General features: G+C 73.0%; 47 protein-coding genes and 2 pseudogenes. 18 read left to right on the top strand and 31 right to left on the bottom strand.

What is annotated here, in order from left to right; genetic code table 11:
• Positions 1–450 precede the first annotated feature (450 nt).
• Positions 451–753 carry a DUF1905 domain-containing protein gene (locus AB0I21_RS47520; protein WP_360571075.1) on the bottom strand — a complete coding sequence of 101 codons (303 nt, stop codon included), beginning with the start codon at positions 751–753 and terminating at the stop codon, positions 451–453.
• Between the two features lie 106 nt (positions 754–859).
• Between AB0I21_RS47520 and AB0I21_RS47515 the strand changes: the two genes are divergently transcribed.
• Together AB0I21_RS47515 and AB0I21_RS47510 are read left to right on the top strand one after the other, a co-directional pair.
• Complete coding sequence (locus AB0I21_RS47515) at positions 860–1,684, top strand: metalloregulator ArsR/SmtB family transcription factor (RefSeq protein ID WP_360571073.1); 825 nt, start codon at positions 860–862, stop codon at positions 1,682–1,684.
• Complete coding sequence (locus tag AB0I21_RS47510) at positions 1,681–2,268, top strand: dihydrofolate reductase family protein (protein WP_360571071.1); 588 nt, start codon at positions 1,681–1,683, stop codon at positions 2,266–2,268. Before AB0I21_RS47515 ends, AB0I21_RS47510 begins: the two co-directional genes overlap by 4 nt.
• Before the next feature lie 355 nt (positions 2,269–2,623).
• Here AB0I21_RS47510 and AB0I21_RS47505 read toward each other — a convergent pair whose 3' ends face one another.
• Both AB0I21_RS47505 and AB0I21_RS47500 read right to left on the bottom strand, forming a co-directional pair.
• Positions 2,624–3,301, bottom strand: a complete 678-nt coding sequence (locus AB0I21_RS47505) for a hypothetical protein (RefSeq protein WP_360571069.1) — start codon at positions 3,299–3,301, stop codon at positions 2,624–2,626.
• A 183-nt stretch (positions 3,302–3,484) separates the two neighbouring features.
• Positions 3,485–5,575, bottom strand: coding sequence for an MMPL family transporter (locus AB0I21_RS47500; RefSeq protein ID WP_360571067.1), 2,091 nt, complete (start codon positions 5,573–5,575; stop codon positions 3,485–3,487).
• A 135-nt stretch (positions 5,576–5,710) separates the two neighbouring features.
• Here AB0I21_RS47500 and AB0I21_RS47495 point away from each other — a divergent pair, with 135 nt between their 5' ends.
• Positions 5,711–7,966 (top strand): glycoside hydrolase family 3 N-terminal domain-containing protein, encoded by a 2,256-nt coding sequence (locus tag AB0I21_RS47495; protein ID WP_360571065.1) that lies wholly within the window; start codon positions 5,711–5,713, stop codon positions 7,964–7,966.
• Positions 7,967–8,046: 80 nt separating this feature from the next.
• Here the strand turns inward: AB0I21_RS47495 and AB0I21_RS47490 are convergent, their stop codons facing one another.
• Positions 8,047–8,706: a DUF6518 family protein gene (locus tag AB0I21_RS47490; RefSeq protein WP_360571063.1), complete on the bottom strand. Its 660-nt coding sequence runs from the start codon at positions 8,704–8,706 to the stop codon at positions 8,047–8,049.
• A 7-nt stretch (positions 8,707–8,713) separates the two neighbouring features.
• On the bottom strand, positions 8,714–9,334 hold the full coding sequence (locus AB0I21_RS47485; protein WP_360571061.1) for a helix-turn-helix domain-containing protein: 621 nt from the start codon (positions 9,332–9,334) through the stop codon (positions 8,714–8,716).
• 50 nt (positions 9,335–9,384) lie between these two features.
• Between AB0I21_RS47485 and AB0I21_RS47480 the strand changes: the two genes are divergently transcribed.
• Positions 9,385–10,332, top strand: a complete 948-nt coding sequence (locus AB0I21_RS47480) for an NADP-dependent oxidoreductase (protein WP_360571059.1) — start codon at positions 9,385–9,387, stop codon at positions 10,330–10,332.
• Positions 10,333–10,498: 166 nt separating this feature from the next.
• On the top strand, positions 10,499–11,029 hold the full coding sequence (locus tag AB0I21_RS47475) for a GNAT family N-acetyltransferase (protein WP_360571057.1): 531 nt from the start codon (positions 10,499–10,501) through the stop codon (positions 11,027–11,029).
• Between the two features lie 28 nt (positions 11,030–11,057).
• Here the strand turns inward: AB0I21_RS47475 and AB0I21_RS47470 are convergent, their stop codons facing one another.
• Together AB0I21_RS47470 and AB0I21_RS47465 are read right to left on the bottom strand one after the other, a co-directional pair.
• Positions 11,058–12,770 (bottom strand): MOSC and FAD-binding oxidoreductase domain-containing protein, encoded by a 1,713-nt coding sequence (locus AB0I21_RS47470; protein WP_360571055.1) that lies wholly within the window; start codon positions 12,768–12,770, stop codon positions 11,058–11,060.
• A 68-nt stretch (positions 12,771–12,838) separates the two neighbouring features.
• On the bottom strand, positions 12,839–13,654 hold the full coding sequence (locus AB0I21_RS47465; RefSeq protein ID WP_360571053.1) for a DUF4142 domain-containing protein: 816 nt from the start codon (positions 13,652–13,654) through the stop codon (positions 12,839–12,841).
• A 260-nt stretch (positions 13,655–13,914) separates the two neighbouring features.
• Between AB0I21_RS47465 and AB0I21_RS47460 the strand changes: the two genes are divergently transcribed.
• Together AB0I21_RS47460 and AB0I21_RS47455 are read left to right on the top strand one after the other, a co-directional pair.
• Positions 13,915–16,698 carry a ricin-type beta-trefoil lectin domain protein gene (locus AB0I21_RS47460; RefSeq protein ID WP_360571051.1) on the top strand — a complete coding sequence of 928 codons (2,784 nt, stop codon included), beginning with the start codon at positions 13,915–13,917 and terminating at the stop codon, positions 16,696–16,698.
• A gap of 127 nt (positions 16,699–16,825) precedes the next feature.
• Complete coding sequence (locus AB0I21_RS47455) at positions 16,826–17,260, top strand: PLDc N-terminal domain-containing protein (RefSeq protein WP_360571049.1); 435 nt, start codon at positions 16,826–16,828, stop codon at positions 17,258–17,260.
• Between the two features lie 2 nt (positions 17,261–17,262).
• Here AB0I21_RS47455 and AB0I21_RS47450 read toward each other — a convergent pair whose 3' ends face one another.
• Positions 17,263–18,150 carry a polyphosphate kinase 2 family protein gene (locus AB0I21_RS47450; RefSeq protein WP_360571047.1) on the bottom strand — a complete coding sequence of 296 codons (888 nt, stop codon included), beginning with the start codon at positions 18,148–18,150 and terminating at the stop codon, positions 17,263–17,265.
• A 112-nt stretch (positions 18,151–18,262) separates the two neighbouring features.
• Here AB0I21_RS47450 and AB0I21_RS47445 point away from each other — a divergent pair, with 112 nt between their 5' ends.
• The 4 genes from AB0I21_RS47445 to AB0I21_RS47430 all read left to right on the top strand — a co-directional run bounded on the left by AB0I21_RS47445 (position 18,263) and on the right by AB0I21_RS47430 (position 22,310).
• The gene (locus tag AB0I21_RS47445; protein WP_360571045.1) at positions 18,263–18,874 is read left to right on the top strand and encodes a hypothetical protein; all 612 of its coding nucleotides are present in this window, start codon (positions 18,263–18,265) and stop codon (positions 18,872–18,874) included.
• A gap of 69 nt (positions 18,875–18,943) precedes the next feature.
• Complete coding sequence (locus AB0I21_RS47440) at positions 18,944–19,753, top strand: OmpA family protein (RefSeq protein ID WP_360571043.1); 810 nt, start codon at positions 18,944–18,946, stop codon at positions 19,751–19,753.
• Positions 19,754–19,956: 203 nt separating this feature from the next.
• A complete protein-coding gene (locus AB0I21_RS47435) occupies positions 19,957–20,871 on the top strand; it encodes a GH25 family lysozyme (RefSeq protein ID WP_360571041.1) in 915 nt (304 codons plus the stop codon).
• A 68-nt stretch (positions 20,872–20,939) separates the two neighbouring features.
• Positions 20,940–22,310: a squalene monooxygenase gene (locus tag AB0I21_RS47430; RefSeq protein ID WP_360571039.1), complete on the top strand. Its 1,371-nt coding sequence runs from the start codon at positions 20,940–20,942 to the stop codon at positions 22,308–22,310.
• A gap of 238 nt (positions 22,311–22,548) precedes the next feature.
• On the opposite strand, the gene AB0I21_RS47425 is transcribed toward AB0I21_RS47430, so the two are convergent.
• The gene (locus AB0I21_RS47425; protein ID WP_360571037.1) at positions 22,549–23,304 is read right to left on the bottom strand and encodes a DinB family protein; all 756 of its coding nucleotides are present in this window, start codon (positions 23,302–23,304) and stop codon (positions 22,549–22,551) included.
• A gap of 130 nt (positions 23,305–23,434) precedes the next feature.
• On the opposite strand from AB0I21_RS47425, the pseudogene AB0I21_RS47420 reads away from it, so the two are divergent.
• A pseudogene (locus tag AB0I21_RS47420) lies at positions 23,435–24,112 on the top strand (transposase); the annotation flags it as partial.
• A 421-nt stretch (positions 24,113–24,533) separates the two neighbouring features.
• On the opposite strand, the gene AB0I21_RS47415 reads toward AB0I21_RS47420, so the two are convergent.
• The 3 genes from AB0I21_RS47415 to AB0I21_RS47405 form a co-directional block, all read right to left on the bottom strand.
• Positions 24,534–25,088, bottom strand: coding sequence for a DUF3592 domain-containing protein (locus tag AB0I21_RS47415; protein ID WP_360571035.1), 555 nt, complete (start codon positions 25,086–25,088; stop codon positions 24,534–24,536).
• A gap of 85 nt (positions 25,089–25,173) precedes the next feature.
• Positions 25,174–26,466, bottom strand: coding sequence for a condensation domain-containing protein (locus AB0I21_RS47410; RefSeq protein WP_360571033.1), 1,293 nt, complete (start codon positions 26,464–26,466; stop codon positions 25,174–25,176).
• A gap of 367 nt (positions 26,467–26,833) precedes the next feature.
• The gene (locus AB0I21_RS47405) at positions 26,834–27,565 is read right to left on the bottom strand and encodes an SAM-dependent methyltransferase (RefSeq protein ID WP_360571031.1); all 732 of its coding nucleotides are present in this window, start codon (positions 27,563–27,565) and stop codon (positions 26,834–26,836) included.
• Positions 27,566–27,731: 166 nt separating this feature from the next.
• Here AB0I21_RS47405 and AB0I21_RS47400 point away from each other — a divergent pair, with 166 nt between their 5' ends.
• Positions 27,732–29,618, top strand: coding sequence for an Hsp70 family protein (locus AB0I21_RS47400; protein WP_360571029.1), 1,887 nt, complete (start codon positions 27,732–27,734; stop codon positions 29,616–29,618).
• Here AB0I21_RS47400 and AB0I21_RS47395 read toward each other — a convergent pair.
• Positions 29,615–30,055: an HIT family protein gene (locus AB0I21_RS47395; protein WP_360571027.1), complete on the bottom strand. Its 441-nt coding sequence runs from the start codon at positions 30,053–30,055 to the stop codon at positions 29,615–29,617. The genes AB0I21_RS47400 and AB0I21_RS47395 overlap by 4 nt on opposite strands.
• A 28-nt stretch (positions 30,056–30,083) precedes the next feature.
• On the opposite strand from AB0I21_RS47395, the gene AB0I21_RS47390 reads away from it, so the two are divergent.
• Both AB0I21_RS47390 and AB0I21_RS47385 read left to right on the top strand, forming a co-directional pair.
• Entirely contained in the window at positions 30,084–30,602 is a 519-nt protein-coding gene (locus AB0I21_RS47390; protein ID WP_360571025.1) for an O-acetyl-ADP-ribose deacetylase, read from the top strand.
• A 69-nt stretch (positions 30,603–30,671) separates the two neighbouring features.
• Positions 30,672–34,955, top strand: coding sequence for a fibronectin type III domain-containing protein (locus AB0I21_RS47385; RefSeq protein WP_360571023.1), 4,284 nt, complete (start codon positions 30,672–30,674; stop codon positions 34,953–34,955).
• On the opposite strand, the gene AB0I21_RS47380 is transcribed toward AB0I21_RS47385, so the two are convergent.
• On the bottom strand, positions 34,948–36,006 hold the full coding sequence (locus AB0I21_RS47380; RefSeq protein ID WP_360571021.1) for an NAD-dependent epimerase/dehydratase family protein: 1,059 nt from the start codon (positions 36,004–36,006) through the stop codon (positions 34,948–34,950). The genes AB0I21_RS47385 and AB0I21_RS47380 overlap by 8 nt on opposite strands.
• Positions 36,007–36,098: 92 nt before the next feature.
• On the opposite strand from AB0I21_RS47380, the gene AB0I21_RS47375 reads away from it, so the two are divergent.
• Positions 36,099–36,722: a TetR/AcrR family transcriptional regulator gene (locus tag AB0I21_RS47375; RefSeq protein ID WP_360571079.1), complete on the top strand. Its 624-nt coding sequence runs from the start codon at positions 36,099–36,101 to the stop codon at positions 36,720–36,722.
• Positions 36,723–36,734: 12 nt separating this feature from the next.
• Here the strand turns inward: AB0I21_RS47375 and AB0I21_RS47370 are convergent, their stop codons facing one another.
• From AB0I21_RS47370 to AB0I21_RS47320, 11 genes and pseudogenes are all read right to left on the bottom strand, one after another.
• Positions 36,735–37,025 carry a gas vesicle protein K gene (locus AB0I21_RS47370; RefSeq protein ID WP_360571019.1) on the bottom strand — a complete coding sequence of 97 codons (291 nt, stop codon included), beginning with the start codon at positions 37,023–37,025 and terminating at the stop codon, positions 36,735–36,737.
• Complete coding sequence (locus tag AB0I21_RS47365) at positions 37,022–37,342, bottom strand: gas vesicle protein (RefSeq protein WP_360571017.1); 321 nt, start codon at positions 37,340–37,342, stop codon at positions 37,022–37,024. Before AB0I21_RS47365 ends, AB0I21_RS47370 begins: the two co-directional genes overlap by 4 nt.
• Positions 37,339–38,151 (bottom strand): GvpL/GvpF family gas vesicle protein, encoded by an 813-nt coding sequence (locus AB0I21_RS47360; RefSeq protein WP_360571015.1) that lies wholly within the window; start codon positions 38,149–38,151, stop codon positions 37,339–37,341. The genes AB0I21_RS47365 and AB0I21_RS47360 overlap by 4 nt, the downstream gene beginning before the upstream one ends.
• Positions 38,148–38,618 (bottom strand): gas vesicle protein, encoded by a 471-nt coding sequence (locus tag AB0I21_RS47355; RefSeq protein ID WP_360571013.1) that lies wholly within the window; start codon positions 38,616–38,618, stop codon positions 38,148–38,150. Before AB0I21_RS47355 ends, AB0I21_RS47360 begins: the two co-directional genes overlap by 4 nt.
• 1 nt (position 38,619) lies before the next feature.
• Entirely contained in the window at positions 38,620–38,940 is a 321-nt protein-coding gene (gene gvpO, locus AB0I21_RS47350) for a gas vesicle protein GvpO (protein ID WP_360571011.1), read from the bottom strand.
• 19 nt (positions 38,941–38,959) lie between these two features.
• The gene (locus AB0I21_RS47345; protein WP_344509641.1) at positions 38,960–39,193 is read right to left on the bottom strand and encodes a gas vesicle protein GvpG; all 234 of its coding nucleotides are present in this window, start codon (positions 39,191–39,193) and stop codon (positions 38,960–38,962) included.
• 3 nt (positions 39,194–39,196) lie between these two features.
• The gene (locus tag AB0I21_RS47340) at positions 39,197–39,973 is read right to left on the bottom strand and encodes a GvpL/GvpF family gas vesicle protein (protein WP_360571009.1); all 777 of its coding nucleotides are present in this window, start codon (positions 39,971–39,973) and stop codon (positions 39,197–39,199) included.
• Between the two features lie 211 nt (positions 39,974–40,184).
• Positions 40,185–40,376, bottom strand: a pseudogene (gene gvpJ, locus AB0I21_RS47335) (gas vesicle protein GvpJ); the annotation flags it as partial.
• 6 nt (positions 40,377–40,382) lie between these two features.
• On the bottom strand, positions 40,383–41,570 hold the full coding sequence (locus AB0I21_RS47330; protein ID WP_360571007.1) for an SRPBCC family protein: 1,188 nt from the start codon (positions 41,568–41,570) through the stop codon (positions 40,383–40,385).
• Positions 41,567–42,118 (bottom strand): hypothetical protein, encoded by a 552-nt coding sequence (locus AB0I21_RS47325; protein WP_360571005.1) that lies wholly within the window; start codon positions 42,116–42,118, stop codon positions 41,567–41,569. Before AB0I21_RS47325 ends, AB0I21_RS47330 begins: the two co-directional genes overlap by 4 nt.
• 224 nt (positions 42,119–42,342) lie before the next feature.
• Entirely contained in the window at positions 42,343–43,092 is a 750-nt protein-coding gene (locus AB0I21_RS47320) for an RICIN domain-containing protein (RefSeq protein WP_360571003.1), read from the bottom strand.
• A 181-nt stretch (positions 43,093–43,273) separates the two neighbouring features.
• Between AB0I21_RS47320 and AB0I21_RS47315 the strand changes: the two genes are divergently transcribed.
• Positions 43,274–44,875: a hypothetical protein gene (locus AB0I21_RS47315; protein WP_360571001.1), complete on the top strand. Its 1,602-nt coding sequence runs from the start codon at positions 43,274–43,276 to the stop codon at positions 44,873–44,875.
• Positions 44,876–44,937: 62 nt separating this feature from the next.
• Positions 44,938–45,393 (top strand): hypothetical protein, encoded by a 456-nt coding sequence (locus AB0I21_RS47310; protein WP_360570999.1) that lies wholly within the window; start codon positions 44,938–44,940, stop codon positions 45,391–45,393.
• Between the two features lie 50 nt (positions 45,394–45,443).
• Here AB0I21_RS47310 and AB0I21_RS47305 read toward each other — a convergent pair whose 3' ends face one another.
• The 6 genes from AB0I21_RS47305 to AB0I21_RS47280 form a co-directional block, all read right to left on the bottom strand.
• Positions 45,444–46,706 carry a carbohydrate-binding protein gene (locus AB0I21_RS47305; protein ID WP_360570997.1) on the bottom strand — a complete coding sequence of 421 codons (1,263 nt, stop codon included), beginning with the start codon at positions 46,704–46,706 and terminating at the stop codon, positions 45,444–45,446.
• 16 nt (positions 46,707–46,722) lie between these two features.
• A complete protein-coding gene (locus AB0I21_RS47300; RefSeq protein ID WP_360570995.1) occupies positions 46,723–47,280 on the bottom strand; it encodes an N-acetyltransferase in 558 nt (185 codons plus the stop codon).
• A complete protein-coding gene (locus tag AB0I21_RS47295) occupies positions 47,277–48,095 on the bottom strand; it encodes a Gfo/Idh/MocA family oxidoreductase (protein ID WP_360570993.1) in 819 nt (272 codons plus the stop codon). Before AB0I21_RS47295 ends, AB0I21_RS47300 begins: the two co-directional genes overlap by 4 nt.
• Before the next feature lie 15 nt (positions 48,096–48,110).
• Entirely contained in the window at positions 48,111–48,269 is a 159-nt protein-coding gene (locus AB0I21_RS47290; protein ID WP_360570991.1) for a hypothetical protein, read from the bottom strand.
• A complete protein-coding gene (locus tag AB0I21_RS47285; RefSeq protein ID WP_360570989.1) occupies positions 48,266–49,369 on the bottom strand; it encodes a GntR family transcriptional regulator in 1,104 nt (367 codons plus the stop codon). The genes AB0I21_RS47290 and AB0I21_RS47285 overlap by 4 nt, the downstream gene beginning before the upstream one ends.
• 98 nt (positions 49,370–49,467) lie before the next feature.
• Positions 49,468–50,682 carry a VWA-like domain-containing protein gene (locus AB0I21_RS47280; protein ID WP_360571077.1) on the bottom strand — a complete coding sequence of 405 codons (1,215 nt, stop codon included), beginning with the start codon at positions 50,680–50,682 and terminating at the stop codon, positions 49,468–49,470.
• Between the last annotated feature and the right edge of the window lie 141 nt (positions 50,683–50,823).

The raw sequence follows: 50,823 nt of genomic DNA, 5'->3' as shown, positions 1-50,823 counted from the left end.
GGGCCGGGCCGTGCCGGGCCGTGCCGGGCCGGGCCGGGCGGGGCCGGGCGGGGCCGGGCGGGGCCGGGCGGGGCCGGGCCGTGCCGGGCGGGGCCGGGCGGGGCCGGGCGGGGCCGGGCCATGCCGTGCCGGTGCTTTGTCGACAACGGCTCGGTCGGGTCTCCACGTACCGTGGCAGGCGCGGCTCGCCCGAGGGCCTGGAGCTCGACGGCATCATCGTCATCGCTTCGCGCGCTCGATCACCTCACCGCCGGCCGAGGGCTGCGCGCTCACCGCACCGAACGTGCCGCCTCCGTGGCGTGACCCCGCGGGTCCCCGTCGACGGCGACCGGGCTCGGGCCGGCCGAAGCTAAACGGACCGCCACCCGGAGCGCAGAGGCTCGGTCACACACCACGCGAGGACGGCGGCGCGGCGCAGAGCGAGGGGCAGCGACGCCCGGATCCAGCAGGTCAGACATCGAGGAGCTCCACGGTCACCGCGGCCGTGTCACCGACGTCGAGGGACTCGGCCTTGCGGACCGGGCCCTTGACCGGCAGGACGTAGGGGCCGCCGCCGCTGCCCGGGAAGATCGACGTCTTCCAGGTCGTGCCGCCGATGCTCACCCACACCCGCAGCGACCCGAAGCCCCGCTTCACCGAGCCGGTCAGGTCACGGATGTCCTCCGACTCGTCGACCGGCAGCGTCACGAACACCCACGTGTCCATGCGCCGGGCGTCCCATACCCACAGCTGAGCCTCGAACTCCACCTTCACGCCCTCACCCTCGCACAGGGGTACGACAAAAACTCCCACCGCTCACCCGAGGATCGACCAAGTTATTCCTTGACAAGAATATTCTCCGCGGAGCATACTTTGCGGCATGGAAGCACTCCTTGCCGCGCTCGCGGACCCGGCGCGCTGGCGGCTGATCAGCCTGCTGGCCGAGCGTCCCCGGTCCGTCGGGGTTCTCGCCCAGCTCACCGGGGCGCGGCAGCCACAGACCACGAAGCACCTGCAGACGCTCGAGCGAGCGGGCGTCGTGACCTCGCTGCGGTCCGGGCAGCGCCGTATGTATGCGTTGCTGAGCACCCCGCTGCGCGACCTGGCGGTCGTGCTGGGCGGCCTCGCCGATGCCGCGGACCTCGTCAGCGGCGTCGACTCGCTGTTCGAGCGTCACGTGCGCAGCGTGCTCGCCGAGCGGGACGCCGCGGGCGCGTCCGGATGGGCGGATGGGCGCGCGTTCCGGTTCACCCGGGCCCTGCGCGGCGGCCCCGACCTCGTCTGGAGCCACATGACCGACCCGGAGCTGCTCAGCGACTGGTGGGCGCCCGACGGTCTGCGGGTCTCCGGCCTCGTCATCGAGGCGCGGCCGGGCGGGCGGCTCGTCCTGGAATACCGCGACGCCGAGGACACCGACGGCACCGACACGGTCGTGGGCCGCGCGGAGGGCGTCGTGGAGGACGTGCGCCCGGGCGAGCGGCTCTCCTACCGGCTGTCCCCGCTGCTGCCCGACGGTGGGGTCGCGTTCACCTCGCACGTCGACATGGACTTACGACCGTCCGAGACCGGCACCGACCTCGACGTCCGCTACCGCGTCACCGGCAGCACCGTCGACTCCGCCGACTTCATCGCCGGCATCGAGCTCGGCTATGGCCAGAGCCTCGACAAACTCACCACCGCCATCGACACAAGGAGCACCGAATGACCCGCCGGATCGTCACCAACATGAGCCTGTCCCTCGACGGCCGCTACGCCGCGCCCGACAACCCCATCGACATGCGCTGGGTGATGCCGTATGCGATCACCGACGTTGCCCGTGACCACCTGACGAAGCTGTGGGAGCCGGCGACGACGGCGCTCCTCGGCCGGGTCAACGCAGAGGGCTTCCTCGGCTTCTGGCCCACGGTGATCGGCATGGAGGGCGCCGACCCGCGCGACGAGGGCTTCGCGAAGTGGCTCATTGACGCCGACAAGGTCGTGCTGTCCTCGACGCTGCGCGAGGCTCCCTGGGAGCGCACCACGGTCGTCGACAAGCCGGCCGCCGAAGTGGCCGCGGACCTGAAGACCACCGACGGCGGCGACATCCTCGTGCTGTCCAGCGCCAGCGTCATCAAGGCCCTCCTCGCCGCCGACCTGGTCGACCGCCTGGCGCTCACTATCTTCCCGGTGTTCCTCGGCGGCGGTCCGCGCCTGTTCGACGACGGCCTTCCTGCCGGTCAGTGGTCCCTGACCAGCCAGGCGGCGGGCGAACACGGCACCCTCGCCCTCGTCTATGACCGGGCCCGCTGACCGACGCCCGCCCCATCAAGGCCCGCCACGCGGCGCCTGGGCAACACACGGCGGGCAGCACCGGCCACCGCCGAGCCCGCGTGAGTGGGCAGGCCAGCGCGAGTGGGCAGGCCAGCGCGAGTGGGCAGGCCAGCGCGAGCAAGCCCAGGGCAAGCCAGCCGGGAAGGCGAGCGCGAGCAGGCCCAGCGCGAGCGAGCCTGGGCAAGCCAGGGCGAGCACGCCAGCCAGGGCAGGCCAGCACGAGTGGGCCCAGCGCGAGTGGGCCCAGCGCGAGTGGGCCGGGGCAAGCCAGGGCGAGCAAGCCGGCCAGGGCAGACAAGCCAGGACAAGCCAGGACAAGCCAGGACAAGCCAGGCTACGCGTGGCAGGAGACGCGGGCGATGAGCGTGTCGTCCGGCAGGGTGTCGAGGTAGGCGGTCATCGCGGCGACGTGGGTGTCCCAGCCGCGGTCCGCGGTGTGCTGGGTGAGCCACTGCCCGTCGAGGGTCAGGTATGCGTGGGTGGTGAAGGCCTGGGTCGAGGCGCGGGCGATGAAGGCGGCGCGGTCATCGCCGAAGTGCGTGACCGGGTCGGCCAGCAGGACCGAGAAGGTGAAGTAGCGGTGGCGCTGCGTGATCGCAGCGTGGGCGACCTCCTGGATCGCCGGTTGGAGCAGAAACTCGGACTGCTCGGTGAAGTGGGTGCGGGGCAGTGCCGGCGGGTGGGTGCGGACGACCTTCGCCCAGGCGTCCCAGGCGCCGGATGCCTCGCGGCCCGCGGCGGCGCGCATCTCGTCGAAGTCGACGAGGCGCTTGGGGGCGGCGACGACGACGCCCACGGGTGCGAGGCGGACGACGGTCGGGTCGCGTCGCCGCCAGCGGCGCAGTGGCAGGGCGTCGCTCGACGGGAGCGTCCACGAGTCCCAGCCGGCGGCCGGGTCGAACGGTTCGTGGGCGTAGTCGTTCAGGTCGAACGGGGCGAGCGCCGCCGACAGTGCGGGCGCGAAGGGGGCGCCGGCGAGGGCGGCCAGGAAGACGGTCGTGACGTACCTCACGGCAGCGGATCATACGGATCTACCCCTGACGGGTTTGGGCTCACCCGTCAGGGGTATGTCGATCTCTGCACAAAAGGAGGGAGCACGGATGCTGTCGCACGACGAACGCGATTACGACGACGACCTCTGGATGACTGAGGAAGAGCCTGTCAGCGGTCCGTACCGGGACGGGCGCCCCATCCTCTAGACGGCCACTCGCTCTTTCTCGAGTGAGGGTCTGGTGGTCCGGCCGAGGGCGCTGGGCCACCACATGCGTCCGCCGACGTCGAGGTTCAGTGCGGTGACGAGCACGGACCGCACGACGATCGTGTCGAGGAGCACTCCGAACGCCACCGCGAAGCCGATCTCGGCGAAGGCGGTCAGCGGCAGCGTGGCCAGGACGGCGAACGTGCCGGCGAGGACCAGGCCGGCCGAGGTGATGACGCCCCCGGTGGCCGAGAGCCCGATCAGCGCCGCGCGGCGGGTGCCGTGCTTGACGGCCTCCTCGCGGACGCGGGTCATCAGGAAGATGTTGTAGTCGATCCCGAGCGCGACCAGGAACACGAAGACGAACAGCGGGAGCGACGAGTCCGCGCCGCCGAAGCCGAAGACGTGCTTGAAGACCAGCGCGCTGACGCCGAGGGCGGCGCCGAACGACAGCACGACGGTCGCCATGAGGATGACCGGGGCGAGCACCGAGCGCAGCAGCAGGATCAGGATGAGCAGCACCACCGCGAGGACGATCGGGATGATCAGGTTGCGGTCGTGCGTGGCGGCGCGCTGCACGTCGAGGTTGACGGCGGTGGTGCCGCCGACCTTCGCCTCGGCGCCGGGGACGGCGTGGACCGCGGCGCGGACCCGGTCCACGGTGTCGTAGGCCGCCTGGCTGTCGGCCTGGTCGACGAGGGTGCCGGTGAGGTAGGCGTAGGAACCGCGGGTGAGCGGCTCGCTGACGGACTCGATGCCGGCCACACCGGCGAACGCGGCCCGCAGCGACGGCGCTGCGGCGGCGGCACCGATGACGACGACGGGGCTGCCCGCGGCGCCGGCGCTGTGCCGGGCCAGGACCTCCTCGCCGACGATCGAGTCCTGGGTGCCGCGGAACGACTCCTTGTTGGTGAGCCCGGTGGCGTCCAGCTGCACGACGCCGATCGTGGCGACGGCCAGTACCAGCGCGGTCACGATCCAGACGCCGCGCGGGCGGCGGGCGATGCGGTCGCCGACGCGGGCCCACAGGCCGGTAGCGGTCGGTTCGACGGAGCCGGCCTTCGGGCGCAGCGGCCAGAAGATCCACCGGCCGCAGATCGTGAGGAGCACGGGCAGCAGGGTCAGCATGACGGCGAGGCCGACCGCGATGCCGATCGCGGCGACCGGGCCGAGGCCGCTGGTCGAGTTGGTCTCGGCGAAGAACAGGCACAGCATGCCGAGCACGACCGTGGCGGCGCTGGCGATGATCGCCGGTCCGGAGCGGTGCAGCGCCTCCGCCATCGCCTCGTGGCGGTCCTCGTGGCGGCGTAGCTCTTCGCGGTACCGCGCGATCAGCAGCAACGCGTAGTCGGTGCCGGCACCGAAGACGAGGACGGTGAGGATGCCGGCACTCTGCGCGTTCACGACCAGGTCGGCGTGCTTGGCGAGCAGGTAGATGACGGCCTGGGCGGCGATGAGCGCCACGCCGGAGGAGATGACCGGCAGGAGCCACAGCAGCGGGCTGCGGTACGTGATGAGCAGGATGACCACGACGACGGCGATCGTGCCGAGCAGCAGGCTGCTGTCGATGCCCTCGAACGCGGCGCTGGAGTCGGCGGCGTTGCCGGCGGGGCCGGTGACGTGCACGGTCAGCCCGTCGGCGCCCTGCTTGGCGGTGTCGCGCAGCTGGTCGACCAGCGTGCCGGCCTTCGACCAGCCGTCGGCCCCGAGGTTGAGCGGCACGATGATCTGGGCCGCCTGCCCGTCCTTGGTCGGGATCGGTCCGGTGACGGTGCCGTCGAGCGAAGGGACGCGGCCGAACGCCGCCGCATCGGCGGCCATCTTGGCCCGGTCACCGTCGGTGAGGCCGGAGTCACGCGAGTACACCACGATCGCCGGGACCGTGTCCGGCGAGGCGAAGCTCGACTGCACGTCGATGACCTGCACGGACTCGGCTCCGCCAGGCAGCCAGGACTTGGCGTCGTTGCGCTCGACATCGGTCAGCTTGCCGGCGAGCGGGCCGGCGAAGGCCGCGACGGCCAGCCAGAAAATCACGAAGACGTACTTGATCCGGCGGCCCGCGACGGCGCCGGCGACAGACTTCCCCATGCGTCGATGCTTGCATAGGTAGCCGCGCTACGCATTGTGACCCGGGACACGCTCTGTAATGCCCCGAGCCTGGGGGTTCTCCAGAGAGCGCTCTCCCGCGTATCGTTCTGTGCGGACCAGCGTGAAAGGAACTCCGTGCCAGCCCCTCTGCCCTACCTCGACCCTTCCCTCGCCGTCGCCGAGCGCGTCGCCGACCTGCTCGCCCGCATGACGCTGCCCGAGAAGGTAGGGCAGATGCTGCAGCTCAACGCGCGTGACGGCGTCCGCCACCTCGTCGAGGACATGCACGCCGGCTCGATCCTGCACGCCTCCCCGGAGCGCGTCCTGGAGGCGACGGCGCTCGTGGAGAAGACCCGCCTGCGCATCCCGCTGCTGGTCGCCGAGGACTGCATCCACGGCCACTCGTTCTGGAGCGGCGCCACGATCTTCCCGACCCAGCTCGGCATGGCCGCGTCCTGGGACCCGGAGCTCGTGGAGCGGGTCGCCCGCGTGACCGCCGTGGAGGTCGCCGCCACCGGCATCCACTGGACCTTCTCCCCCGTCCTGTGCATCGCCCGCGACCTGCGGTGGGGCCGGGTCAGCGAGACGTTCGGCGAGGACCCGTTCCTCATCGGCGAGTTCGCCTCCGCGATGGTCCGCGGCTACCAGGGCGACGGCCTGGCCGACCCGACCGCGATCCTGGCCACCGCGAAGCACTTCGCCGGCTACTCCGAGACGCAGGGCGGCCGCGACGCCAGCGAGGCCGACCTGTCGCCGCGCAAGCTGCGCTCGTGGTTCCTGCCGCCGTTCGAGCGGGTCGCCCGGGAGGGCTGCCGCACGTTCATGCTCGGCTACCAGTCGATGGACGGCGTGCCGATCACCGTCAACAGCTGGCTGCTCGACGACGTCCTGCGCGGCGAGTGGGGCTACACCGGCACCCTCGTCACCGACTGGGACAACGTCGGCCGGATGGTGTGGGAGCAGCGGGTCCACGTCGACTACGCCTCCGCTTCGGCCGCCGCCGTCAAGGCCGGCAACGACATGGTGATGACCACGCCGGGCTTCTTCGAGGGCGCCCAGGACGCGGTCACCAAGGGCATGCTCGACGAGTCGGACATCGACCAGGCCGTACGCCGGATCCTGACGCTGAAGTTCGAGCTCGGCCTGTTCGAGCAGCCGCGCCACCCCGACCCGGACCGGCAGGCGGCGGTGATCGGGTGCGGCCCGCACGCCGCGGTCAACCTGGAGATCGCCCGCCGCAGCCTGGTGCTGCTGCGCAACGACGGCACGCTGCCGATGTCCGGTTCGGGGAAGACCGTCGCCGTGGTCGGACCCAACGCCGACGACCAGCACGCGCAGCTCGGCGACTGGGCCGGCGCGTCCGGGCAGACCGAGTGGCTGCCCGACGGCCACCCGCGCGAGCTGACCCAGACCGTGCTCGACGGCGTGCGCGCCGCCGTGCCCGAGGGCTGGACCGTCACCACCGCGCGCGGCGCCGACATCCTCACCGTCGGCCCCGACCCGGAGGGCGAGTTCTTCCCCGACGGCCAGCCCCGCCCGCACGTCGTGCACCCGTGCGCGCCCGACCCGGCCATGATCGCCGAGGCGGTCGCGCTCGCCGAGACGGCCGACTACGTGGTCGCGGTCGTCGGCGACCACATCGAGCTCGTCGGCGAGGGCAAGTCGACCGCCACCCTGGAGCTCATCGGCGGGCAGGTCGCCCTGCTCGACGCGCTCGCCGCCACCGGCACGCCGCTGATCGTGGTCCTCATGAGCTCGAAGCCGCTCGTGCTGCCGCCGTCGGCGCTCAACGCGGCCGCGATCATCTTCGCGGCCAACCCGGGCATGCGCGGCGGCCAGGCGATCGGGGAGCTGCTGCTCGGCGGCATCGAGCCGACCGGCCGCCTGCCGATCTCCTTCGCCCAGCACTCCGGGCAGCAGCCGACGTACTACAACCAGGTCCGCGGCCAGCACGGCAGCCGCTACGCCGACCTGTCGCAGCGCCCGGCGTTCGCGTTCGGTCAGGGCCTGAGCTACACCACCGTCGACTACACCGACCTGCGCATCGAGCAGACCGAGGTGACCGCCGCCGACACGCTGCGTGCCACCGTGACCGTCCACAACACCGGCACCCGCCCGGCGCTGGAGACGGTGCAGGTCTACGTCAGCGACACCGTCACGTCGGCGACCTGGGCGGACAAGGAGTTGAAGGCCTACACCCAGGTGCACGTGGCGCCGGGCGAGCGGCGTGACGTGACCGTCGAGCTGCCGGTCGCCTCCTGCACGTTCGTCAACGCGGCAGGTGTACGGGTGGTCGAGCCGGGCGCCTTCGAGCTGCTGGTCGGGACGTCGTCGAGGGACGAGGACCTGCTCCGCGCCGACTTCAACGTCAGCGCATCGGTGCGTGGCTGAGCCACGCGTCCGCCCGGCCTGATCCGGAGGACTTCTTGCCGCTCTGACGACAAGAAGTCTTCCGGCTCACAAGAAAGGGGTCAGAAGCCGGCGACCTGGACGGACTCGACGGCGTCCCAGGCGGCGGCCGCGGCAGTACAGGCGACGACGGCGACAACGGCGAACCTCGGCCATGCCCGTGGGCCCCGGCGGCGGCCGAACATCCACACCGTGACCGCGACGCCGGCGACGGCCTGCGCGAAGCCTTCGGCCAGGGCCATCCCGCCGAAGTCGCCGGTGACGAAGTGATCGGCGACGATCTGGATGCCGGCGCCCGCGAGAAGGCCGCAGGCCAGCCCGGCGGCGGTCGCGGCCACCGGGGGCCGGTCGGACCGCACCAGGTGGGCGAGCGCGCCGAGCACCGTCCCGCCCACGACGGACAGCAGCAGCCAGTACGCCATCGCCGTCAGCACCGGCAGGAGGCCCTGCGCGCGCCAGCGGTCCGAGGCGAGGTTCAGGGCGTAGTAGGCGACCGTCGCCGTGGCCAGGACGACGACCGCCGCGGCGACGGCGGTGCGCATGGACCGGGCCGGGAAGGCCGCGACGAACGCGGCATACCCCCACGCGAACCCGGTGCTGGCCGCCAGCTGCAGCACCGTCCGCAGGTCGCCGTCGAGCAGGTCCGCGGCGAACGAGGCGAACCCGAGCACGCCACCCACCGCGAGCGCCCATCCGACCGCCGCGCCCCACCGCTCCCCCATGCAGCCATTATCGGGACAGCGGCAACCTGACGGGTGGCGGCAGCGGCGCCGCGACCGGGTCCGCCTGGAACGACTGGAGCATCAGGGCCGCGAACCGGCGCGACGCCGCGACCCGCAGCTCGGGCGTGGCGGCCCGGATGCCCTCGTTCGCCATCAGGGCGAGGCTGACGTCCTCGAGGACGAAGTCCCGGCGCAGCCGGCCCGCCGCCTTCGCCCGCGCGACGAGGTCCAGCAGCAGCCGCAGGGTGCGGTCGCGGTCGGCGGCGAGGCCGGCCGACGCGGGCAGCGCCGACGTGAACGCCCGGGCGAAGCCGCGGTCGAGCGCGTGCAGCTCCATGAGCCGCTCGATCACGTGGCAGAAGCCGCGCCACGGGTCGGCCGCCGCCAGCCCTTCCGCCACGACCGCGGAGCACGTCGTCATCTGCTCCGCGAACGCCTCGGTCAGCAGCGCCTCCTTGGTCTGGAAGTGCCGGTAGACCGTGGCGGGACCGACCTCGGCGCGCCGGGCGATCTCGCGGATCGGCACGTCGAGCCCGTCGGCGGCGAACGCGAGGCGCGCGACGGCGAGGATGCGGTCCCGGTTGTCGCGGGCGTCCGACCGCAGCCGGTCTTTCACTTGTACCGTCACCGCTCTCACTTTAACGAAACGGACGGGGTGTTCCGTTACGGTCGGGCGCCATGCGAGCAGTGCAGTTCACCCAGTACGGGCCGCCCCACGTCGTCCACGTCACCGAGGTCGAGTCGCCGCACGCCGGGCCCGGCGAGGTCCGGATCGCCGTGCGGGCCTCCGGGGTCTCGCCCGGGGAGGTGACCATCCGCTCCGGGCGCTGGCGGGACGTGGTGCCGACGACGTTCCCGTGCCGGACCGGCTTCGACGCGGCGGGCGTGGTCGACGAGGTCGGGGCCGGCGTCACCGGCGTGCGGGCCGGCGACGAGGTCTTCGGCATGGTGAGCATGACGACCCGCGGCGCCAACGCCGACCACGCCGTCCTGACCGCCTGGGCGCCGAAGCCGGGCGCGTGGAGCTGGGAGGAGGCGGGCGGCGCGGCGGGCAGCGTCGAGACGGCGGTGCGGGTCCTGGACCGGCTCGCGGTCGGCGCCGGCCACACGCTCCTCGTGCAGGGCGCGGCGGGCGCGGTGGGCACCGTTGCCGTCCAGCTCGCCGCCGCCCGCGGCGCCACCGTCATCGGCACCGCGAGCGCGCACAACCACGACTTCCTGCGCGCACTCGGCGCCGAGCCGGTGACGTACGGCCCGGGCCTGCCCGACCGGGTCCGGACCCTGGCGCCCGGCGGTGTGGACGCGGTGTTCGACTGCGCCGGCGGGGCGCTGCCCGACCTCGTCGCCATCGCCGGGGACCCCGCCCGCGTGGTCACGATCGCCGACTTCACCGCGGCGGCCCACGGCGTCCACCTGTCGCACGGCGCCCCGGCGGACGCCACCCGCGACGCCGTCGGCACCGCCGATCCGCTGGCCGTGCACGCGCTGCCGATCGCGGTCCTGGCCGCCGCCGAAGGCCGCCTGCGGGTGCCGGTCGCGGCGGCGTTCCCGCTCGCCGAGGTCGCGGCCGCCCACGAGCTGAGCGAGACCCGCCACGCCCGCGGCAAGATCGTCCTGGTCCACTGAAAACTGGTCCACTGAAAACCGGCTGGCCGCCCCCTGGGGCGGCTGGTTAGGCTCCGCCGCATGTCTGCACCAGTGCGAGCCGTCGTGCTCAAGACCCTGCCTAGCCGGCACGGCGAGATCAACCGGGCGTTCCGTGCCGGGCCGGCCGAGGTGCTGCTGGCGTCCTGTGGCTGAGCCGAGCACCCGGCCCGCGGTGGTCGACGACGCGTTCGTCACGGCGGCGCACGGGATCCTCGCCGGGCTCGTCGCCGATGGGGCAGCGCTCGGGTGGGTCGAGCCGCCGGACGTGGACGAGGTCGCGGAGCTGTTCGGACGGGTGGCGGCGGCGGTGGCGGACGGGGACGGGGCGCTGCGGGCCGCGTACGACGGCGACCGGCTCGTCGGGCTCGGCTACTGGCTGCGGTACGCCCGGCCGACCCACCGACCGAACGCCGACCTGCAGAAGATCGCGGTCGCTGCCGACGTCCACGGGCGGGGCATCGGCCGGGCGCTGACCGTGGCGCTGGTCGACGACGCCCGCCGCGCCGGGATCGAGGTCCTGACGCTCGACGCCCGCGGCGACAACCACAACGCGCTGCATCTCTATCAGTCGTTGGATTTCCAGGTGTACGGGCGGCTGCCCCGGTTCGTCGCGGTGGGCGAGCGCCGCTACGACAAGGTGTTCCTGATGCTGGACCTGCGGCCGGCCGTCTCCTGAGCTCGTCGCTCTAGAGGTCCTCGTCGCTCTAGAGGTCGAGGACCACGTCGGTCAGCGGGCGGGCGCAGCAGATGAGCACGGTGCCGCCGGCGGGCGGGTCGACGGGCTCCGGATTCGAGGCGACATCGCCGGACAGCAGGCCGGTCTCGCACGTGTGGCAGACGCCGGTCCGGCAGGACCAGCGGACCGGGACGCGGCAGGTCTCGGCGAGGTCCAGGAGGGTGCCGTCGCTGCCGGTCCAGCCCGCGGTGACGCCGCTGCGCGCGAACGTGACGGATGGGCCGGGGCCCGGGCGTGACCGGGGCGGTCCGGCCACGGATGTGCGTACACCTGGCGTGACGGCAGCCAGCGCGGTGAACTGCTCGCGGTGGATGTCGGCGACGCCGGCGGCGGTCAGGGCGGTCGTGACGTCGTCCATGAACCCGGCCGGCCCGCAGACGTAGGCGACCGCCGACGGCGGCAGGTCCAGCCCGCGCAGGACGGTCGCGTCGAGGCGGCCTTCCCGCGCGCCGCCGAGCAGGTCCTGCGGGCGGGGGCGGCTGTAGCAGATCACCTCGCGCGCCGCCGGCAGCGCGCCGAGCAGCGCGTGGACCTCGTCGGCGAACGCGTGGGCGGCGCCGTCCCGGCTGCCGTGCAGCCACCAGACGGGGCGCCCGTCGCGGCGGGCGGCGAGGTCGTAGAGCATGGCGAGCAGCGGGGTGGCGCCGATCCCCGCGGAGACGAGCAGCACAGGACGGTCCGACCGGTCGAGGGTGAACGTGCCGCGGGGTGCGGCGGTGTCGACGGTGGCACCGGCCCGGGCGTGGTCGCGGAGGTAGCGGCCGCCGGCGCCGTCGGGCTCGAGTTTCACGCTGACGCGGTACGAGGGTCCGCCCGGCTCCCCGGACAGCGAGTAGCTGCGCACCAGGCCGGGCGCCAGGCGCAGGGTGAGGAACTGGCCGGCTTCCGCGGCGGGCAGCGGGCTCCCGTCGGGCGCTTCCAGCCGCAGCGACAGGACGTCGGCGGTCTCGCGCTCGACGCCGGTGAGCCGCAGCGGGCGGAACCCGGGCCAGGCCGGCGGGGGCGCGACCGCGGCGAGGCCCGCGTTGCCTTCGCCGCCGGGCTGGTCGAGCAGGGCGCGCAGGGAGTCCTTCCAGCCAGGGCTGAGCGCCTCGATCCGCAGTGCCCGGGCGGCGGTGGCCCGGTCGTGGCCGGGCAGGTAGAGCAGCGCGTCGACCGCCGCGACGGTGATGCTCTCCGGGCCGTCGGCGACCTTCACGATGTCGTCGCCGGCGCGGACCTCGCCCTCGGCGATGACCCGCAGGTAGAAGCCGGGGCGGTGATGCGCGACGAGCAGGGCCGGCAGCTGGGGCTCGCCGAGGCGCAGCCCGACCCGGTAGCAGGTGACCCGCGGCTGGGTCACCTCGACGACGGCGCTCCCGACGCGGAACCTGTCCCCCACGCACACCTCGTCGTCGGGCAGCCCGTCGACGGTGAAGTTCTCGCCGAAGATGCCGGCCGTCAGGTCGTCGCGCCGGAGGTGTTCGCTCCAGTACCGGTAGGAGGCGAGCTGGTAGACCAGGACGGCCCGCTGCTCGCCGCCGTGGCCCGCGAGGTCGCCCTGGCCGTCGCCGTCGAGGTTGAGCCGGCGCAGCATGACGGGCCCGTCGACCGGCGCCTTCCAGACGCCGGTGTGCACGGTGCGGCCCTGCCACTCGACGTCCTTGGGCAGGCCGACGTTCACGGACACCAGCGTCGCCACGGGACCGACGCTAGCGGCCCCACCGCCCGGCGACACCTCCCAAGGGGGTGACGCTCAGCCTCGACCGCTCAGCCTGCCGACGTGGGAAGCACCGGCCCTCCGGGCACTGCCGGCCCGACCGGCACCGCGGACCCGGCAGGCACCGTAGGCCCGACGGGCACGGTCGGCACCACGGGCACCGTAGGAATTACCGGCACTGTTGGATTTACGGGGACCGTCGGCACCGCGGGCACGGTCGGCACCGCGGGAACAGCCGGCACCGCCGGAACAGACGGCACAACGGGCACGGTGGGCACGGCCGGGACGGACGGCACGGCGGGAACCGTCGGCGCCGGGGTCGCGGACGTCGCGGCGCAGTCCAGGTCGGTGAGGGCGTCGGCGATCGCCTTCCGGTGGTCGCGCACGGTCGGCAGCATCGTGCTGGCCAGCGAGCGCAGCTCCGGGTTGGTGCCGGTCTGGGCCTCCCGCTCGAACACGCCGGCCGCCGCGACGTGGTCGAAGTACTCCACCATCGCGTACGTGCAATCCAGCACCGGCCCGGTCATCGACGACAACGCGGCGAGCACGGCCCGCTGCTCCGCGTCGGGGGCATCGGGCACGGTCAGGCCCAGGCCGGTCGCGAGGCCCCGCAGCGCGTTGCCGATGCCGGTGTGGTCGACGATCATCCGGCTGCCGAACGCCCGGATCGTCGCGTCCTGGGCGTTGATGCTGGCGTGCTGGCCGGCCGCGATCTCGAACGCGCCGCCGCGCCCCGCCGCCGTGGCGAACGCGCGGTCCTGCTCGGAGACGGCCGGCGGGGCCGCGAACGCGGAGGAGGTGGCGCCGGCGCCGGCGAGCGCGGTGCCGACCGCGAGGGACAGGGCGGCGCGAAGACGGAACCGCATGGCGCGACCTCCGGATCTTGAGGGGTTGTCACTGCCTACGGTTTCCAGCGCTCCAGGCCGCTAACGCGGGCTTCGGGTGCAAAACGGTCGCCTTCTGTAGCTATGCCACAAACTTTTGCTGAGAACGTCGAAAGGTATGGACATGTCGATGGGAACTGCCTAATCTTCCGGCGAGGTGGTCCAGTCGTCGGCGTCGATAGGCCCGCCTGCTTCGCGTCCCGACCGCCATCGAGACGCTTCCAACCCCCTCAGGAGGAAGCATGGTGCGCAGGTTCCTCACCGCCGCCACTGTCGCCGCTACCGTTGCCGCCATCGGAGTCTGGGCCGCGCCCGCCAGCGCGATCCCCGCGCAGGAGCCCGGGGTGACCCTGCGCGTCTACGACGTACAGACCCCGCTCAGCGCCCTCTGCACCCTCAAGACCGGCCAGACCCCCAACGTCGACAAGCTGATGCCGACGATCAACTGGACCACCCCGGCCGACTTCGGATTCGACAACCTCTTCGTCTCGCAGGTCATCGCCAACGTCAACATCGCCACCGCCGGCAGCTACACGTTCCGGCTCAGCAGCGACGACGGCTCGCGCCTGGCGATCGACGGCGCGACCGTCATCAACCACGACGGCCTGCACGGCGCGACGCCGCCGAAGGAGGGCACCGTCACCCTCACCACCGGCTACCACGCGCTGCGCATCGACCACTTCGAGCGCGACGGCGGGCAGCAGATCACCCTCGAGTGGAAGACGCCCGGCTCGTCGGCGTTCGTGCTCGTGCCCAACTCGGTGCTCAGCACCGACGCCGGCGTCGTGCGGGTGACCGCGCCCGGCCGCAAGGAGTGCGAGGGCGCCGGCGACTCCCCCGGCGACGGCCTGCCGCTGACCTCGGTGCACCCCGGGTTCACGCTGACGAACCTGCGCCCGAGCGGCTTCGAGCCGAAGGTCACCGGCATGGACTGGCTGCCCGACGGGCGCCTCGTCATCTGCACCTGGGGCGGCAACGACCAGTCCGGCACGTCGCAGGCCGGCGAGGTCTGGATCCTCGGCAACACCGGCGGCGCGACCAGCCCGGGCAACGTCACCAGGAAGAAGATCGCCGGCAACCTGAAGGAGCCGATGGGGCTCAAGATCGTCGACGGCATCGTGTACGTCAGCGAGAAGGGCAAGCTGACCGCGCTCGTCGACACCACGGGTGACGAGGTCGCCGACCAGTACAACACCGTCGCCACCTGGCCGTTCAGCGGCGCGTTCCACGAGTTCGCGTTCGGCCTGCTGTACCGCGACGGCTACTTCTACCTGAGCCTGTCAGTGCCGATCGACTACGGCGGCGCGAGCACCGTCCCGCAGCCCGTGGCCAACCGTGGCACGTCCATCAAGGTGAACAAGGCGACCGGCGCCGTGGAGTACGTCGCCGGCGGCCTGCGCACGCCGCACGGCATCGGCTGGGGCCCGGAGAACGGCCTGTTCGTCACCGACAACCAGGGCGGCTGGCTGCCCTCGTCGAAGCTGGTGCAGATCAAGCCCGGCCGCTTCTTCAACCACTACAACACCCCCGCCGGCCCGTTCGACTACAACGCCGTCACGCCGCCGGTGCTGTACATGCCGCAGAACGAGATCGCGAACTCGCCGAGCACCCCGATCGTCATGCCCACCGGCGTGTACGCGGGCCAGCTGCTCATCGGTGACGTCACGTACGGCGGCCTGCAGCGCGCGTATCTGGAGAAGGTCAACGGCGAGTACCAGGGCGCGCTCTTCCGCATGACGCAGGGCCTGGAGGCCGGCATCTCCGAGGTGAACATCGGCCCCGACGGCGCGATCTACCTCGGCGGGCTCGGCGCCGGCGGCAACTGGGGCCAGTCGGGCAAGCTCCTCTTCGGCCTGCAGAAGCTGACCCCGAACGGCACCGCCGTGTTCGACATGCTCGCGATGCGGGCCACCGCCGCCGGGTTCGAGATCGAGTACACCCAGCCGCTGTCGGCGGCGACCGCGACGGATCTCGTCTCGAAGTACAAGTTCAAGCAGTGGCGGTACGAGCCGACCGCCGCCTACGGCGGCCCGAAGGTCGACGAGGAGAACCTGACCGTCACCGCCGCGACCCTGTCCGCGGACGGCAAGAAGGTCTCGCTGACCGTGTCGGGGCGCAAGCCGGGCCGGGTCGTGCACATGCGGTCGCCGCGGCCGTTCAGCTCGAGCAGCGGGCTGTCGCTGTGGAACACCGAGGCGTGGTACACGCTGAACTCCATCCCGGGCGGCGCCACCGTCGCCAACCTGGCGCTGAACGCGGCCGCGACCGCGGACAGCTCCTGCATCGCGGCGGAGAGCCCTGCGAAGGCCGTCAACGGCACCGTCTCCGGCGGCACCGCCGACAAGTGGTGCTCCAACAGCGCGAACAAGTGGCTGCAGGTCGACCTCGGCGCCGCCAAGTCGGTCGGCCAGATCGTCGTCCGGCACGCCGGCGCGGGCCGGGAGAACGTCGCGAACACCAGCAACTTCAGTCTGCTGACCAGCACCGACGGCACCACGTGGACGACCCGCGCGACCGTCACCGGCAACACGGCGAACATCACGACGCACAACTTCGCCGCGGTCTCCGCCCGGTACGTGCGGTTCACCACCACGGACGCCTACGCCCGCGTGTACGAGCTGGAGGTGTACTCGCAGACCGGCACGACGGCCGGCCCGATCACGGGTATCGCCGGCAAGTGCCTGGACATCGACAACGCCGGCACCGCCGACGGCACGAAGATCCAGCTGTGGACGTGCAACGGGACCGGCGCGCAGCGCTGGAGCCGGGTCGGCAACACGTACCAGGCGCTCGGCAAGTGCCTCGACGTCGACAACGCCGGCACCGCCAACGGCACCAAGGTCCAGCTGTGGACCTGCAACGGCACCGGCTCCCAGGTCTGGATGCCGCAGGCGAACGGCTCGATCCTGAACCCGCAGTCCGGCAAGGTCCTCGACGCCCTCGGCGGCGCCTCCGCCGACGGCACGCAGATCCACATCTGGGAGTACGCGAACGTGGCCAGCCAGCGATGGGTGGTCCCGGCCTGATCTTGCAGGGGGCCGCGGTCCCGCCGCGGCCCCCGTTCACCCTCCGAGGGCGATGGACTCTTCCCCCTACCGGCTCACGCTGAAGGGACCGGGACTAACCCCGGGTGAGAAGCTTCGGAGGTAGGCAATGGACGTCTCGTTCGGCGAAGTCGTGCTGTCGACCCTGTGGTTCATGCTCGTGTTCGCCTGGATCTGGCTGATGGTCAGCATCATCACCGATCTCTTCCGGGATCCGACTGTGTCCGGCTGGGGCAAGGCCGCCTGGACCGTGTTCCTGATCGTGCTGCCGTGGATCGGCGCACTGACCTACCTGATCGCCCGGGGTCGGTCGATGAACGAGCGGGCCGTGCAGCGCGCGCAGCAGCACGAGGCCCAGTTCCGGCAGTACGTGCGTGAGGCCGCTGCCGAGACTCCCGCGACACCACGGGTCGCCTCCAACGCCGACGAGTTCGCGAAGCTCGCCGACCTGCGGCAGCGCGGCGTGCTGACCGAGAGCGAGTACGAGCGGGCCAAGGCGTCGCTGCTCGGCTCCAACGGCGCCGCCGCACGCCAATCGGTCTGATCTCATTCATTTTCCAACGCGCCGCGGACTTCCTGGAGTTCGCGGCGCGCCCGCGTGTCCAGGACCGGGTACTGCGGGTCGATCCCGTCCAGCGCGTTGACGATGACCGCCGCGGCGGCGATGCGGGAGAACCACTTGTGGTCGGCCGGGATCACGTGCCACGGCGCGTGCTCGGTGCTGGTGTGCGTCAGCATGTCGGCGTAGGCCTGCTGGTACTGGCGCCAGTGCCCGCGCTCGCGGAGGTCGGCGGCGGAGAACTTCCAGTTCTTCTCCGGGCGGTCGATGCGGGCGAGCAGCCGCTTGCGCTGCTCCTCCTTGGACACGTTGAGGAACAGCTTCACGATCCTGAATCCGCTGTCGGTGATGTGCCGCTCGAAGTTGTTGATGGCCTGGAACCGGCGCCGCCACACCGCGCCCGTGCGGGCCTGCTGCGGCAGCCGCTGGCGGTCGAGCAGCTCGGGGTGCACCCGCACCACGAGGACCTCCTCGTAGTGCGACCGGTTGAAGATGGCGATCTCGCCGCGGGCCGGGAGGCGGGTGGCGTACCGCCACAGGAAGTCGTGGTCGAGCTCCTCCGCCGACGGCACCTTGAAGCTGTGCACCCGCACGCCCTGCGGATTGACGCCGCTCATCACGTGCCGGATCGTGCCGTCCTTGCCGGCCGCGTCGAGCGCCTGCAGCACCACGAGCAGCCCGTTGGTGTGCTGCGCGGCGAGCCGCGACTGGAAGTCGGCGAGCATGGCCACACCGCGCTGCAACAGTTCGGTCCCGGCCGCCTTGTCGATGAGGTCGCCGGTGTACCCGGGATCGAAGTCCTTCGGCAGGCGCACCTTCGAGCCGGGACGGACCCGCAGCGGGGCGATGAGTTCGGCGATGCGGTCGTGCGGCATGGAGCTCACCTCTCGTCAGAGCGCCGTTCGTACCCATGGCCGAGCCCGCCAACCGCCCGGCGACGCCGATCGCCCGCGCGCCTCACCCGGGAAGTGGCATAGTGTCGTCTCCGTGCAACGGGGACTCGCACCACTCGCGCTCGCCGTCCTGCTGGCCGCCGCGGGCTGCTCGGCACCGGGCACCGCCGGCTCGGCGGGCCAGGTCACCCCGTCGGCGCCACGGCCGGCCCCGAGCCGGTTCGTCGCCGCCTGCGCGGCCGCGGTCTCCCCCTCTGCTGCCGCCCCGTCCTCGTCTGCCGCCCCGTCCTCGTCTGCCGTCCCGTCCTCGTCTGCCGTCCCGTCGGCTCCGGCTTCCCTCGATCCCGGGGACCAGTTTCAGCTCAACGACCAGGCCAACAACGCGTTCCGGCAGCGCCGCGCGCTGCCTCCGCAGTACATGGCGGCGCTGCAACCGTGCGTGGAGCAGGTCGAGGCGGGACTGGCCCGGCTGCGCGCCGAGGGCCGCTTCGACGGTCCGTCGATCGAGGGGGTGCTGACCGGCGCCGGCCTCGCCGAGGTGGAGAGCCGCAAGCCCGGCCGGCTGGACGCCAACGCCGGCGGTGGGCTGCTGTTCTGCGGCAACTCCGGCATCGGGTACGTCTTCGGCGAGCACGGCCCGCCGCGCACCACGGTCGACGCGGGCGGCGGCATCGCCGACGGCGGATGCCTCCCGGCACCCGACTGAGTGCCGCGCGGGTGTCGGCTACCCGCCTGTGACGAGCGTCGCCCCAGGCGGATGCCTACGCTCCGCGCCATGAGACCTGCCCGGCGTCACACCGCCGCCATGCTCCTGCCGGCCACCGCCGCCGGCGTGCTGCTGCTCGCCGGCGCGCTGCTCGCCGGCTGCGACTCCGGCGGCGCACCGGCCGCGAGCCCCACCACCGGCACGGCCGCACCCGCGTCCACCGAGGACACCGCGTCCTCCGCCGCCGAGGACCCGCCCGCGTCGCTGCCGCCGGGCGCCCAGCCGGGCCTCGACGACTACGACGGCGACGGCCAGAAGGACCCGACCTGCGCGACCCAGGACTTCGGCGCCGGCCTCGTCCTGCGCATCCCGTGCCAGATCGGCAACGCCCACGACCCGGAGAACGACACCCGTCTCGTGAAGGACTCCCTGTACCGCCTGCCCGGCCCCGACGTCGACCTCACCGGCGTCTCCGGCTCGATCCTGGAGGCCCGCACCCCCGAAGGCGTCCACGTCTACATCGTCACCTTCAACAGCGACGCCCTCTTCGCCACCGGCAGCGCCGACATCGGCAGCACCGACACCCTCGACAACACCATCAAGGTCATCAACAAGCTCTACCCCAACGGCACGATCCAGGTCCGCGGCCACACCGACGCCACCGGCTCAGCCTCCGGCAACCAGACCCTCTCCCAGCGGCGCGCCGAAACGGTCCGCACGTACCTCACCAGCCACGGCGTCACGGCCAGCTCAGTCACGGCGGTCGGTCTCGGCAGCACCCAGCCCCTCGTCGAGGAGAAGAACACCGACGGCTCCGCGAGCACGGCAGGCCGCGCCTTCAACCGCCGTGTCGAGCTCGTCATCCGCCTCCCGAAGTAGCCCGGACCCCCCGCTCAGTTCCAGCCGGGCGCGAACCGTTGCATCACCTCGTTGCGCGCAAGGTCGGGGCGACGAGGGTGCCCGGTAATCATTGCCTGTACCAGCCGGTTGTCACTCCGACTCAAGAGCACATCGCGGGGTGGCGGGGCGGGCGTGGATCGGCACGGCGGGCCGGGTGGGCGGGGGCGGGGCACACTGGAGCGGTGACGAAGGCTCCGGGGACGGTGTGGCGTCTGACCCGTGCGACCGTCGCGGGCCTCGTGCCGGCGTCGCGGCGCCTGTGGCGGGCCGCGGCCGGGTTCACCCGGCGGCACCCGCGGGGCGTGGCGGCCTGGTCGCTGCTGGTGACCGCGCCGGTGTGGGCGGTCGCGTCGGCGCCGCTGCTGCCGCTCCCGCCGGCGGACCCGCCCGTGCTGGCGGCGGTCGCGGCGATCCAGGCGGAGCGGCCGGTGGGGTACCCGGTCGGCGGGATCGACATCTCCAGCCACGACCACCGGCAGTTCGGCATCCACTGGCCGACCGAGGTCGCGGCCGGCAGCGCGTTCGTGTACGTCAAGGCGACCGAGGGCAGCACGTACGTCAACCCGCACTTCGCGGCGGACTACTCGGCGGCGCGGCGGGCCGGGCGGTACGTCGGCGCCTACGTGTACGCGCGGCCGGACCGGGGTGACCCCGTCGGGCAGGCCGAGCACTTCCTGCGGCACGCCCGGTTCACCCGAGACGCGCGGACGCTGGTGCCGTTCGTCGACCTGGAGTGGCCGTACGCGGGGGTGCGCACCGACGCCTGCTACGGGCTCACGCCGGTGCAGATGCGGGCCTGGATCCACGCGTTCATCGACCGTATCGAGCGGGGCGTCGGCCGCAAGCCGATGATCTACACGAACACCAATTGGTGGAACCCGTGCACGGGCAACGACGCGTCGTTCGGCGACCATCCGCTGGACATCGCCGGGTACACCGCGAAGCCGCCGAAGCTGCCGGCCGGCTGGACGACGTTCGCGCTGTGGCAGTACCGGCCGGGCGACCCGGACGAGCGGCACAGCCATGACCGTGACGTCGTCAACGGCGAGCCCTCGGCGCTCCGGGCGCTGGCGTGGCCTCCCCCACCAGGGGCCTGACCGCCGCCGGGTGAGCATCGCAACGACGGAGATGCCATCGACCGTGTGTGATTCTTAGGCTGCTGGGCGTGACAAGGGACACGACGGCGGTCGTCATCGGGGCCAGCATCGGCGGACTGCTCGCCGCGCGGGTGCTCCGCGAGCACTTCGGCCGGGTCATGGTGCTCGACCGCGACACGCTCGGCGCGGCGCCGGCACACCGCCGCTGCGTGCCGCAGGACCATCAGCTGCACGTCCTGCTGGCCCGCGGGCGCACCGCGCTGGAGGAGCTGTTTCCCGGGCTTACCGCGCAGCTGCGCGACGCCGGGGCGCCGATGGTCGACCTGCACGGGCAGGTCCACTGGTACAACGACGGATACCTGATGCGGCGGGCGCCCTCGGACCTGGTCGCCGCCGGGGTCGGCCGGCCGCTGCTGGAGCACACCATCCGCGAGCGGGTCCTCGCGCTGCCCGGCGTGCGGCTGATGGCGCGGACCGACGTGACCGGTCTGGTGCTGTCCGCCGATGGCAGCGCCGTGACCGGGGTCCACCTGAGCACCGGCGGCACGCTGGCCGCGGACCTCGTCGTCGACGCCGGCGGCCGGGCGTCGCGCGGGCCGCTGTGGCTGTCGGCGGCCGGCTTCCCCGTACCGGCCGAGGAGCGGGTGCAGGTCGACGTCACGTACGTGACACGGCGGTACGAGTACCGGCCCGAACACCTCGACGGGATGTCCGGGGTGCTGACCAACGCGGTGCCCGGCGCGCCGCGGTCCGGCATCGCCGCGACGCAGGAGGACGGGCTCGTCGCCGTCGCGCTCAACGGCATGCTCGGCGAGCGCCCGCCGACCGACGACGCCGGGATGGCCGCGTTCGCCGACAGCCTCGCCGCGCCGCACCTGGCGACGATCATCCGGTGTGCGGTGCCGGCCGGCGATCCGGTGACGATGCGCTATCCGGCCAGCGTCCGGCGCCGGTACGAGCGGCTGCGACGCTTCCCGGAGGGCTACCTCGTCGTCGCCGACGCGCTGTGCAGCTTCAACCCGATCTACGGCCAGGGCATGACGGTCGCGGCGCTGGAGGCGCTCCTGCTGCGGCGCCTGCTCAACGCGTCCGGCGGCCGCACGGCCGGGCTCGCGCGGCGGTTCTTCCGGCAGGCCGCCCGCATCGTCGACGGACCGTGGTCGATCGCGGTCGGCACCGACCTGCGCTTCGCCGAGGTGCCGGGGCGACGGACGCTCAAGGTCCGGTTCGTCAACGCGTTCGTGCACCGGCTGCACCGCGCGGCGACCCGCGACGCGAACCTCGGTGCCGCGTTCCTGCGGGTGCTCAACCTCGTCGCGCCGCCGACGTCGCTGCTCACCCCCGGCACGATCCTGCGGGTGGTGTTCGGCGCCCGCGGCACGATCAGCCGGCCACGCACCCCGGCACCGGTCGCGGCGGAGCCCGCCGTCCGCGCCTAACCTCAGCCCTTCGTTATGGGCTGCCCACATAGTGGGTCAATAGAGAAAGATGCCGTCTGAGCTGGGAAGATAGGACTTGTCTAGGGTCATATCCATCCCGCCCGGAGGGCACCTGCATGGTGAAGCGTACCGGAGCGCGCCCGAAGATCGTGGTGAGTGGTGACGGGCGTGGCGTGGTCAGCCATGCCGGTGCCCGGCTCCTCGCCGATGTCGCCGCAGTGACCAGCCTTAGCCGACGTCAGATCGCGCTCTTCGAGTCTCCCATCGTGTCGAGGTCGCGGACGGCGAAGCTGTGGTGTGCCCACTCCTCGTTGAAGATGACCCGCAGGCACGCGGAGGCGGCACGAGGGGCCGGCGAAGGCCAGCCGGACGGCACCTCCGGCTCACGGACCCGGTCCAGGTCCTCCTGGGTGGCGGTGACGAGAAACTCCCGCACCTCGGCCATACGGTCGGCCCGGACCGCCGCCACCTCGGCGAGGCTCGGCTCGGCAGCCAGGTCCATGCCGAGGTCCGCGCCGTTGGTGATGAACGCCGCCGGCAGCCCGAGCGGATGGTACGGCCGGTCCCGCCCCAGCACCGCCTGGCCGAACCACAGGTCGGTGACCATCACCAGATGCCGCAGCGTCTGCACGAACGACCACTCCCCGTCCACCGACCGGTGAACGTCCTGCTCCGGCATCGATCCCGCCCGCGCCATCGTCGGCGCCCAGAACGCCTCGACCGTCTTCCACGCGATCCGCATACCGTCCGGCGTGGACGGACGCAGTCGCGTGCGCTCTGGGTGCAGACGGTCCAGCTCGGCCTCGACCAGCGGTGCAACCTCGACGCCGTTGACCCGCAGCCCGTCGATCACCCCGTCGAGGTCGGCGCCGTTGAGCAGGGCACCGCGGATCCGGACACCGCTCAGATCCACCTCGCGAAACACGCTGCCCGCAAAGTTCGTCTCGATGAACTCGGTGCCGCTCAGGTCATCCGGTCCGCTATAGGTTGCCATCGCCGGATCCTAGCCTCAGCCCTTCGTTATGGGCTGCCCACATGGTGGGTCAATAGAGAACAGGTGCCGTCTGAGCTGGGAAGATAGGACTTGTCTAGGGTCATATCCATCCCGCCCGGAGGGCACCTGCATGGTGAAGCGTACCGGAGCGCGCCGGAAGATCGTGGTGAGTGGTGACGGGCGTGGCGTGGTCAGCCATGCCGGTGCCCGGCTCCTCGCCGATGTCGCCGCAGTGACCGGCCTGACCGCGGCGTGCAGCGATGCGCTCGCCGGTGCGCGGCAGCGTCGCGGTGGTCACGATCCTGGTCGGGTCGCGGTCGATCTGGCCGTCATGCTGGCCGACGGTGGTGAGGCGATCGCGGACCTGGCCGTGCTGCGGGACCAGGCGCAGTTGTTCGGGCCGGTCGCGTCCGACCCGACCGCGTGGCGGCTGCTGTCCATGATGGACAGTGACATGCTGCGCCGGCTCGCCACCGCGCGGGCGCAGGCGCGGGAAACCGCTTGGGCGCAACGGATCGACGTCCGTAGCGGGCTGCCGGAAACGACCGCGGCCGGGCTACCCGTTCCCGGCCTGGTCCTCGATCTGGACGCCTCCATCGTCATCTACCATTCCGAGAAGGAGGCGGCCACCCCGACCTGGAAACGCTCGTTCGGCTACCACCCGCTGTCCTGCTTCCTGGACAACACCCGCGAAGCGCTGTCCGGGATGCTGCGTGAAGGGCGGGCCGGGTCGAACACCACCGCCGACCACATCACCGTCCTGGACGACGCGCTCACCCAGATCCCGGACCAGTTCCGGCACGGGACCGCATCCACCTTCGCATCGCCGAACATTGGCCCTGAGCAACAGATCTCGTCGCTGCGTACGGCCGTCTCGCCGCACTGCCCCGACCGGTCGGCCGAACCAACCCAACCGACCCTGCGATCAGCCCTGGAGGAACCCGGCCACGCGCCGGACCACCGTCACGCCCAAACGCCGAACCCCGGACCAAGAAAGATCAACTCTCAGAACACCGCCCTTGATCAACATTTAGCGAAAGACCGAGGCTAACGTCCATCTGGTGCCGGTCCGCACGACCCCTGCAGTCGTTGCCGCTGCCGAGGGGCGTGGCGCATGGCTGTGGGTCGGTGGCGCATGGCTGCGGGTCGCCGGGTCATGCGCCGCCGTCGTGGCCGGCGACAGACGGTCGCGGTCGCCGGGTCGTACGCCGCTGTCGTGGCCGGCGACGCTAGAACAGCAGTCCTGCGGCGACGTCTACGGCGACGTGGGCCGCGGCGTCGTCGGCGATGCGGTGCCGCTGCTGGGCGTGCTCCCAGTCGATGACGGCGAACGCAGGGTCGGCCGGGTCGACGCGGACGGGCAGCACGGCGCCGGGCCTGACGGTCCGGCGCAGCCGCTGCGGGACGACCTGCCGGACGACGGCGGTCGCGGTGCCGCCCGGGACCGGGACGGCGAGGGTGATGCGGGCGACCGGGTCGTCGTTCTCGGCGTTGTTCACGTTGTGGGCGGCGGTGACGGTGGCGAGGCAGGGCGTGCCGGTCCGCAGCACGTGCCGCTGCCGGGCGAAGCGCCGCGCGCCGATGACGAACAGCGGCACGCCGACGGCGAACAGCACGACGGTGACCCCGGCGACCGCCGCGGCCGCGATCAGATCGTCGCTGGTGGGTGCGGCGGGCAGCGTGACGAAGAGGAGGGCGGAGACGCCCGCGGTGACGAGGGCGACGAGCGTCAGGATGCAACCGGTGAGCCGCGCGAGGCCGGCGCCGGAGTTCAGGCTTGACATGCGGACCAGGATGCGGGCGGCGGCGGGCGCCGGTCAGTCGTGGCAGGACCAGGCGCGTTGTGGTGTCCGCACCACAACACCCAGGTCAGGGCCCTACTGCCGCAATGCCGACAGCGCCCGCGGCACGGTCCCCGGCGCGGGACGCCACCGATTCCATCTCGTGCAGGATTCTGGCGGCGTCGGACGGGGCGAGGAAGTGGCTGTCGACGTACACCGTCAGCTCCAGCACCTCGTCGGACCCGTCGACGTTGAGGAAGAAGCCGGACTGCGGGTCGTCGTGCGCGCTGACCCACGCGAACTCGCCGTCCGGACCGGCCGGGGGCGTGACGGGGCGCAGCGAGCCGCCGAACCGGCGGTCGTTGAAGTTCACGTCCAGGTCCACCCCGGCGCCCCGGTCGGCGGCGACGGCGGCGATGCGGGCCTCGAGGTCGCGCCGGTCGTAGTACGCGTACTTGTACGCCGCCATCGCCGCGCCGCGGGCCCTGCGCACGACGGTCCCGAGGTCGCCGGTCGTGTCGAGGACGCACAGGCCGTTCTGCGACACGGGGCTGACGCTGCCGTCGAGCTCGGCGCGGAAGCGGTTGCTCGCCATCAGCCGCAGCGGCAGCACGACAACGCCGGTCACCGCCGCGAACGCCGTCGCGAACACGGCCAGCAGCACGGCGGCCGTGTCGGTGCCGTGCTCCTCCGCCACGGCGAGCAGCGCCGCCGGGAGCGCCGTCGTGCGGTACACGCCCTGGTGGTAGCGGGGGCTGCGCACGTCCCGCGACGGCGCCACGACGGGCACGGGGATCTCCCGCAGCCGCGTCTCCCAGTGCCGCAGGGCGGCCTGGTTGTGCCGGCGCGCCGCCGGGAGCGCCTGCTGGCGTGCCTGTTCGAGCGGCGCGGCGCCCCGCACGGGCAGCGGGGTGCGGGCGGCGGTCTCGGCCATCATCACGACCGCGCCCGCACCGTCGAAGACCAGGTGCGACATGACCAGGACCGCATGGGTGCACCGGTCCCCGTCGACGACGGCCGCCATCCGCACCGGCCACCCGTGCTCATAGTCGAAGGGCGTCGTCCGAAACCGCTGGGCGACGGATTCCGCGTCGCCGTCGACGACCTCCAGGTCGATCGTGCCGCTTTCGTGCACCACCTGCCGCGGCAATCCATCGGCGGTTGGAATGAAGCGGGTGCGCATCGACTGGTAGCGCCCCATGAGGTAGGCGAGCTCACCGGCGACGTCCTCCACGGTCGCGCCGGGCGGCAGCGGCCGCGCCCCACCCATCGCGAACGACCGCCCGAGCCGGCGCATCTTCAGCCACACGTCGAGCTGGCCCCACGACAGTTCCCCGCTCCCGGATCCTTCCCCGGCGAACGGCACCACCACCGCATCCATGGCGGCCACTCTAAGGGAGCCGGCGCCGCTTGTACGGCTGTCGCGTTTGCAGGTTGTGTGCAGTCGCCCGTCGCCCGTCGACTGGCACTGGGAGCGGGGAGCAGCGCCTGGCGAGGGGCGCGGGCGCGGGGCACGGGCGCGGGCGCGGTGCGGGCGCGGTGCGCGGGCGCGGTGCGCGGGCGCGGGCGCGGTGCGGGCGCGGTGCGCGGGCGCGGGCGCGGTGCGCGGGCGCGAGGAGCGGTGCGCGGGCACCGGACGCGGGACGACGGAAGACGGACGCACCGGACGCGGGGCACACCGGGCGCGGGAGCGGTCCGAGGCCGCCGTCAGTGTCGAGAGCCCCTCCGAAGGGCCGGACGACGAGGTGTCAGGGCTTGGTGGCGAGGCCGCCCCAGAAGGCGTCGGGGACCTGTTCGGGGTCGCCGTCGGGGCGCCACAGGGCGACGGGCACGATGCCGTCGGATGTGGTGCTCCACGGGCCCAGCAGGTCGGCGAAGCGGGCGGGGGCGCGCATGTGGAAGCCGGGGCCCATCATCGCCAGGGCCTGCGGGAACGACTCGAGCTCGGTGCTGTCGAAGTCGAACGCCAGGCGGCTGCCGTCCGGGACGGCGTCGTGCATCGCATCGAGGGCGTGGGCGAGGGTCGCGTCGTCCAGGAACGCGGCGAGGCCAAGGAACACCAGGGCGACCGGGCTGCCGTCGAGCACCCGGGCGCGGGCTTCGGGGTCGATGCCGTCGAGATCCGTGGCGTCGCCGAGCGTGTAGGCGACGTCCGGGAGTCCGGCGACGAGGCTGCCGCCGGCGGCGACGATGTGCGGGTCGATGTCGGTGTAGAGGACGCGGGCGCCGGGGGCGTTCTCGTGGACGTTGCCACGGGTGGGGATGCCGGCGCCAAAGACGAGGAACCGGTCGATGCCTTCGGCGGCGAGGTGGCGCACCGCCCGGCCGGAGAACGCGCGCAGCGAGCGGAAGATGTCGGCGCACGGCCCGTACGCCGACTCGAACGCCTGCGCGGCGGCGACGTCGACCGGCAGGTGGTCGCTGCCGCCGAGCCAGTAGTCGATCATTCGTGCGGTACTGGGGGCGTCCGGCTCCGTCATGCGCTCCAGCATGCCCCGCCCGGACGGGCCCGCGCGACCGTCCCGGCGTGGCGCCACGCCGAAGCGGGCGGGTTGCCGGGTTTCCGTGCTCCCGAACGGTTGTCCGGGACCGCACGGGATCACGGGCGTTGCCGAGACGGTGACGGCGATCAGTACCGTGTGGGGCGTGACGCGGTTGGGGATCGACTTCGGGACGTCGACGACGGTGGCGGTGCTGGCGGTGGACGGCCGGGAGCCGCGGCCGCTGCTCTTCGACGGATCGCCGCTGATGCCGTCGGCGGTGTGCCTGGACGAGGGCGGCGGGCTGGTGGTGGGGCGGGACGCCCTGCACCTCGGGATGGCGAGCCCGGGCAGGCTGGAGCCCAACCCGAAGCGCCGCGTCGACGAGGCGTCGGTGCTGCTCGGCGACGCGGAGGTGCCCGTCACGCGGCTGTTCGAGGCGGTGCTGGACCGGGCGGTCGCGGAGGCGTCGGGGATGTCGGGCGGGCCGCTGACCGACGTCGTGGTCACGTGCCCCGCGGCGTGGGGTGAGCGGCGGCGGCAGGTGCTGCTCGAAGCGGCGCCGGCGGGCGCGCGGCTGGTGGCGGAGCCCGTCGCGGCGGCGCACTACTTCGCCGACGTGGCGGGGCACCGGGTGCCAGTGGGCGGCACGGCGCTCGTGTACGACTTCGGCGCCGGCACGTTCGACGCGTCGGTGGTGCGGCGCACGGAGGGCGGGTTCGAGCTGCTCGCGACGCTCGGGCTGGACGACACCGGCGGCCTCGACGTCGACGCGGCGGTCTTCGCGCACCTGCGGGACGTCGTGCCGGATCCGCAGGGGTACTGGCCGCGCCTCGCCAACCCCAAGGACGCCCTCGACCGGCGCGTGACGCAGCAGGTGTGGGACAACGTGCGGACGGCGAAGGAGATGCTGTCGCGGCTGCCGTCGACGCTGGTGCACCTGCCGCTGTTCAACGTGGAGGTGCCGCTGGACCGGGACACCCTCGGGCGGCTGGCGGAGCCGGTGCTGCGGCGGACCGTCGGCACGAGCGTGGAGGTGCTCGCCGTCGCGGGGCAGCCGATCTCGTCGCTGGCGGCGGTGTTCCTGGCGGGCGGGTCGAGCCGGATGCCTGCCGTGGCGGCCGCCCTGGACCAGGCGCTGGGGATCGCGCCGGTGGTGGTGGACCAGCCGGAGCTGGCGGTGGCGGAGGGAAGCCTGCGCGGCTTCGACCAACCGGCCACGCCAGCGCCCGTACCCGTCATGCCGGTAGCGCCTGTACCCGTCACGCCGGTAGCGCCCGTACCCGTCATGCCGGTAGCGCCCGTACCGGTCGAACGTGGCGCCGGCGGCGCGGCGGCCGGAGCGGCTGCTGGGTGGGCAGAACAGGCCGCGATCCAGACTTCCGGCGTCGCGGGGGAAACGGGTGTCCAGCCGGCAGCGCCGGTACATCAGCGAAAACGCGACAAAGGGCGGCTGCTGCTGGCCGGTGGCGCCGCGGCGCTGCTCCTGCTCGCCGGTGGTGGCGGTGCCTACGCGTGGTCGCAGCGGCCGGACGGGGTGCGGGCCGCCGCGCTTCCGGTGGTCCTGCCCACGCCCTCGGCGTCCCCGTCTCCGTCGGTGTCGCCGTCGCCGACCGTGAGCGTGGCGGCCGGGCTGGACCCGTGCCTGGTCGGGCGGTGGCGGCAGACGAGCAGCGAGATCCACGTCAACAACGGCTCGAAGCGGCAGCAGTTCAGCGGGGGCGCCGGCATCGTGCAGGAGTTCGACGGCGCCGGGCGCATGTCCTACGACGCCAACGCCTCGCAGCCTTACAAGGCCACGTTCGACGGGGCAAACTGGACCGAGACGCTCCGCGGCGTGGTCACCGGCAACTACCGCATCCTCGACGGCGCGGTGGTCCTCAGTGGACTGTCCGGTGAGGTCAGTTGGGTCATCGACCGCAACGGGAAGCGCAACAACACCGGCAAGGGCACGCTCGCCGTGAAGCCCGAACGGTACGTGTGCGAGGCGCAGAAGCTCATCCAGTACGGTCCCGACGGCGACTACACCAACGAGCTCGAGCGGATCGGCTAGGTGGCGAGGTGGGCGCGCAGCGCCGACGCGAGCTCGTCCTGCCGCCGCTCGCTGACCCGCTCCCCCTCGGGCACGCCCAGGTAGCCGAAGACGCGCGGGCCGCGACGGTCGTCGGGCTGGTCGGGCATCCGCGGCACGATGTGGAAGTGCACGTGGGCGAAGCCCTCCTTCTCGGCGAACTGCACCACGTAGGTCTTCACGCATCCGGTCACCGCCGTCAGCGCCCGCGACAGCCGGACCTGCCACAGGCCGAGCCCCGCCGCCTCCGCGTCGGTCAGGTCGGCGACCGTCGTCACGTGCCGGCGGGGCACCAGCACCAGCCAGCCCGGCAGGCTCGTGTCGAAGCAGTGGGCGGCCCGCCAGTGCTCGTCGGCGGCGATGCGCTCGCGCGGCGGGGCGACGGCCTGTCCGTTCTGGCGGCACGAGAAACAGTCCATCCACCGACCCTAGTGGACAATGGGCGGCATGCGGATCGAGATGGTCACGGGCGACATCACCGCCGAGCGGGTGGACGCCATCGTCAACGCGGCGAACACGTCGCTGCTGGGCGGCGGCGGGGTGGACGGCGCGATCCACCGCAAGGGCGGGCCCGCGATCCTCGAGGAGTGCCGCGCGCTGCGGGCCAGCCGGTACGGGCGGGGGCTGCCGGTCGGGCAGGCCGTCGCGACGACCGCCGGGCGCCTCCCCGCCCGGTGGGTGATCCACACGGTCGGGCCGGTGTGGAGCGCGACCGAGGACCGGTCGGCGCTGCTACGGGGCTGCTACGAGCGCTCGCTGGAGGTCGCCGGCGGGCTGGGCGCGGCGTCGGTGGCCTTCCCGTTGATCTCGTCCGGCGTGTACCGGTGGCCGAAGGAGGACGCCGTCGCGCAGGCCCTCGCGGGTATGCGCACCGCGCCGGCCGGCGTCGAGCTGCTCCGGCTCGTCCTGTTCGACGACGAGACGCGGCAGACCGCCGAGCGCGTGCTCCAGACGCTGGAGCGCTGACCGCGCCGGTTTGCCCCGCTTTGTTACCACGGGGTAACCCATTCATCCATGTAACGCTATACATGCACCATGCGCGCCCGCCTGACTGTTCTGCTGCTGGTCGCAGCGCTGCTCACCGTGCTGCCCGACCGCACCCCCGCGTCCGCCGCGCCGCCCGCCGGCGGCATGACGGGCACCCAGCTGACCACCGCGTTCAACACCTACGGCGACACCAGCGGGAGGTGGAGCGGGGCGGACAGCACGGCGTCGGTCCTGCTGCCCGACGGCCGGATCGTGTGGCTGTTCTCCGACACGCTGCTCGGCACCGTCAACGCCGACCACAGCCGCCCGCGCAGCTCGCCGTTCATCAACAACTCGATGGTGGTGCAGGACGGCAGCGCGCCGACCACGACCCTGACCGGCGGGACCACGAGCGCGCCGCAGGCGCTGCTGCCGCAGACGGCCGACGGGCAGTTCTACTGGGTCGGCGACGGCGAGGTCGAAGGATCGAACCTGCGGGTGGTCTACAACCGCTACCGCCGCACCGGCACGGGCAGCCTCGACGTGGCGCTCAGCGGCACGGTGCTGGCGACGTTCGCGCTGCCGTCGCTCGCGCTGACCGGGGTCACCGACCTGACCCCGGCGGTCGGCAGCACCGTCACCTGGGGCGCGCAGCTGGTGACCGACGGCGGCTTCACGTACATCTACGGCTCCGACTACGCGCAGGCCGACGGCATGCGCTTCGCGCGGCTCGCCAGGGTCCCGGCGGGCGGCCTGAGCGGCCCATGGGAGTTCTGGAACGGCACCGGCTGGACGACGAGCGCCGCCGGATCCGCGCGGCTGCCCCTGTCGGGCGTCGGCACCGCGTACGGCGTCCAGAAATACAACGGGCAGTGGATTCTCGTCACGGTCGAGAGCAACATCGTGTTCAACGCGCAGGTCGTCGCCTACACCGCGAGCAACCCGTGGGGCCCGTTCAGCGGCCCCGTCGACCTGCTGACCGCGCCCGAGCCGGCGAACCAGTCCGGGGTCATCGTCTACGACGCCCACGTGCATCCCGAGCTGGCGCCGTCCGGGAAGCTGCTGGTGTCATACAACGTGAACTCCCTCAACGACGGGGACCTCTACGACGACGCCCGTATCTACCGCCCGCGCTTCGCCGACATCGCGTGGCCGCGGCCGGTGCCCGACCCGGCGACCGTCCCGGCCGCGCCGGCGTCGCTCACGGCGACCGCGTCCAGCGCCGGCACGGTCGCGCTGTCGTGGCCCGGCAGCAGCCCGTCCTATGTGGTGTATCAGCGCGACGTCACGGTCGGGCAGACGCACTTCGCCCGGGTCGCGCAGCCGACCACCGCGAGCGCCACGCTCGGCGGCTTCAAGACCGCGCACACCTACGAGTTCAAGGTGGCCGCCCGCAACGCCAACGGCGAAGGGCCGGCGTCGCCGGTGCGCAGCGTGCTGGTGACGATCGCGCCGCCGGCCGCGCCGACCGGTCTCACCGCCACCCCGCAGAGCGACGGCAGCGTCAACCTGAGCTGGTCGGCGGTGCCGAACGCGTGGCGCTACGACGTGTCCCGCCGCGACCTGACCGCCGGTGAGACCGAGTACGTCGAGGTGAGCGACCCGACCCCGGCCGACACGACGGCGACCATCGCGTGGCTGGCCAACGACCACCAGTACGAGTTCGTGGTCACCGCCTCGCACGGCGGCGGGAAGTCCCCGTACTCCACGTCGGCCAAGGCGACCGTGCACTACACCGTGCCGCCCGCGCCGGCGAACCTGACCGCCGTGGCGCAGGGCGACGGCACCATCAAGCTCGACTGGACCAGCACCGCGAGCAACGTCTACTTCTGGGTGTACCAGCGGGACGTGACCAACGGCGAGGCCGACTTCACGAAGCTGCCGCTGCCGACGACCGCGCTCACTCTGACCGCGGGGTACCTCGCGCACAACCACCGCTACGAGTTCAAGATCGTCGCGAACAACCTCGGCGGTGACTCGCCGCCGTCGAACCTGGCCCAGGCGACCGCCGTCTACCCGGCACCGGCCGCGCCCGCGAACCTGCGCGCGGTCGCCGGCAACGGGCAGGTGCAGCTCACCTGGGACACCAGCCCCACGCCGGATGTGTGGTACTGGGTGTACCAGCGGGACGTGACCGCCGGTGAGGCGACGTTCCAGCAGCTGCCGCTCCCGATCTCGACGTGCTGCACGATGACCGCCGGGTATCTGGTCAACGGGCACCAGTACGAGTTCAAGGTGACCTCGGTGGCGGCCGGCGGCGAGTCGGGGCCGACGAACCTGGTGCGGGCCACGCCGAACCTCCCGCTGCCGCCGCAGGTGACCGGGGTGACCGCGACGACCCGCAGCGACGGCCAGATCGGCCTGTCGTGGGCGTCGGCCGGGCCCGACCTGTACTACTGGATCGCGATGCGGGACGTGACCGCCGGCGGCGCGATGACCCGCCTGTCGCTGCCGACGACCGCGCTGTCATTCACCGCCGGGTACCTCACCCACAACCACGTCTACGAGTTCACGGTGACCGCCGCGAACTCCGCCGGCGAGGGCCCGGCGTCGGCGACGGCCCGCGCCACGGCACGGTTCTCGCCGCCGCCGGCGCCGACCGGGTTGACGGCGATCGCGGCCGGTGACGGCACGATCGACCTCGACTGGGACGCGCCCGCGCCGAGCCTGTACTACTGGGTGTACTACCGGGACGTGACCGCCGGCGCCGGGTTCGCGAAGTCGGGCCTGCCGACCGACAAGACGTCGGCGTCGTGGGGCCCGCTGGTCAACGGGCACGTCTACGAGTTCAAGGTCACCGGCGAGAACCAGGGCGGCGAGGGCCCGGCGTCCGCGACCGCGCGGGCCACGTCGACCGGCGGGCTGCCGAAGGCCCCGAGCGGGCTGAGCGCGACCGCCGGGGACGGGCAGGTGACGCTGCGCTGGACGGCGTCGGGCACCGCGAACGTCTACTACTGGGTCGAGTACCGCCCCGCCGGCGGCACCTGGCAGCGCCTGCAGTACCCGGTGACGACGTGCTGCGCGTACACCGTCGGGCTGCTCGCCAATGGCACCACGTACGAGTTCCGGGTCCGGGCCAACAACGTCTCCGGCGACAGTCCGGCGTCCAATGTGGCCAGTGCCCGGCCGCTGCCGCCGCTGCCCGCCGCGCCGACCGGGCTGACCGCGGCGGTCGGCGACGGGCGGATCACGCTGCGCTGGACGGCGTCGAGCACCCCGAACGTCTACTACTGGGTCGAGTACCGGCCCGCCGGCGGCGTCTGGCAGCGCCTGGAGTACCCGCTGTCGACCTGCTGCACGTTCACGGTGACGTACCTGACGAACGGCACGTACTACGAGTTCCGGCTGCGGGCCACGAACCTCGCCGGTGACTCGGCGCCATCGGTGGCCGCGGGTGCCCGGCCGATGCCGCCGCTGCCGACCGCGCCGGGCAGCCTGAGCGCGGCGGCGCAGGGCGACACCGCGGTGCGCCTCAGCTGGACCGCGTCGAGTCCGTCCAATGTGTACTACTGGATCTACTACCGCTATGCGGGGACCTCGGCGTGGACCCGTGCCGCGTACCCGGTCACCACCTGTTGCACGTTCACGATGAGCCTGCTGACGCCGGGCCGCACCTATGACTTCATGCTGCGGGCGGAGAACCTCGCCGGGCTCAGCGGCAACTCCAACGTGTCCTCGGCGACGCTCACCATCATCACGCCGGGCACGCCCGGCGGCGTGCGGGCGTACCCGACGTCGACCAGCACTTCGGTGTCGACGGTGACGGTCGCCTGGAGCGCGGCCGCGAACGCGACCGGCTACTCCATCGAGGCCCGGGCGTGCCGTGGCGGCGGTTGGCAGACCATCAAGATGATGATCACCGGCACGACGTCGACGGTGAGCTACACGACCGGCTGCTACGAGTACCGGGTCGTGGCGGACCGGTTCGGCAAGTACGGCGGGCGCAGCGGCTCCGTGATCGCGTTCGGGCCGGTCGACGACTACCCGTGGGCCGACTACTGGTTCCCGTACCTGGACCCGTACGAGTTCGTGAAGAAGCAGTGCACGTCGTTCGTGGCATCACGCGTCGACAAGTACTACTCCCGCAAGCCGCCGAACTTCAACGGCATCAACTACTACAACGCCAAGAACTGGGACGAGGCCACCGCGAAGTACGGCGGCGCGATCAGCCACACCGCGGCGCCGGGCGCGATCGCCCAGTGGAACGGCGGCCAGTACGGGCACGTGGCCTGGGTGTCCGGTGTGGACGGTGGGATGGTGTTCCTGGAGGAGTACAACTTCAACAACCCGGAGGCCTACGGGCGCCGCTGGGTGTCGGCCTCCTCCGTGGACAACTTCCTGCTCGTCAACTGACGCCCTGCCGGGCCGGGCCGTTTCTCACGGGCCGGCCCGGCCGGACGATGCCGTGCCGGACCAGGCTGTCGGCCATCTCGACGATGGATTCCTTCGCGGGACGGGGAGTCCAGCCGAGCTCGCCGGCGGCCTTCTCCGCGCTGACGAGGGCCGGCACGCCGACGTAACCCAACGCCAGACGGATTGTCCGGTCGAAGCGGGCGACCGTCCACATGAGCCAGCGCGGCATGCGGGCGGTCGGCACGCGGTAGCCCTGCGGGCCGAACTCGGCGGCGAGCACCGCCGCGATCTCCTCCATCCAGCGGTGCTCGCCGGCGACGATGTACCGGTTTCCGGCGGCCGCGGGCGTCTCCATGGCCAACCGGTGCGCCCGCGCCACGTCGCGGACGTCGACGACGGCGAAGCCCAGCCGCGGCACGGCCGGCATCCCGCGGCTGAGCAGCAGCCGGATCACCTCGGCGGACGTCGTGCGCATCGGCCGCTGCAGCGGGCCGAGGACCAGCCCGGGGTTGACGGCGACGAGCTCCAGGCCGTGCTCGCGGGCGATCGCCCACGCGGCCCGTTCGGCGAGCACCTTGCTCTTCGGGTAGGCGCCTGCGCCGGATGCGTCGGGCCAGTCCTGCTCGGTGAACACCTGGCCGGCGGTGCCGTGGCCGTGGCGGACGGCGTCGATGGACGAGGTGAGCACGACCCGCCGGACCGTGCCCGATGCGGCGGCGGCGCGCAGCACCCGCACGGTGCCGTCGACGGCGGGCCGGACGACCTCGTCCTCGGTGCGCGGCGCCGACGGCGGGTTGGGCGAGGCGACGTGCCAGACGGCCGTGCAGCCGGCGACCGCCTCGGCCCACCCGGCGTCGGTGTCGAGGCTCGCCCGGACGACCTCGAACGCGCCGCCGGTCCGGTCGGCGATCTCCCGCAGGTGAGCGACGTCGGCGGTGGCCGGGTCGCGGACCGTCCCCCGCACGGCGTAGCCGTGGGTGAGCAGCTCCTCGATGCAGTGCCCGGCGATGAAGCCGGTGGCGCCGGTGACGAGCACCGTTCCGTTCGACACGACGAACCCCAATCTAAGCGCCGTTTAGAATCTAAGCACTGTATAGTCGGCTTCGGCGGCCGGCGTCAACCGCCTACAGTCGGAGGGTGCCGATGCCGCAGACCCGAGCCAGCTACCACCACGGCGGCCTTCGCGACGCGCTGCTCGCCGCCTGCGTGGCGCTCATCGAGGCGGAGGGCATCGGCGCGGTGAGCCTGCGCCGCGTGGCCCGCGACGCCGGGGTGAGCCCGGGCGCGCCGTACCACCACTTCCCCGACCGCTCCGCGCTCTTCGCCGCGATCGCGGTGCAGGGCCATCAGCTGCTGCTGGAGCGCCTGCGGGCGGCCCGCGAGGCGGCGCCCACCGCGGTGCGCGGGCTCGGCGCGATCCTGGAGGCGTATGTCGCCTTCGCCCGCGAGCACCCCGGCCACCTGCACCTGATGCTGCGCAGCGAGCTGTCCGCCTCGCCGCAGGTGCCCGAGGCCGCCCACGCCGGCGAGGCAGCGATCCAGCTGCTGACCGAGACCGTGCAGGACTGCCAGCGCGAGGGCTCGGCCCCGGCCGGCGACCCGGAGCCGCTCGTGGCCGCCGTCTGGGCGCTGGCGATCGGCATCGTGACGCTGTGGCTGGACGGCCCCCTGGAGGGGCGGTGCGTGCAGCTCGGCACCACGCCCGAGGCGCTGACCGCACGCATCACCGCCCTGCTGGAGTCACTCCTGGCCGGAAGAGCGGCCTAGCGGGCGCACCGGTCAGTCGCGGGGCAACAGCGGGCCGAGCGGGCCGAGGTCGATGTTGAGGTCCTCGGGGCGCAGCCCGAAGTGCTCGCGGAGCTCGGCCATGCGTTCCTCGAGCGCCATGAGCGTGAGCCCGATCCGCTCCACCTGCTCCGCGGAGAGGTCGCCGACGTCGACCCGGCGCAGCGCCTGCCGTTCGACGAGCTGGCGCAGCAGCTCCACGACGGTGAGCACGAGCGAGGCGAAGCCGCGTTCGACGGAGTCGCGGTCGAGGTCGAGCCGCCCGTCCCGCGGAAGGTCGTTCACCGTGACCCGCTCCTGTCTGGAATCATGCCGTCGACCGTGCCCTCGACCGTGCCCTCGACCGTGCCCTCGACCGCGCCCTCGACCGTGCCGTCGACCGTGCCCTCGACCGTGTCGCTGACCGTGCCCTCGACCGTGCCGCCGACCGTGCCGCCGGACGCGGTCGAGACCGACGAGACCAGGGCGCGCAGCGACACGCGGACCAGGTCGACCTCGGCGATGGCGATCGTGACGTCGCCGGCGACGACGACCCCGGTGGTCAGCACCCGGTCGAGCAGGTCGACGAGGGCGACCTCGCGCGAGTGGACGGCGTCGCTCACGGGGGTCCGCCGGCGGGCACGGGGGTGTCACCCGGCACGCGGTCCGGGTCCGAAGGTTCCGCGCCGAGCGCGGGGACGAACGAGTACGGCGGCCACGGCCCCGTGAGCCGCAGCGTGATCGTGGGGTACCGGGCGGCGAGGTCGTCGACGGCCGCCGCGAACGCCACGGCCCGCTCGTCCGGCACCAGGTATGCGCCGTTGAGCACCATCGCCTCCGGTTCGCCGGTCAGCCGACGGTCCTGCGGCGCGTGCCGGTGCGCCGCGTCCGCCCGGCGGGCCAGCTCGGCGTGGGCCGCGTCCGCGTCGCGGGCCGCCTCGTCGTGGCGCCGGTCGCGGGCCGACAGTTGAGCGCGGCGGCGCTCCAGGTACGCGGTGCCCGCCCCTCCCGATTTCGTCTCGGGCACGGGCGCCGGGCCGCCGCGCACGTACCCCTTGACGCCCCACTCGGTCCGTCCGGTCACGCGGTCCAGCGCACCGGTGAGCCCGGCGGCGTGCCGGACCAGGGTCGCGGTGATGCGGGCCTCGCCGCGGCACACCGTGGCGAGCCCCGCGGGCACGACCGGGGCGGCGGAGGCGAGCGCCGCCACGACCCGGTGATGCTCGACCGCGGTCCGCGCCACCCATTCCGCGTCCTCCAGGCGCTCCTGCAGGGCGCCGGCCTCGGACAGGCCGGCCGGTGCGGTGCTGACGAAGGCGCAGAGTCCCGCGCCGTGGACCGCGCGGACCGGCGCGTCACCGATGCCGGCGACCTCGACGGGCACGCTGTCGCGGGCGACGGCGTACAGCCACTGCAACGATTCGTCACTCACCGTTCGTCCCCACGCCGGCGGATGCGGGGACGACCCTCCGCGTCCGCCGGATACTGGTCGTTCTCGACCGCCTGGTGCGCGGGCTCCACCGCGGGCCGGCCCGCCCGCCGGTCACCGCCCGGCTCGACCGCCGGCTGGGCAGACCGCCCGTAGTCTTCGTGCCCTGCGTCATCACGCCCGAGAGCTTCGCGGCGCGCGTCGCCGCGCTCGACCGCCCGGCGGCTGGACGAGGACAGCCACGGATCGGTCTCCCACCAGTCGATGCCGAGCTGCCGCGCCGTGTCGACGGATGCGATGACCAGCCGCAGCTTGAGGGTGAGCAGCTCGATGTCGAGCAGGTTGACCTGGATGTCGCCGGCGATCACCAGACCCCGGTCCAGGACCCGTTCGAGGATGTCGGCGAGGTTCGTCGGCTGGTGCCCGGTGCCGAGCGCGGGGGCGGGGCCCAGCCCCGGTGAGGCCGCCATGTCAGCTCACCTTCGCATCGGTGCTGCCGCGCAGGTACCGGCGGTCGCGGTGACACGCCAGCAGTTCGCCGTCCTCGTCGAGCTCGACGAGGTACAGCCCGAGCATGTCGGCCGATGACGGGATGCGACGCTCCTCGACGACCTCGACGCCGACGACCCAGCCGCCGTCGTCGGCCGGTTCGACGGACACGACGCCCAGTGTCTCCTTGCTCGTCAGCTGGCCGACCTCGTCGACCGCGAGACGGGCGATGGAGGCGGCAGAAGGCGGCTCGGGACGGGCCTTCGCCCGCCGTTCACGCGGTTCGGTGCTGGAGGGTGTCATGCTTCTGCCTTCCGGTCGTTCAGCCGGTCGACCGGGAGGTGACCCGGTCGAGGATCTCCTGCTCGGCGGCGCGCCGCTCGTCCTCGCTCAGCTCGCCGCGGGCCACCGCCTCGTCCAGTGCCTCCAGCTGCCGGCGCAGGCCCTGCGGGCTGTACAGCTCCTGCTCCGCCTGCTCCAGCAGCAGCTCCGCGATGGCGGTGACGGCTCGTACGGGCGCCAACGGCAGCGTGAGGATCGTCAGGAGCAGGCCCATGGCTCAGTCGTCCCGGGCCAGGGCCAGCCGGTCGACGAAGTCGTACGGTGCCGCCGGGCCGAGGCTGCGCATCTCGACCCGCCCGCTCCACCCGTCGGCGAGCTCGGCGAGCACCGCGTCGAACTCGGCGCGGTGCGCCTGCTCGACCAGCACGGGCAGGTGCACGGCGTCCAGGTCGTGGGTCGGCTCCGCCACGACGAGGTCCTCCACGACCTTGCCGATCCGGTCGACGGCCGTCTGGGTGTCGGCCTGCCGCATCGCCTCGATCGCGCCGTTGATGCGCTCGCCCAGGGCCATGCGCTGCTGCGTGGTCTCCTGTTCCGGCCGTCCCTGGATGTACTCGCGCAACTGCCGTGCGTCGGAGTCGGTGTCGAGGATCTCGGCGATCACGGCGCTCTCGATGTACCGGCCGCGCACCACGTACTCCGCGCGGCCCTCGAGCCGGTCGAGCAGCGGGACGATCATGTCGTGCTGGTCGGCCAGCAGCTGCCGTATCGCCTCCGCGTCACGCAGCACCGTGCCGAAGCGGACCGGGAGCACCGGCGCCACGGCCGCGGTGCCGTCCAGCAGCCGCTGATAGGCGGTCAAGTCGTCGGGCCGGCCGAGCGGGCGGTCGAGCGGGACGTCGCTCACCAGCGCGGCCAGGTCGTCCTCGGTCACCGTGGTGACGTCGGCCGGCGGGTTGCCCACGCCCTGGGCGCTGCCGGTCGGCTCGACGTCCGACGGCACCACGCCGTAGAGCATCATGCCGACCCGCGGTGCGGTGGTGTCGGTGGCCACGTCAGCCTCCTCTGCGTCGCCGCGGCCGGTCGCGGTCCTCTTCGCCCGGGCCGGCGATCTGCTCCAACACGTCGCCTGCTTTGGACAGGATCTTCTCGCCGGCGCCTTCGATCGCGCGCTTCCCGGCGTGCCCGGCGATCGCGCCCTTGGCGCCGCCGACCATGTCGGACAGGCCGCTGCCTTCCTGCGACTTCAGGTCCAGCCGGTTGGCCGCCTCCGCGAACCGGAGGTATGTGTCGACGCTGGCGACGACGACACGCGCGTTGATGGTCAGGATCTCGATGCCGACCACCGCGACGCTGACGTGCGCGTCGATCACCAGCCCCTTGTCGAGAATGGTGTCAATCACGTCGGCGAGCGACGAGGACTGCCCGCCCCCGCCACCGGCCTGCACGACCGACATGCTCGCTCACCCCCTCGTGTTGCTGCGCTTGCGACGGTCGCCGGGTTCGGGGCCGCGGCGGTCGCGGGTCTCGGCGCCGGTCCGGCGCGGCACGGCGCGGCGCCGGGGGCGCGCCTGCGGCGTCTCCTCCTCGTCGCCCTCGTCCTCGCCGCGTTCTTCCGCCTTGGCCGCGGTCTCGTCGCCCTCTTCGGGCTCGCCTTCTTCGGGCTCGCCTTCTTCGGGCTCGCCTTCTTCTTCGGGCTCGCCCTCTTCGGGCTCAGCCTCGCCGGTCTCGTCGGCGGCGCGCTCGCCCTGCTCGCCGGAGTCGTCCGGCTCTTCCTGCTGCTCCTGCTCCTCGCGTTCGCGCTCCTGCTGCATGGCGGTCTCGTGGTCCAGGACCACCTCGCCGTCGCGGATGATGCCGCGCCAGCCGTCGACCTCGTCGGGGTTCAGGATCGTCTGCGTCATCGTGTGCCGCACGAAGTGCTTGAACTCCAGCCGGGCCCGCCGTCCCTGCGCGCGCCACAGGTTGCCGGTGCGCTCGAAGAGCCCCTTCGGGTAGTACTCGAGGACGAGCACGATCCGGGTCAGGGTCGGCGTGAGGGCGTGGAACGACACGGCGCCGTTGACGTAGCCCTTGGCGCCCTTGGACCGCCAGACGATGCGCTCGTCGGGCTCCTGCAGCACGATGTTGGACTCCCAGTCGCGGTGCGACAGGAAGATCTGCGCCCGCCAGTGCAGCTTGTCCTCGTCTTGCCGTTCGACCTTCTCGACCTTCTTCGTGAACTTCGGGAACTCCTCGAACGACGTCCACTGGTTGTAGGCGACCTTGATCGGCACGCCGACGTCGGCCCACTCGAGGATGCTGGTGACCTTGAGCTTGCGGGTCGCGCTGCGGCCACCCCCGAACAACTTCTTGATCTTCGCCCAGCCACCGGCAAGGCCGCCTTTCGCCGCCGCCTTCATCGGCGAGCCGCCCCCGGCGAGCTCCTCGGCGCCCTTCGCCGCCGCCACCAGCTTCGGGCTGCCGCTCTGCTCGGCGTACTCGTTGAGCCGGCCGGTGAGGTCGCCGATCTTGCCCTCGACCTTGTCCTGCACGGCCGTGAGGGCCCGGCGGCCCAGCGCTCCGGCGAAGTTCTGCAGCTCCTGCACCAGCAGCCGGGACAGGTGGGCACCGATCCCGCCACTGGGTGCGCCGCGCGTTTCGCTGGTCATCGTCGTGCCGTGGCGCGCCGGCGGCGGACCGGCGGCTCGGGTTCGGACTCGGGCTCCTGGTCGGTGTCCTCGTCATCGGTGGCTTCGTCACGCTCCTGTCGCGGACGGGAGCGGCGGGCGGCGGGCCGGGGCGGCGGCGCCTCCTCGGGCTCCTCCAGCTCCTCGAACTCCTCGTCCTCGAACTCGGCGTCGTAGTCCTCGTCACGGCCGCGGTCCTCGTCGCGGCGGGCGCCCTTCCGGCCCGCCGAACGCAGCGCGTCGCTGCGCTCCCGGAGCCGGTCGCTGACGGAGTCGATGCGCTGCGACACGGCGGTGCGGGCGGCCGACCGGCCGGCGTCGACGAGCGGGCGGGCGAGACCGGACAGCTGGCCGAGTGCCGCGGAGCCGCCGACGAGCTTCCGTCCGCGAGCCACCAGCTCGTTCGGGTTGCCGCTGAAGCGCCCAGCCGCCGCGGCGGCACCGAGCAGCATCGCCATGCGCAGTTTGCGCCGCCGGCCGAGCACGTATCCGACCATGATCGCCAGCGTGACCTGCAATGCTCGTTTCATGATGCGACCCTCCGGGCGCAGTTCGCGGGTGGTAGCGCCCTTGAGCCGCCCTACCCGGATCTCGGGCGGCAAACCAGCCCGCACCGATTCGCTCGGGATCGCCCCCGGGCGGCCGCCGCCGGACCGGCAGCCAGGTCTCGATGGTCTCCCTGGCTCGGCGTCGGCGGCGCCTGCCCTCGCCCGGTGACGGCCCGGCCTCTTCCCCGGAGGCCGGGCCGTCGCCGCTACTGCTGGAAGCGCCAGGTCTGGTTCGACTGGCCGGCGCCGCAGTCCCAGATGATGAGCTGCGTGCCGTTCGCGGTGCCCCACGCGTCGGCGTCGAGGCACGTGCCGGACTGCGGGTTGCGCAGGAGCTCGCCCGCGAGCTGCCATCGCTGGGCGCCGTTGTTCAGGCACGTCCACAGCTGCACCTTGGTGCCCGCGGCGGTGCGCCCGCCGGCCACGTCGAGGCACTTGCCGGTCCTGCTGTTGACCAGGGTGCCGCCCTGCCACCGCCAGCGCACCTCCGGGCCGCCGTGGCAGTCCCACAGCTGGACCTTCGTGCCGTCGGCGTCGCGGCCGCCGGAGACGTCGACGCAGCGGTTCGAGCCGGCGCCGACGATCATCTGGCCGGTGACGAACACGCCGTCCCACTCCTGCGGGTGGACGTACTGCGCGACGTCGTCGGGCACGTTGCCCGGCTCGACCATCAGCCCCTGGTAGCCGATCGACGTGAGCGGCCGGGGCGACACGACGACCTGCGTGTTCATGTCGACGGTGCCGCCGGTGAGGTCCTCGACCATCCGCGGGAACGTGCTGAGGAACGCGGTCCGGGCCGCGTCGATCTGCGCCTGGCTCAGCGTGGCGGTCAGGCCGGGCACCTGCGACACCGGCTTGATGATCATCAGGAAGCGGAGCGAGACGGCGGGAGCCGCGGCGGCCTCCGCTGCCGGCATCGCCACCGCGCCGCCGCACGCCAGCAGCAGACTCAGCACCGCGAGGAACATTCGCGTCGATCTGCGTCGGGCTCGATGCATGGACAACCTCCGATCGGGTGACAGCCAGCACCGGCTTCCGCGCGGCGCGCTCCAAAGGGGTTTCGCAAAGGTTTCGATGCCGCGACCTGCGACGCGGCCACTCGTTGAGCCCGCGGAGCCGACGCGAAGGAGGCGGTCGATGGATCCGCAGCACGCCGACGTGTACCGCTACTGCGTGGTGCTCGCGTGCGGTGACGAGCCCCTGGCGCGGTCGGCGACCGAGGCGGCACCACCCGGCGCGACGGGCTTCACGGTCGCGCGCGACGCGGTCAGGGAGGGGCTGCGGCAGCGCCCGGCGCCGGCCGCTCCGACGGGTGACGCCGCCGCTCTCGTACTGTATTCGGCGCGGCCCCTGATCGAGGAGCACCACTGGAACCTGCTCGCACTGGTGGTCCTGGAGTACGCGGGGCGTCCCCGCCATCGCCAGGTCGACCTGACAGGGGTCGCCGCGCTCCTGGGCAAGAAGGTCGACGTCACCCGGCGGGCGATCGACCGGCTGGTGGAGCCGGGCGGTCTGCTGGAGCTCGCCCTGTTCACGGCCGCCGCCGCGGCGGACCCTGCGACCGGCTGCGCCGACCTGCCCGCCGTCATCGCCGCCGCCAGCACGAAGCGCCTGCGCCCCGCCGTCCGCAAGGCCGTGGCCGCGCACCTTCCCACGTGTGCGACGTGCACCTCGGCGCATCAGGCCCGGCCCACCGCCCTCGCCGTGCTGAGCGGGTTCCCTCTCCCGGAGGTGCCCGCCGAGCTCACCGAACCAGGCGACGCCCCGGACCCGGCGGCGGCGGGCCTCGCCGAGTCTGACGTGCCGGACCCGGCCGGGCTCGCCGAGTCTGACGTGCCGGACCCGGCCGGGCTCGTGGAACCTGACGTGCCGGACCCGGCCGGCCTCGTGGAACCTGACGTGCCGGACCCGACGGAGCGCGTCGACCCTGCCGCGCCGGTCGCGGCGCCGGGCCCTGCGCCGGCATCGGAGCCCGACGCGGACGACATCACCGTCGAACTGCCGCCGCAGGTCCCGGCGGCACCGGAGCGCGAGCCTGAGCCGGCTGTCTACTACGTGACGCCGGCCGCCCCGGTGGCCCGGTCGCCGTTGCTGCGGCGGCCGCCCGTGCTCCTGGCCGTCGTCCTCGTCCTGCTCGCCGGTGCCGCCGTCGCCGGCGTCTTCGGCCTGCGGAGCGGAACACCGAAGGAGCAGGCCTCGGCGAGCGACGCCACCACCCCGGCCGCACCGCCGTCCGCCGTCGCGGCACCGGGGGTGATGGTGCCGGCCTCGCCCAGTTCCGGTCGTACACCTGCCGCATCGGGACATGCGAAACCTTCGACGGTCGCGTCGGCATCGCCGGCCGCCTCCGTGCCCGCCGCGGGTGACGTGCCGCTCGTGCCCGCGGCGGACCGGCTCCGGGAGGTGCTGCCGCTGACGGTGAAGGCGCCCGGGTGCCCTGGGCAGACGTTCGGCGGGTCGTGCTACTCGATCCAGCCGTTCACGCTGCCGTTGGAGGTGGCCGTGCCGGCCGGCTTCGACGAGGCACGGCTGGCGGACGCCCTCCAGTGGACCGTTCGGACCGAGACGGTCCTCGGCCCGGTCGCGTTCCACGGCCGGGGCAACCACGCACGGGTCCGGGTCACCGACAACGGCCAGGCCACCCCGCCCACGGTGTGGGTCGTGCAGGCGGCACTGACCGTCAACGGCGAGACCCACCTCAGCGACGAGGTCACCCTGCGGGTCTACGCGACCACCTGAACGGCGCTCCACAGGCTTCCCGGCGGTCGGAACGCGACGAAGCTCAATGCGATGCTGGAAGCATGAGCGTCACGCGGTCCCCGATCCGGGTGCTGACCCCTGACGGCACCCAGGAGTGGACCCTCGACCGGGCCGAGACCGACGAGGTCGAGGTGCTCGCCCTGCTGGCCCCCGACGGGCGGGAGTGGACGGCGACCGGGGAGCACCTGTTCCACGCGCTGGAGGCATTGCGGCTCCAGGTCGAGCCCGACGGCATCCGCCTGTGCTGCAACGGTGCCAGACGGGACGTCTACCCGTCCCGGATGGCCCTGCAGATGGCGGGCGGCGAGGTCGCCTACCTCCTCCAGCGCGGTCGCCGGCCCTCCGTGCCGGCCGGCTTCGTCAGCGTGCTCGATCCGGCCGATTGCGCCGACGTGGTCACCGTCGCGGAGCAACGGGCCTGGCATGAGGACTGGCTCAGGACCGTCACCGGATGGCGGTGGCCGCTGTACGCGCTGCTGAGCCTCTTCCGGCGCTGATGCTGTGCGGGTGTGGGCCGCGGTGGACGGACCGCCGCGGCCCACCTGGCTCAGGCCAGCTGCGTCAGCTTCCACCAGTTGACGCTGAATCCACCGGTCGATGCATAAAGCCCGAACTGGTGCGTGCCGGCGGGCACCACGACCTCCCTGGACACCGTGCGCCACTGGGTAACCCCACCCGTGTTGGGTAGCGTCACCTCGCCGAGCGGGGTGGCGCCGGCGTTGATGTCCAGCGACAGCCGGGCGTTGCTCGCCGCGGTCGCGATCCGGTACTCCACCAGGTAGCGGGCCGGCTTGGGGACGTTCACGTTGCCGAAGGCGATCCAGTCGCCGGTGTCGAAGGCCGTCGCCTGGCCGCCGCCGGTGTCGGTGGTGGCGGCGGTCGTCACGCCGCTCATCTGGGTGTACGCCTCGGCCTGGAAGGTGCGGGTGTGGCAGCCGCCGGACAGCTCGCAGACATCCCCACGGGTGTTGGATACTTTCAGGTCGTCGTACCAGATCCAGGAGTCGTTGGCGGGGGCGAACGACGGGGTGGCCCCGCCCGCGAACGAGGAGAAGTACGCCTTGTCGACCTGGTCGGCGTTGGTGACGAAGCGCAGCCCGCGGATCGAGGCGGCCTGGACGCCGTTGTACCAGATGTCGATCTCGCCGTCGGCGTTGGCGGAGCCGGCGGTGACCGTGTTGACGCGCAGGCGCTGGACCAGGTTCACCCATTGGCCGCGCGGGTAGTAGATGAGCGAGCCGTCGGGGCGGGTCAGGTCGACGAAGTCGCCGTACTGGCCGGCGTGGCCCATGTGGTAGTAGTAGATCGCGGCCTTCCCGCCGGAGCGCCAGATCATGCGCGAGCTGAAGCCGTTGGTGCCGTCGCACACCTGCCCGCCGGAGCACGACCCGCCGCCGGCGAGCCCGAGGCCGACCTTCCCGGCGAACTCGGTGGTCCCCCAGCTGAAGTCACTGCTGAAGCGCACCCAGTAGGACAGGTAGTACTCGCGGCCGCGGGTCAGCTGCAGCGGTGCCTGCGCGCCGGAGTCGGCCGGGCCGATCTTGCCCTTCGGGTAGAACACCCGCAGCGACTTGCCGCCGGTGTGGCTGAAGTTGTAGCCGTCGATCCAGGTGCGGGTGCTCATGCCCTGCTCCCACGGGGCCGTCCACCCGTCCTGGGCCCACGCGCCCAGCGTGTAGGCGGTGCCCCGCTCGGGGCGTTCGAAGGTGTTGTACCTGAGGCTGCTCGTCGCCGCCTCGGCGACGGGGGTGACGGCGGGCACCGCCGCGGCGGCGATCAGCAGCAACGCCACGAGAACCGTTCTTCGCATGGTCGCTCCTTTTGACTCAAAGGTTGCGGACGAGAGTGCTTCCCCAGGCGTGGCGGTGCGCCTCGGTGAAGCCGAGCGCGGTGTAGAAGGCCACCGCTCGGGTGTTCGCCTCCGCCACGCCCAGATGCACGCCCGCGACGCCACGCCCTTGGAGCGCCGCGAGCACCGTGTCCATGAGCCGCCGGCCGCAGCCTTGCCCCTGCAGCCGCCGCGCCACCTTGATGTGCAGGTGCGCGGGGTGCGTGTCGAACCACGGCCGGTGCGGTCCCGCCGGCGTGAACGTGCCCGGTGGGTACCGGCGGCGGAGCCGGGGCCACCAGTGCGCGTCCAGCCACTGGTTGAAGCGCACCGTGTCGGCGGTCGCGGACACGTAGCCGCCGACGCCCGCGTCGTCCTCGACGACGAACGTCAGGCCAGGGTCGGCGGCGAGGTACGGCCCGGCGTACACGTGGCCGGGCAGCTTGTCGTCGAACGGTCGCGGCGGCGTGCCGAGACCGGTCGCGTCGGTGGTCGCGCAGATGCGGTACACCGCGGCGAGGTCGGCGCGGCGGCCCGCGCGCACCCGGGCGGTCATGACCGGCACACGGAAGCCGGCCGGCCGCTCGCGGCGGAGGCGTAGATGGCCAGGACGGTGGCGACGACCGAGCGGCCGTAGTCGCCGCCGACCTCGGGCGGGCGGTGGCCGCGGCAGGCGGCGACGAAGTCCGCGAGCTGCGCGTCGAACGCCTCCCCCGTCCCGCCGCCCGGCGCCATGACCTGGGTCTCGGGGGCGCCGTCGCGGCTCGCCCAGGTGCCGTCGGTGGACGACCAGCGCAGCGCGCCGCGGGAGCAGACGACGGTGGTCTCGTCGTGGAAGCGGCCGGCGGCGCTGGTGAGCAGGAAGCCGGCCGCGACGCCGCTGGACAGCGTCACGGAGCCCATCGCGTCGGTCTCGACGGTGTGGCCGTCGCGGTGCCACACGCGGGCGGTCGCCGACTCGGCCGTGCCGTCGCCGGCCCACTGGATGCGGTCGAGGCCGTGGATGCCGACGTTCATCACGATGCCGCCGCCGGCCATCACCGGGTCGAAGAACCAGCCGGGGCGCGAGCCGCGCTGGTAGTGGGCGGTGCGGTGATGGTGGATCGCCAGGACCTCGCCGAGGTCGCCGGAGCGCAGGAGCCGGGCGACGCGGTGCGCGGCGGGGTCGAACCTGACCACGTGCCCGACGGCGAGGACGACGCCGGCGGCCGCGCACGCCTCGATCATCGCGGTGCAGTCGGCGACGGTCGTGGCCATGGGTTTCTCGACGAGGACGGGCACGCCGGCGGCGGCCGCGTCCAGGGTCATGCCGGCGTGCAGGGCGTGCGGCGCGGTGATGACGACGCCGTCGAGTGGTTCGCGGGTCAGCATCCGGCGGTGGTCGGTTTAGGCCGTCGCGCCTGTGCCCGCCGCCGCCTGTACCGCGGCCGCCTCGTGGATGTCGCAGACCGCTGTCACCCGGACTCCGGGCACGGCGCGGGCCGCTTCCAGATGGAGCGCCGCGACGATGCCGGTGCCGATGACTCCCAGCCGGAAATCCATCATGCGTTGGATTTCGCGGAGAGGCGGCGCGCCCGCAGCGGGGCGCACGAGCCGCGGACGGTGAGGCGGGGCTGGAGCTCGACGCGGTGCGCAGGGGTCGTAGGGTCGTCGATGAGCCGCAGCAGCAGGCCCGCCGCGAGCGCGCCGAGGGCGGCGCGGGGCGGGGCGACCGCGGTCAGCGGCGGGTCGACGAGCTCGGCCACGTCGTCGTCGTACGCGACGAGCGACAGCTCCGACGGCACCCGCAGCCCGATCCGGCGGGCCGCCGCGAGCAGCGCCGCCGCGTCGCGGTCGCCGTGGCAGAAGACGGCGGTGACGCCGGCCGCGCGGCAGGTCGCGGCGTAGGCGTCGATCTGCGCTGGCGTCCACTCCTCGTGCAGCACGCGCGCCTTCGGCACGGCGACGGCACCGAGCGCGGCCGCGGCGCGGTCGAAGCCCTCGGTGACGACCGCGGAGTTACCCGTGCGGATGCGGCCGAGAAATCCAACACGCGTGTGACCGAGGCTGACCAGATGCCGGATCGCGGTGTGTACGCCGCCGAGGTGGTGCGTGGTCACGAACGACACCGGGTCGTCGGGGTCCGGCCGCGGCGGGCGGCGCTCGACCAGCACGTACGGGACCGGCAGCCGCCGCAGCGCGTCGACGTGTGCCTGCGGGTCGTCGGCGACGTGCAGGTTGGGCACGAGGATGAGCCCTTCCACGCCGCTGCCCAGCATCCGCCGGATCTGGGTGCGTTCCAGGTCGGGGCGGTTCTCGGAGCTGGCGAGCATGACGCCGGCACGGGCGGCGGTCAGCGCCCGTTCGATGCCCTCGATGACCTTCGGGTAGTAGTACGACGTCGACGGCACCACGACCCCGACGGTCCGGCGGGATCCGGTGGGGACGCTCGCGACGTACGTGCCGGACCCCTGCCGCCGCACGACGACGCCCTCCGCGACCAGCAGGCCCACGGCGCGGCGGACGGTGTTGATGCCGACGCCGTGGCGGGTCGCGAGCTCGGCCTCGGTCGGCAGCCTGGCGCCGACGGGCCGGCCGCCGTCGGCGATCCAGCGCCGCAGCCGGTCGGCGACCATCTCGGTCTTGAGACCTTGCTGCGCAGACATTCCATCATGGAATGAATCGGCGTCCGTCTCTGTCATGCGGAAATGATGCGACCGCGGGCGAACGGACGTCAATCAAGCTGGCACTTCGTGGAATGTATTCAACCTATGGACACCACCCTGGCCCACGCCGGCGGCACGATGGGCTCGGCGTCCGGGTCGTCCTCGTCCCAACCCGTCTCCCGTGGAAACAGGCCGACCACGGTCCGGCACGGCGGGCGCACCTCGGGCCACGGCGTCTGCCCGTCGGTGAGCGCCACCACCACGTCCGGGCGCGGTGCCGTCCGCAGGGCCCGCTCGAACCCGGCCCGCAGGTCCGTCCCGCCGCCGCCGATCAGCGGGATCCCCTCGGCCCGGCACAGCGCGTGCGCGAGCCCGGCCGCCGCGTCGCAGGACAGCACCCGGACCAGGTCGCGGCGGCCGCCGACGGCCCGGCCGATCGCGGCGACCTCCAGCAGCGCGCTGCCGAGCTCGGCGTCGCTGACCGAGCCCGACGTGTCGATGATGACGCTGACCTGCGGCGGGCGGCGGCGCAGGCTCGGCAGCACCACCCCGGGCAGGCTCGCGGAGCGCCGTGCGGGCCGCCCGTACGTGTAGTCGTCGCCACCCGCAGCGCCGGCCGCCGCGGCGCGGACCGCGGCGCCGAGCAGCTCCCGCCACGGCTGCGGCGGGTGGAACGCCACCTCCGCCCAGCGCTGCCAGCCCTTCGGCACGTCGCCGGGGCGGGCCCTGATCGCCTGCGCGACCCGGAACCGGACCGCGTCCAGCTCGTGGCCGCTGAGCCCGTGCGCGCCGTCCGGCCCGAGGTCCCACGGCCGTTCGAGGCCGTCGGCGCCGCTGCCGCAGTCCAGCCACGCGAGGCCGCCCGTACGCGGCCCGAGCCGGAACTGCCGCAGGTAGTCCTCCATCAGCTCGCCGTCGCGCAGCCCGAGGTCGGCGGCGGCGACGGCGCCGGTGGGGCGGGCGAGGCCATCGCCGTACACGTCGTCGTTGATCTCGCAGTCGGCGGCGATGTTCATCCGCAGCCGGTCGCCGGCGCCGTGCAGGCCGCGCTCCCGGGCGACCCGGTCGCCGCGGCCGTGGTGGTCCCGCAGCAGGTGCGCGACCTCGTGGACCCACACGCCGGCGAGCTCCTCGACCGGGGTCCGCGCCACGAACGCCGGCGACGCGTAGCAGCGCCACTGCCGGTCGACGGCCATCGTCGGTACCCGCCGCGACTCGACCACGTGCAGCGCGAACAGCGCCGTCGCGAGGTACGGTCGGACCCGCGCGGCGAGCAGCCGGGCCGCGTACAGCTTCCCGGTGTCCAGCGCCATCGGACCGCCGCCCACGGCGGACCGGTCCTCGGACGCGGCCAGGCCACCGCCCACGGCGGACCGGTCCTCGGACGCGGCCAGGCCACCGCCCACGGCGGACCGGTCCTCGGACGCGGCCAGGCCACCGCCCACGGCGGACCG

Source organism: Dactylosporangium sp. NPDC050588 (assembly GCF_040654975.1).
In the GTDB taxonomy this organism is placed as follows: Bacteria; Actinomycetota; Actinomycetes; order Mycobacteriales; family Micromonosporaceae; genus Dactylosporangium; species Dactylosporangium maewongense.
This window is presented reverse-complemented; position numbering and strand designations above follow the sequence as displayed.

Bases quoted from the DNA above. Each gene is read 5' to 3' on its own strand.
- AB0I21_RS47315 (WP_360571001.1), top strand. From the start codon at position 43,274: ATGGATCCGCAGCACGCCGACGTGTACCGCTACTGCGTGGTGCTCGCG.
- AB0I21_RS47410 (WP_360571033.1), bottom strand. From the start codon at position 26,466: ATGGATGCGGTGGTGGTGCCGTTCGCCGGGGAAGGATCCGGGAGCGGG.
- AB0I21_RS47465 (WP_360571053.1), bottom strand. From the start codon at position 13,654: ATGCGGTTCCGTCTTCGCGCCGCCCTGTCCCTCGCGGTCGGCACCGCG.
- AB0I21_RS47440 (WP_360571043.1), top strand. From the start codon at position 18,944: ATGAGACCTGCCCGGCGTCACACCGCCGCCATGCTCCTGCCGGCCACC.
- AB0I21_RS47515 (WP_360571073.1), top strand. From the start codon at position 860: ATGGAAGCACTCCTTGCCGCGCTCGCGGACCCGGCGCGCTGGCGGCTG.
- AB0I21_RS47390 (WP_360571025.1), top strand. From the start codon at position 30,084: ATGCGGATCGAGATGGTCACGGGCGACATCACCGCCGAGCGGGTGGAC.
- AB0I21_RS47300 (WP_360570995.1), bottom strand. From the start codon at position 47,280: ATGACCGCCCGGGTGCGCGCGGGCCGCCGCGCCGACCTCGCCGCGGTG.
- AB0I21_RS47480 (WP_360571059.1), top strand. From the start codon at position 9,385: ATGCGAGCAGTGCAGTTCACCCAGTACGGGCCGCCCCACGTCGTCCAC.
- AB0I21_RS47455 (WP_360571049.1), top strand. From the start codon at position 16,826: ATGGACGTCTCGTTCGGCGAAGTCGTGCTGTCGACCCTGTGGTTCATG.
- AB0I21_RS47415 (WP_360571035.1), bottom strand. From the start codon at position 25,088: ATGTCAAGCCTGAACTCCGGCGCCGGCCTCGCGCGGCTCACCGGTTGC.
- AB0I21_RS47405 (WP_360571031.1), bottom strand. From the start codon at position 27,565: ATGACGGAGCCGGACGCCCCCAGTACCGCACGAATGATCGACTACTGG.
- AB0I21_RS47395 (WP_360571027.1), bottom strand. From the start codon at position 30,055: ATGGACTGTTTCTCGTGCCGCCAGAACGGACAGGCCGTCGCCCCGCCG.
- AB0I21_RS47375 (WP_360571079.1), top strand. From the start codon at position 36,099: ATGCCGCAGACCCGAGCCAGCTACCACCACGGCGGCCTTCGCGACGCG.
- AB0I21_RS47305 (WP_360570997.1), bottom strand. From the start codon at position 46,706: ATGCGAAGAACGGTTCTCGTGGCGTTGCTGCTGATCGCCGCCGCGGCG.
- AB0I21_RS47450 (WP_360571047.1), bottom strand. From the start codon at position 18,150: ATGCCGCACGACCGCATCGCCGAACTCATCGCCCCGCTGCGGGTCCGT.
- AB0I21_RS47330 (WP_360571007.1), bottom strand. From the start codon at position 41,570: ATGACCAGCGAAACGCGCGGCGCACCCAGTGGCGGGATCGGTGCCCAC.
- gvpO (WP_360571011.1), bottom strand. From the start codon at position 38,940: ATGACACCCTCCAGCACCGAACCGCGTGAACGGCGGGCGAAGGCCCGT.
- AB0I21_RS47510 (WP_360571071.1), top strand. From the start codon at position 1,681: ATGACCCGCCGGATCGTCACCAACATGAGCCTGTCCCTCGACGGCCGC.
- AB0I21_RS47425 (WP_360571037.1), bottom strand. From the start codon at position 23,304: ATGGCAACCTATAGCGGACCGGATGACCTGAGCGGCACCGAGTTCATC.
- AB0I21_RS47285 (WP_360570989.1), bottom strand. From the start codon at position 49,369: ATGTCTGCGCAGCAAGGTCTCAAGACCGAGATGGTCGCCGACCGGCTG.
- AB0I21_RS47490 (WP_360571063.1), bottom strand. From the start codon at position 8,706: ATGGGGGAGCGGTGGGGCGCGGCGGTCGGATGGGCGCTCGCGGTGGGT.
- AB0I21_RS47345 (WP_344509641.1), bottom strand. From the start codon at position 39,193: ATGGGCCTGCTCCTGACGATCCTCACGCTGCCGTTGGCGCCCGTACGA.
- AB0I21_RS47290 (WP_360570991.1), bottom strand. From the start codon at position 48,269: ATGATGGATTTCCGGCTGGGAGTCATCGGCACCGGCATCGTCGCGGCG.
- AB0I21_RS47385 (WP_360571023.1), top strand. From the start codon at position 30,672: ATGCGCGCCCGCCTGACTGTTCTGCTGCTGGTCGCAGCGCTGCTCACC.
- AB0I21_RS47295 (WP_360570993.1), bottom strand. From the start codon at position 48,095: ATGCTGACCCGCGAACCACTCGACGGCGTCGTCATCACCGCGCCGCAC.
- AB0I21_RS47460 (WP_360571051.1), top strand. From the start codon at position 13,915: ATGGTGCGCAGGTTCCTCACCGCCGCCACTGTCGCCGCTACCGTTGCC.
- AB0I21_RS47325 (WP_360571005.1), bottom strand. From the start codon at position 42,118: ATGAAACGAGCATTGCAGGTCACGCTGGCGATCATGGTCGGATACGTG.
- AB0I21_RS47355 (WP_360571013.1), bottom strand. From the start codon at position 38,618: ATGGCGGCCTCACCGGGGCTGGGCCCCGCCCCCGCGCTCGGCACCGGG.
- AB0I21_RS47280 (WP_360571077.1), bottom strand. From the start codon at position 50,682: ATGGCGCTGGACACCGGGAAGCTGTACGCGGCCCGGCTGCTCGCCGCG.
- AB0I21_RS47310 (WP_360570999.1), top strand. From the start codon at position 44,938: ATGAGCGTCACGCGGTCCCCGATCCGGGTGCTGACCCCTGACGGCACC.
- AB0I21_RS47500 (WP_360571067.1), bottom strand. From the start codon at position 5,575: ATGGGGAAGTCTGTCGCCGGCGCCGTCGCGGGCCGCCGGATCAAGTAC.